The organism is Agrobacterium sp. a22-2, assembly GCF_012276985.1.
In the GTDB taxonomy this organism is placed as follows: Bacteria; Pseudomonadota; Alphaproteobacteria; order Rhizobiales; family Rhizobiaceae; genus Allorhizobium.
Genome location: NZ_JAAXMM010000016.1, coordinates 1 through 56,309 on the forward strand (window position 1 = coordinate 1; position 56,309 = coordinate 56,309).

Here is a 56,309-nt window from a genome sequence, read left to right on the forward strand (position 1 = left end):
ACGAAGCACCCTGGAAGATTATGTGAACGCCATCTGCGACCGCATTGCGGAATTTGTCGGCAGCATCGGGGGCGCCACCGGCATTGTCGTACTCAGTGACCACCACCGGCTCTCCGTTGAAGCCGCCAGCCTCGTTGATACGCTCGACACCGTATTTGACGGCGTTGGCGTAAAGACGACCCGTCGACGTTTGTGCGCCGGACAGGCTTTCGATAATTCCGACTTTCAATGGCTCGGCGTGGAGTGCGGTCGTGTTTAAGGCCGCTGCGGACATGGCCGCAATGATGGCAATACGTCTCATAATCGATTTCCTCCCGCTTATGACTAAGTCTGTGCCGCTGCACCGGTACTTACCTTCGGCGCCCTCCTGGACACGCCAACACTCTAACCACAACATCCTGCGCCTGTAAAGATTTGAGATATGTGATCACACGTGATTTTCTTCGCACGTTACGTTGGTTGCTTGCTCAAAGAATTAGACATAAAAGCCAATTAGAATGGGGCCGCCTCGCACCCGCACTGTATTATCGTTGGGCGGCACGTAAGATATTTTGACCAGCCTGATGAGGCCCCGAGCACGTGAATACCTTTGAAGCAAAGTACAACAACCAGCATACCCTTACGCCGGTAGATGTGACGACTGTTCAGGAGCGTGTCTATCAAAGCCTCAGGCTCGGCCTTCTAAAGGGCGAGTTCTTGCCCGGTGAACAAGTGTCGATTCGTGGTTTGGCAGAGGCGCTCGGCACCAGCGCCATGCCGGTGCGCGATGCGGTGGCGCGTTTGATTGCGGAACGCGCGATCGAGCAATCGGGGCCGCGGATGCTGCGTATTGCACCCTATCTCGCATCGGATCATGAGAACTACATCCGGGTCCGCATGCAGCTCGAGGGTTATGCGGCCGAACGGGCAGCGAGCGCGCCAAAGGATCCCGTTCTGATCGAGGCTCTGAAGCGCCACAACGAAAGCATCAGAGAGGCCTTGGAGTCCAAGGACCTCGATGCAGCGCTCGCCGGCAATCAAGCCTTTCATTTCGAGCTTTACGGCGCAGGCGGCTATCCGCAGCTACTCGACATCATCTCCACGCTCTGGCTTCGCACAGGTCCGATTGTGGCATCCGCCCGCAGGGACAAGGCGCTGTTCGAGCGGATCTTCAACAACGGGGTTCGCATCCACAGCGACGTCATTGACGCTATTGCGCAGCGGAATCGCGTTGGGGCGCGTCGGGCGATCAATCTCGACATCCGCTCTTCCCATCTGTCGATCAGGCGCTTTTACAAACTTGCTTCGGGCGGGGCTGACGGCGCGGGGGGCTGAGCTCACGTCGAGCCGCATTTTTTTCACTGTACGTGTAGTGATCGAAAGTTCGTCTTTTTCCTCATTTAGGCTTCATTGCCTCACAACATTCCTCCCTCGACTCCATGACATTGCCTACTCAACGGGGCTCAATATTCGAAAGACGAGGGACGCGAGCAAGTGCTTATCCGTTCGGCCTTTTCAGAACACTCATGGGCGCACCACGTCGAACAGCCTCTTGATGAAAGCAACTGAATCGAGTTGCTTTGCCAGATTCTTCCCATCTGCTTTCCTGGGAGGGGCAAAAACAGAGGCGTCAAAGTTTATTACCGGGAGCGTCGTCATCCAACGGGTAATTTCAACACCTGCTGTATTGGTGGTGGCGACATCTAGCCCCCCGAAATTAATGGCGTCCTGAAGGTCTTGGTGTGAATGGGCTGTTGTCACGGTCAAGTTTTGGGACGTCAGAGGTTCTGTAAGGCGACAGGCAATTGTTGGATTGTTGTTGTATAACAGGATGTTAACGCGTCTGCTCTTAGATTGAAGGGTCATTATTTGCATTATTCGCTCCTCGGAGTGGTTCTGCTACAATGCACCGCGGCCAGATAACAACCCGCGATGCTGACGATAGGTTTAGAATTGATAGCCGACGCCCAGCATCGCGAATGGTTGGATAGCATTGACTTCGAACGGTCCGGTTTCATAGGTGGACGCGGTCACCGAATTGCGCTGACACGATTGGAAAGGCCTGGATCTCGAATTCATCCGAGCCTTCCTATTCGGGAAGATAAACCGCACCGACACCCACTGTGACCTTCCAGTCATCCAACTTCCGGCGAACGCCGCCGAACCGCCCATTGTCGGACTGTTCCGGCGGCGCGACCGCGGCTTCCTCCATAACGAAATCAGCAGCCCAGGTGGTTGCTGGAAACAGCAGAGAGACCAAAGCAGTCGCCGTGACTAAGGGCCTGACGATTGGATCCACTGTAAAAGGAAACCGCGCCGACGCGGCGCATCGCTCTGGCATGGGAGGAAGACGATTGTCTTTGAACACTTAGGATATCTCCTGTTCTTGGCTTAGCAGAGATCGCCGATGACGACAGCGCCGGACAGTGGGAGAGAAGCATTGCGGCTGCATTGCAGGATTGGCGACCCGGCGCCGCTACATCACGTGAAGCGCTGAGGGCGAGCTACTGAATGAAGCGGCGCGATAGCATTATCAGGAGAATAATCGGGCCCCCGAGCAGCGCACCGAATAGGAACGCGGAAAAGAGCAGGCGGCCAACGACGTGGCTAATCGTTCTGCGGTTTATTGCCATTGCCCTACCTCGCCACTTGGGAATGGTCTTGTGGGGCCTCGAGCAACGGCTGCCCATTTAATTTCCTTGCCAAGCTGGCGATGCAGGAAATGATCACCGGGACGACGATAAGGGTTAGTATCGTGGAACTCAGAAGCCCGCCAATGACCGCATGTGCCATGGGTGCCCTTTGCGCACCGGCCCCGGAAGTGACGAGGGCAAGAGGGATCATCCCGCAGATCATCGCCAGCGTTGTCATGACGATCGGGCGAAAGCGCACAGCGCCAGCATTCGCTAAAGCCTCGGGGACCGAAAGTCCCCGTTGACGCTCCCTGTTGGCGAAGTCGACAAGCAAGATGCCGTTTTTCGTGACGAGCCCCATGAGCATGATAAAGCCGATCATCGAAAACATGTTGATGGTGCTTCCAGCGACCAACAGCCCAAGCAATACGCCCACCAACGACAAAGGAAGCGCCGCCATGATGGCAAGTGGTTGCAAAAAACTTCCGAATTGCGATGCGAGCACGACGTAAATGAAGATCACTGCCATGATCAGAGCCTTGATCAGGCTTGCAGCAGCGGTCCCAATGTCTTCGGCGTCTCCTCCAAACTTGATCCGGTATCCCGCAGGGAGTTTCTGTTCCGTTATGATGGCTTCAAGATCGGCCGTGACGTCACCCATGGCGCGGCCCGATACATCGGCGGAGATCAGAATTTCCCGTGACTGGTTCAGCCGGCGAATTTCTGATGCACTTGGGACCAGTTCTATATCAGCAACCTGGTTGAGCCTCACCATCTGAGCGCTCTCCCCGTTTAAGGCGGCGTTAGGTAGCTTTATCATCAGATCGCGAATGGCAGAGACAGTGTCTCGTTGGTTCTCGGGTAGGCGAACGACCAGGTCGTGAGTTTCACCAAGGCTATCAGACCAGGTTCCGACCTCTTCACCACTGACAAATGGTGCGAGCGCTGCGGAAATGTCGTCGACACCAACATCAAGATCCCCGGCTTGCTCAGGCTTGAGCCGTACCGAAAAAACCAACTTCGTGTCGCTGCTGCTAGAATTGATATCCACCACTCCTGGGATCTGGCGCATATCCGAAATCAGCTCTGCCGCGGCTTTTTCCAACACCGCCCGATCATCGCCCAACAAGCTCAGTTGAATCGGACTTGCCCCACCACCGAGACCTGATTGAATAAAGGCGATTTTGATGCCGGGGATCTGTGAAAGGCGCTGACGAATTGGGTCAGCCAACGCCACAGGAGTCCGTTCACGCTCGTGGTGAGGCACAAGACTGACAAGCAATGCCGCGTTGTGTTTGCCAGGATTGCCGCCCGTATTGATCGTCGAATAGGTAGAGGCTACCTCGGGAAATTCACGCAAAGCGGCTTCAACCTGTCGAAGTTTTGCCGTCGTGTAATCCAGTGAAGAGCCCGCTGGAGCGCTCACGTTGATCTGAAACTGCCCCTCGTCCGAAGTTGCGACAAACTCGACGCCCACGAGGGGGACCATGAAAATGCTTGCAACAAATACCGCTGTTGCGAACATCAATGTCACGAGGCGGTAGCGCAGCATCCAACGGATCATCTTCCGGTAAATCGTGACGAGCAGTTCAAAGCCTCTGTCGAAGCGTGCGATGGTGCGGCCGATCGGCCCGCGAACCGCGTCCGGCTCTGCATCTGGATCATGCCAAATGCTCGAGAGCATGGGATCAAGCGTAAACGCCACGAAAAGCGAAATCACCACGGCTGCGGACACGGTAACGCCGAACTCATAGAAAAAACGCCCGACCATGCCTTCCATGAAAGCAACCGGCAGAAAGACGGCAACGATTGCGGCCGTCGTTGCCATCACGGCGAGCCCGATTTCGGCTGTGCCATCAAGCGCCGCCTGAAAGTGCGACTTACCCATGTGCAGGTGCCGTGTGATATTCTCACGCACCACAATTGCGTCATCCACCAGGATGCCGATCGAGAGCGTGAGAGCAAGCAAGCTGAGCATGTTGAGGGTGAAACCCAAGAAATCGATGATGGCGAGTGTCCCAATCATCGAAATTGGCAGCGTCAGCGCGGTTATGACTGTGCTTCGCCAGGAATTGAGGAAGAGGAAAACAATGGCGACTGCAAGCGCCGCTCCTTCGATCAAGGCGGATTGGACCTCGCTGAGTGACTCGACGATCGGCTTGGAGGCATCTTTGATGATTTCAAGCCGCGCATCCTTTGAAGCCAAAACATTTTCTAGCTGATCGAGCCGCTTGCGAACATCACGCACGACCTGCACCGTGTTCGCATCCTGGATCTTGACGAGGTCAATCGCGAGCGCGGTCTCTCCATTGTATAGGGCTCGACTTTCTGGATCCGCAGGGCCGATTTTAACAGAAGCCACGTTCGACAGGTAAACAGGTGCCCCGCCGCGGCGAGCAACAACTAGGTCAAGCAGTTCCTTGGGCTCCGAGACCCGCCCCTGGATTTGAATGCTGCGTTCGGAAAGGCCGGTGATCACGCTTCCGGCTGGCCGGTTCCTGTTGCTGGTCTTGATTGCTTCGATAACTTCATCGACGCCTACTCCGAAAGCGCTCAACCGAGTTTCGTCTACTCGAATATCGATCTGCTGCTTCTGGCCGCCAACCAAAGTTGCCTGTCCAACGCCGGACACGGTCGCGAGCTCGCGGATTACGCGCTTCTGAACAAGGTTGGTCAATTCGGGCACGCCCAAGGTTGCGGACGTGACGGCGATCGAGATTATCGGCTCGTCGAATGGATTGAAACGCGAGACGACCGGCTTCTCGACCTCGTCAGGAAGTTCTGCGTCCAGGGCAGCGACCTTGTCGCGGACATCTTGCGCCGCGACCGGACTTTTCACCTCCAGTTTGAAACTTGCCACGACGACGGATCGACCGTCGTAGGATGTAGACGTTACCTCGTCGATGCCGCTGATCGTGTTGAGCGCCGCCTCGATCGTTTTCGTTACGTCGACCTCGACAGCTTCGGGCGTGGCACCTGGGTAAGTGGTTGTGACGACGACAACCGGGACATCGACATTGGGGAATTGATCGACCCCAAGACGATCATACGCGAAGGCGCCGAACACCAGCAGAACCACCATCATCATCGTGGCAAAAACCGGGTTACCGATGGACATGCGGGTGAGAAACATGTTTATCCCACCTCCGCGACTGTTACGGCAACACCCGACCGGAGCTCGGCATGCGGCGTCCTTACGATCAAATCGCCCGCTGAAAGACCGGAGACCTCAGCGACCTGACCATCATCCCACCTGGAGATGATGGTCACCGGCTGGCGGAGGAGAACTCCGTCGGTAAGTTTGAGAACGTAAGCGTCTTTTTTGTCGCCCAGAAGCGAGGCAACCGGAACGGTAATGGCCCCCTCAGTCTGGCGAACAAGAATAGATCCTTGGACGAACATGCCTCCCTTGAAGTTGTAGCCTTCATCTGGAAGACGAACATGAACAGCCACACTGCGGCTGCCATCATCTGCCACCGGGCTGATGCGAGCAACCTCTCCCTTGATCGCCTGATTTTGGAGTCCATCGACTTGAAGCTCCACCACCTGTCCAACGGCGACGCGCGAAATCTCTTGTGTGGAAATCAGAACCCTGGCTTCCATATCGCTTACGTCGACCAGGGTGAGAAGTTCCGCGTCTGCCGGGATCTGCGCACCTTGATGGACCAACAGCTTCGAGACGACGCCGTCGAAGGGGGCAAGGATCTCCGCATCTTGCAACGCTGTTCGCCCTATTTCGACTTGGGCGGCCTGGCTATCCAGCCGGACTTTTCTTCCCGCAACCTCGCTTCGTGCTTTGTCGAGTTGCTCTTGGCTTGCGACCCTTTTGCTCGCAAGTTGTTCAATCCGGTTGAGCGACTGCATGGCAAGGACCATTTCGGCCATTGCACCTTCCTGGTCCGCCTCTTTTTGGTTCAGACCGGCCTGAAGGTCATTGGATTCAAACGCGATCAAGACGTCACCCGCCCTCACCCTCTGTCCTTCTCGGATGTTCGAACGGGTAATCCTGCCCCCACGAATGGCGCGAAGTTCTACGAGACGTGAGGGGCGAAGTTCGCCCGTTACCCTGAGCCGCTCAACAAACGCAGCCGGCTGAATTGTAGCGACTTCCATCGGAGACAGTTCGAACGGTGATGTCGCGGCACGGACATGCGCGGCCACCACCACCTTCTGCAGTCGCTCATTCACATCGCTTGTTCCCCGTGCGGGATCAATGAGTTCGACGGATAGATAGAAGGCGCCAAGTAGCGCCGCGGTTATTGTGAATATTCTCTTCCATTGGAATGCCATGAAGTCGACCTCGTTGTGATAGGGCACCGCGCATCAAGCCGTCTGGTGCCGCGTCTGTAGGTGGATGATGAGGTTCGACAATTGCAGCAGCATTACCCGCCATCTTTTAATCCTCGTAATGCTGCTGCAATGTTCTTGGCGACATTGCTGCCAGGACCGGATGCGGAGCTACGATGAGACTTCTATTGATCGAGGACGAAAAAGAGCTGGCGACGGCGTTGTCGGCTGCGCTGTCAAAGCACGGGATCGTTACCGACCACACGATGTATCTCGCCAATGCTCACGAGCTCGTTCTTCAAAATGACTACGACGCCATTCTTCTGGATCGGCGTTTGCCGGACGGAGAGGGATTGACATTCATCCCGGTATTACGGCGTGCAGGCAATGACACGCCAATCATTGTACTTACCGCCCGAAACGAGCCAATGGAACGCGTTGCCGGCCTCGATTTCGGTGCCGACGATTATCTTGGAAAGCCGTTTTTGGTCGAGGAGTTGATGGCGCGTGTCCGCGCGCTCCTGCGACGGCCCTCTGGCGTAGTGGATCAAGATGTCAGGGTTGGGCGATTGTCGATCGACCCGTTGAACCTCACTGTTAGAATTGGAAGCGATACGCTCGATATTCCGCGCCGGGAGCTCTTGGTTCTCCAGGCCCTGGCTAAACGCAAGGGCAAGACCGTTCTCCGGTCCACGCTCGAACAGGCGGTCTATAACTACGAAGAAGAGATCCAATCAAATGCCTTGGATGCCCATATTTCCAGGCTGCGCAAGAGACTGTCGGATGTCGATGCGGGTGCCACAATCCACAACATCCGCGGTGTCGGCTACCTCCTGAAGGAAGAATGATGGGTTCCTCACATTCCACGACTCCGTCGCTCTGGTGGCGCCTAAGCTGGCAACTCAGCCTGGTGATCAGCGCCGTCATCGGCGGTGTGATCGTCGGGTTGTCAGTGTATGGCACGATGGTGATGTCGCCCAATATCGCGATGGAGAGCGAGGTCAAGAACGCAGTTGCTGAGTCAATTAGACGAAATGACCGTGGCCAGCTTGAGTTGGAAGAGACTAAATCACTGACGACGCTGTTGAACGAGAACAGCCGGCTGTGGTTTGTAGCAGCCACCGCCGATGGCGCTTTCGTGTCCCGGGGAGCTATTCCTCCGCCCTATGCTGCAATTGCCCCTATAACCCACCTGATTAGGGCCGCTGATATCCGGGGGGCGGATGGTATCAAAGAGATCGCGTCGATCGACGATGTGACCACATCGCTCGGTGATGTGCGTATCCTTTTTGGAGGCGTCGCTGGAAAAGGTTCACCACTGTTTGCGTTGCTCGGGCGCGCGTATCCGATCTATGGATCGCTGCTTGGTATAGCATTGCCCGCCATATTTATTGCAGTTCCCTGGATTGTGCGGAGCGCACTTGCAAGAATTAGCTATGTTGCCGAAAGGGCCGCACAGATCGACCCGCCTCGTCAGGGCAGCCGTCTTCCTGTCGAAGGAATTCCAAGCGAGGTCGCTCCGCTCGTCGTGGCCTTCAACGGGGCACTTGAGAGGCTTGAGGCGGAATTCAAAAAAAGGCAAAGGTTCTTGATCGACGCTGCTCATGAGCTTAGGACTCCCATTGCCATTATGCAAACGCGCATCGACGGCATGGCGGACGGTCCAGAGCGCACACGGATGCTGCAAGATGTAGCGCGCCTCGCCGACACGGCGGAACAGTTGCTTGACTTCGAACGCAACGATCAAGCGGTAGACCTTGATGAAGAGGTCGATCTCGTTAAGATCGCGCGTGCCGTGGTGGCTGACTTTGCACCTCTCGCAATCGCATCAGGCTATGAAATCTCATTTCAAAATGAGGTGGAAGCGCTCCCTCGCAATGGCAACACCATTGCGTTGACCCGGGCGATCGGCAACTTGGTGCGCAATGCGATTGACCATTGCGATGGAAGAGGAACGATTGAGATCTCGGTCTCTGCGAGTGGTGAGATCACCGTCGGCGATGAGGGACCCGGCATCCCGATTGAACATCAGGAACTGGTATTTCAACCATTCTACCGCGTCACCCCGAGAAGCCAGGGCGCCGGGCTTGGTCTAAGCCTTGTGAAGCAGATCGTCATCAACCACGGCGGACAAGTCGGAATCCATAGCCATTCAGGCGGCACAAGAGTTACCGTCCGCCTATGATATGGCGTGGTTTTTGTCACCTTAACGGCGTCCATTGCGTTTGCTTCGACATTCTCTCTCGATTGCGTAGAGAATTGCAGGACCAGCGGATCTTGTAATGCTGCCGCAACCCTTGGCTCCGACTGTCCCTCCAACATCAATGTTGGAGACCTGAGAACGTGCAAATTTACAATCATCGCTTCAGTCGCTTTTTCGAAGGTCCGCCAAGACGTTTGCTTTTCGTTTTTCTGTTTGTGATCATCGCGAGTGCGATGGCCGGCTGTACATCCATACCCTTGGCAGAAAGCGGAACGCTGACCTCCTACGCGAACCTAAGCCCACAGAAGGGCAAGTTTGGCAAGAAGCGACGATTATACGTAGATGGTCAACAACTGGCCCAGATAAAAACGGTTCGGATCATTCCAACCAGCTTCTCTTTCAACGCTGCATCTCGTATCAAACTGCAGGCCGACCGTGACTTGGTTTCCGATGCACTGGACCGCGCCCTGTGTGTCGCATTGAGCGACAAGTATGAATTAGTGCCGGCCAGTCAACGAGCGGATCTGACCATCCGTTCTGTCGTCACCGATATTGTACCGACCAACAAAGGGGTGGCGGCGGCCGCGACGGTTGCCAGCGTTGGCGGTGGTTTCATGATCCCGAGCGACATCCCTCTTGTCGGCATTCCACGCATACCCATCGGCCTTGGCGGTCTTGCAGTCGAGGCGGAAGCAACCGACAGTTCCAATGTTCAACGTGCAGCGATGATGTGGAGCCGCGGAGCCAACTTCCTTCAGGACAAGCCCCGTTATTCGGAAGTCGGCGATGCCTATGGCCTTGCAACCAAATTTGCCAGCGACTTTTCGCAGACATTGATAACGGGCAAGGAACCAAAGATGCTGGACATCACTATCCCTTCAAGAAACCGGGTCCAGTCCTGGCTCGGCGGCAAACCAAAATATGCGGCATGCGACGCGTTCGGGCGAGCACCAGGCTTGGTTGGCAAGGTCGCGGGCAATTACGGTCTTCCACCACAATGGACCGATAAGAAGCCGAAGACATTGCCAGCACAATGACCATCAGAACACCTAGCATTGTCCAAGACTGCCTGCTGGCGGAATAACTGCTTAGCAGGAACAGACGGGCCTCTTCTGCCGGGTTGGTGAACGGAGCAAGGGCCAGCCTCCAGCCTTGCTCCGCTCACCGCCTCCAAGTTCGAAATTTATTTCTGAACCCGGAGCTGCAGTGTGAAAACTCGATCAAGCCGGTTTGTATGTAATGTCCCTGCAATTCTCTAAGATCATTGTCGACGCGAGACGACCTTCTTAAAGAAAAGGAACAAAGATATGGCTCCCTGCGACAAGATATTTTGGGTCAAGACTATTCAAATTTTATTATCGACTGTTATTATGACGCTTTTTCCATCCGCAAGCGTGTTTCCGGACCTAGATGATCTTAGAGCCGGATTGCGCAGCAAGCGTTTCTCGAGGTCTTGGTTATGACCGAGCAGAGAGCCTCTCGAAAGGAAACCTCTGCACCGGCTCAAAGCATGTTAAACTTGAAGTCTCTGGCAACCATCTCTGCCCCGGGCAAGCGTTTACTTCCGTCGACGATGTTAATCCTCGGCATTACCATGGCATCCCAAACTAGCTCGGCAGCTCCCGTGTCTCCCGCTGTGAAGGAACAATGCGGAGCCGAGATCCGATCGAAGTGCCTTAGGCCATGGCGGCTTACCCCTGATGCTATCTCAACATGCGTTGAAGAGAACAAAGCAAGCCTGTCGCCAACATGCCAGGCGTTCTGGGTCACTGCCCATATGTGTCAGGTGGAGATGAAACAGGTTTGCAACGGATTGAACCCGCTGACCATCAAAAGCTGCTTTAGGAACTCCGGGCAAAAATTTTCACCGACCTGCCGAGAAACGCTGGGCATTCAATAGGAGGTTGCAGACAGCTTGCCTTTGACCGCGGGCTGGCGTGTCCGCCGTGAGTTCAGCGATAGGATTTGAGGACGACCGTCGTCTGCGTCCGGATCGTGGACTTGACGACCGCCAGTCTGGCCGAGGTCATCTCGTCCCACCCGATCAGTTCGGACATCATGTGACGGGTCAGGTGAACCACGAGCAACTGGCCGTTGATCGTGGCGGCCCTCACCTGCAGGTCTTCCGCAGACGGGTCGCCGCGCGAGATGGCAGCGATCAGACCGGTGCAGCATTGCCTGATCCGACGGCCGAGAGGCTTGTCCGCGACGGGTCGCGAGGCCGAGGACGTCGGAGCGTGCTGCTGTGCGACGAAGAGAGCGCGGCTCGCGGAATCAGGGGCGTCGAACATGAAGTCCGCAAGCCTGTCGAGGATGTCGCAGTAGGCTTCGATCAGACTTGTCACGTCTTTGGACTGCGCGGCGATCAGAGCCTCGGCGTGGGCGAGCGCGGGACCGGCGGCTTCGGTGGCTGCAGCCTGAATGTCTTCGAGACATGCCTTGTACAGGCCTTCCTTGTTCTCGAAGTAGTATTGGAGCGAAGGCGCCGGGACATCCGCCGCCGCTGCTATCTCGCGGGTCGAAACCCCTGCAAAGCCCTTTTCTCCGAACAGGGCGATCGCCGTCCGGATGATCCTCGCCCGCGTCTCCTCGCCCCGTGGATATGCGCTCTCGGTCTTGTGCCGTCGCATGCTTTTCATCGTCATCTCCTGTTCGCCGACGATACCACGAAGAAATAAAATGTTCCATTCGGAAAAATTCTTCCGATTGACATATTTCTATCGGATGCCATATTTCTTCCAGATGGAATAAATCAGCGCATCGGCCCAGTCATGGACACCACCCTCTCCGCACGAAACATCGACGTCATCGCAACAGACAAGGCGTCGGCCGAGCCGCCTGCAAAGAAGCCCGCCAAGAAGCGCAAGCTTAGATACGCGCTGCTCGGAGCGGCCTGCCTCGGTGCGATCGCCGGGAGCGTCTACGGCCGTCACTGGTATGTCTCCGGTCGCTTCGTCGAGAGCACCGACAACGCGTACCTGCGCGCCGACCAGGTCTCGATGGCCCCGCAGGTGGCGGGCCAGGTCGCGGAAATCTACGTCAAAGACAACCAGCAAGTGGTCGCGGGCCAACCGCTGGTGAAGATCAATCCCCGGCGATACGAGATGGCGGTTCGCGAGGCCGAGGCGACGGTCGCCGCCCGTCAGGCCGACGTCGCCAAGAGCAAGGCCGACCTGAAGCAGCAGGATCTGGTGATCGCACAAGCTGAGGCCGATCTCGAGAACGCCGAGGCCAATGCCGACCTGGCGCAGAAGGAACTGGACAGGACCTCGCCCCTGGCAGCCCGCGGTATTCAGACACAGCAGCAGGTCGACGAGAAGCGCAGCGCGCTCAACAAGGCCCGGTCGACGACCCGGTTGAAGAAGGCAGTTGTCGACGCGTCCCGCCAGCAGATCTTGTCGCTTCAGGCGGTAATCGAAAAGGCGTATGCGCAACTGGCCGCCGCACAGGAAAGTCTCAGCCAGGCACAGATTGATCTGAGCGAGACGGTGGTGCGCAGCCCGATCAACGGCCGTATCGGTGACAAAACCGTGCAACTCGGCCAGTTCGCGCAGGCGGGAACGCTTCTGCTGACGGTTGTCCCTGTTGACCAGATCTATCTCGTCGCCAACTACAAGGAGACTCAGATCGGCGACATGCGCCCCGGCCAGCCGGCAACCATCACCATCGACGCCTATCCTGATCTGGAGATCACGGGTAAGATCGACAGCTTCTCGCCGGGCACGGGCGCGCGGTTCGCACTGCTGCCTCCGGAGAACGCCACCGGCAACTTCATCAAGATCGTCCAGCGCGTCCCAGTCCGCATTAGGCTCGACGCCGTAGGGAAGAACATCCCGACGCTGGTGCCGGGCATGTCGATCGAGGTCTCCGTCGACACCAAGGCCTCCGTCCCGGGCAAAATGGCGTCCACGCGATGAGCGCGGAAACGTCTTCGAGCAATCCACCGGAGACAGCGGCCCTAACCGACTGGATCGCGGTGGTCGCGGGCGCGCTCGGCGCGCTGATGGCTACGCTCGACATCTCCATCACCAACACGGCGCTTCCGCAGATCCAGGGTGAGATCGGCGCGAGCGGCACCGAGGGAACCTGGATCGGCACGGGATATCTTGTCGCCGAAGTGATCATGATCCCGCTGACGGCCTGGTTCACCAGGCTGCTCGGGCTGCGCACCCTGCTCCTGATCACCACCGTCGCCTTCGTGTTCTTCTCCATCGTCTGCGGCCTGTCCGATAGTCTGTTCATGATGATCCTCGGCCGCATCGGCCAGGGCTTCTTCGGCGGTGCCCTGATCCCGACCGCGCAGGTTATCGTCCGGACGAGGCTGCCTGCCCGGCAGATGCCCGTCGGCATGAGCATATTCGGCGTCATCGTGCTTCTCGGACCCCTGCTCGGTCCCATCATCGGCGGCTATCTCGCCGAAGAGATGAACTGGCGCTGGTGCTTCTTTCTGAACCTTCCGGTCGGTGTCACACTCGTCACATTGCTGCTTGTCGGGCTTCCGCGGCACAGCCCGAACTTTAAGCTGCTGGCGCAGGCCGACTGGCTCGGGATCTTCGGCATGGCCGTGGCCTTCAGTTGCCTCACCGTAGTGCTCGAAGACGGGCAACGCGACCGCTGGTTCGAATCCTCGACCATCGTCTATCTGACCATCGCATCGCTGGTGGGATTTATCGCGCTTGCGGTGGCTCAGAAGACGAGCGCAGATCCGGTCATCAGGCTGCGGCTTCTGCGTAACGGCGCCTTCGCTAGCGCCACGCTCATCGCTCTCGTGGTCGGGGCGGCGACCTATGCCGCGACCTTCCTGGTTCCTCAGTTTCTGAGCGGGATCGCAGGCTATAACCCGCGGCAGGCCGGAGGCGTCATGGCGCTCTCGGCGCTCCCGGTGTTTCTTTTGGTTCCCGTTCTTCCACGCATCATTGGCCGTCTGGATGCGCGCCTGATGGTGGCCCTGGGCCTCGTCTTCTTCGCCGCGAGCTGTTTCGTCGATGTCGGGCTGGGCCCCGACAGCGCGGGGTTGGAGTTCACGGTATCCCAACTGTTGCGCGGGGTCGGCCAGATCCTGGCGGCCATGCCGCTCAACCAGGTGTCGATGGCGGCGCTCGGACGCGAAAACGCGCCCGACGGCGCGGGCATCTACAGCATGGCTCGCAATCTCGGCGGCTCTATCGGGTTGGCCTTGAGCGGCATCCTGATCGACCAGCGGACGGCCGTTCATTCCGATACCATTCGCGAGTCCGTGACGGCAAACTCGCTGCTCGGTCAGGCTCGCCTCGCCGCCGACGGTGTCAGCCAGGGTATCGACGCCGCGACCGCGAAGCTCCGGGCGGCCTCGCAACTGTCGAGCCTGATCGAGAGGCAGGCCTTGGTGATGACCTATGGCGACTGCTTCTGGATCATGGGCGCTGCCATCCTCGGAAGCATCCCGCTCGTCCTGCTACTTCGTAAACCGAAGCCAGGTACGGAGGTCGCTGCGGTGCACTGAATTTTGATCCAATCTTGCAAGGAATTGATAATGGAACGTCGTGCGCTCAACGTAGATCTGGGATTAGCCGGCCTGACTTCTCGGCTAATGACTCCGCGCCGCTGAAACCTTCATCGATATGCTGTCGGAAACAATATGTCTTGATCCACTAGTACGTTGAACTGATAGCCAGGGCGAATTTCCAGTGTTGGCTGAACATCCACGTTCCTTTGTATGGTTCGGTCGGCGACCCGGCCGAACGTCTCGGCGAAATTCCGCCGCGTCGCATCCGAGGCCGTGTCCTGGGTTGCGAGCGTCGAACTTTCCGGAACGGCCATGTCGATCCCTGTTCCGATTAGGGCAATCAGCACCGCCGAGCCGAACGTTTTCAAATAATGGTTGTTCACCTTGTCGCTGAAACCGCCATATCCTTGCGCGTCCGTCCCCGACATGCCGCCGATTTGCAGTGTAGAGCCATTCGGGAAGATGATGTCGGTCCAGACAACGAGAACGCGTTTCTGACCAAAAGACACCTTACTGTCATAGCGACCGAAGAGCTTCGTGCCTTGCGGAATGAGCAGACGATGCCCTGTCGCGCTGTCGTAGACGCTCTGGCTTACCTGGGCGGTGATCCGGCCCGGTAGATCGGAATTGATGCCCGTGATCAGCGTCGCCGGAATAACCGAACCGCGCTTCAGCTCGAAGGGCGATTGTTGAGGCACGACACGGTTCGGCAGGTAGCCAAGCTCTTTCAGGTCGGCGTTGAAGAAGTCTTCCTTGGCGCCTTGTGCATTGGGATCAACGTTTTGACCACCGAGCCCGGCGCGGAGCGCTGCTGCATAGAGATCGGGGGAGCTTCCGGTATTTGTCGGAACTGTCGCGGCTTTTGCTGCCGTGTCTGCGGTCGCATCATGCGTTTCAGCACGCCCATCCAATTTGCCGCGATCGATGGCAAGCGGCGCATCATAGGCAGCGTTGTTCGCCTGCAAGCGGGCCATGCGCTGGCGCTGCTGCTCCCGCAGAAGCTGCTCCTGTTGTTCTCGCTGAAGACGGGCACGCCAGACCCCTTCCGCTTCGAGGTCCTGACCGCGCTGCTGCACCTCGCGTTGCCCCGGCTGCGGCGTGAAGGGATTGCTGGCCTTTTCGTCAACTTGTTTCGTCTCGACCGGTGTCGGCTGGAAGGTGATCTGCTGCTGCGGCTCTCCGATAATTCCATCGGTGACGCCGCGTTTGATCTGGTCGGCAAACGTCGAGGCGGGGTTGCCCGAACTTGGTCCCGGGCCGGTGTCCCTGCCGAAATACAATCCGCGCGAGGCGAGCCCATAAAAGATGACGCCAAGAAACGTGACCGCCAAGACGACAATGACGACTATAGGCAGACGGTTGATCCGCCGGATAGTGGATGGGGCCTGGTTGTTTGGGGCACCGCCGAGATTGAGAGATTGCACCATATGATCCTCCCTTACCCGCGCCGCATGAGCGACAAGGCGCTCGCTGGCGTCGCGCCACTTGCCGTGACGGAATAAGCGCGGCCGAGCTCGACGCTGTTTGTTGATAGACGGGCCAGTACCTGACCATCAACGTCTAAGATCACATAGGCGAGCGGGATGACGGTTGCGCCGCTATCCGTCTTCTGGTCGGTGACGACAGCATAACCCCATCCCTTCAGCGCCGCTTCCATCGCCTGTCCAAAGGGCGAGGTATCAGTCTTCAGAGCTACAGTCGCTTTTCCCGGCCCGATCTGTTCGGCAAGGCGGCTGACCATATCACCGGCGATTGCGCTGGCGGCGGGACCGGAGATTTCCGGTGGCGCGCTGCTGGAAACGAGGCCCTCAGTTCCCATCGACTGACATCCGGAAAGAAGGATGGCGAGGGCACAGGCTGCGGCAAAATTGCGGAGGGGTTGCACGGCGCGCGAATGGGAGAGAGGGATGTTCATTACCGCCCTCCCCGCTTGATGGTGATCTTTTCCTGTTTCCAACCGACCCCCGACACGAGCACCGCGCGATCGACATGGTAGTCAACGACCATCATGTCGCCCTTCATCCGGTAGTTGACGATCCGGTTCAGTCCCCCTGATGTGACAAACAGAACTGGCGCATCCTGACCCGAGATCGAGCGTGGGAACTGGATGTAGGTCTTGAGGCCATCGGAATAGACCCGCGTCGGTCGCCAGCCCGCGCTGCCCGAGACCGAATAGGAAAAGTTCAGCTGCTCGGCCGGAACGCCAGCACCCGGGATGGTGCTTGCCTCGATCCGCGCATTGATGTCAGCGAGCTTTGTCGAAACATCTTCCGGATATTCGAACCCGACACGCGCCATATACTGAGTCGAATGCGATTTGAGCTGGATGTGGTAGGTCCGCCTGGACGTCGTCACCACCATCGAGGTCACAAGACCAGGCTCAGATGGTTTGACGATCAGATGGATGGCCTGACCGCCGGCAGCACCTGAGGTCGCCGGTTCGACCTTCCAGCGCACCGTGTCGCCGACCAGCACGTCTCGGACGACCTCGCCGCCTTGCAGTTCGATATCGCAAACCTGTAGTGGCGAGCAGACGACAGAGGGCTGGACCTCGCCGTAGAGGAAGATCACCTTGCCGTCGGCGCCCTTGGTCACCAACCCGCGGGAGCCGCGCCACTGTGTGGAGATGCCCATGCCTTTTGCTTCGTTGGCGGTGACGCCATCGGCCGCAAAAGCATGCAGAGGAACGACCACTGAAGACGCCAACAGTGCCGAGGCGAGAGCGCCCGTCAGCGTGGCCCGTGTTCTTGTTCGCGGGATGATCATGTTCGGGGCCATGCCTTTCAAAGCTGTGCTGTCCAGTCGAAGTCGCGGAGATAGAGACCGATGGGGTTCAGGCGGATGACGCCCTCGTCCTGTGGTGGGGTGAGTGTCACCGTGGCGATGCCGCGGAAGCGGCGGACGGCGGTTTCCTTGCCGCGCCGGTCGCGCTCGAATTCCGTCCAGTCCATCTGATAGCTCTGGTTCGACAACGCGACGATGTTGTTCACCTCGATCGCGACAGTCGAATTCTTCGCTTTCTCGAACGGCGAGTTCGAGCGAAACCACGCATTGACCTTCTCGGTTGCCGGATCGGATGTCCTCAGCAGCCCATAGGTTCTGTCGATGTATTGCTTCTGCACGACCGCGTCCGGAGTCACGCTTCGAAAGTTCGACACGAAGCTGCCGAGGGTCGCACGCACCACGCGCGGATCGGCATATTCGATCTGCTGCGGGAAGCCGGCATTGACGGCCGTGCCGAGCTTGTCGACCTCGACGATATAGGGAACGAGCTTGACCTGGGTGCTTTGGTAGAGCGCGTAGCCAAAGCCGATCACCGCCATGGTCATGCCGGCGATGCCGACGATGCGCCAGGCGGCGGCGGATCTGACATAGGAGCCATAGCGCTCGTTCCATTCGTTGCGGGCGGCGATATACGGATTGGCAAAATCGGGAATATCGAGCGGATTGTGTCCGGCCATGGCTGATCGGCCTCCAGTTATTTGGTCTCGTTAAGTGGCGGTGGTGGAGGCGGCGATGCGGTCCGTCCCGATTGCTGGTCGAGTTTGGCGTTGGCAAGCCCCAGCAGCGAACCGGCATAGGCACCGGGGGAAGCGATCGCCTTATCCTTGGCCGCCGAGCCAACCGCGCCCGCAGCACCACCGATGCCGGCCTCCATGCCGCGCATGGCAGCACTGCCGAGGGACGATCCCCCTGCCCTTGCCGCACTCGCGGCCTGAAAACCTCTGCTGGCCGCTGCCGTCGCCAAAAAGCCGGCGCCGGCCGCAAAGGATGCGGCCTGTCCACCGTGGCGGATCGATTCCATACCGCCGGAAACGGAGGCACCCTGGACCACGCCTTGAAGGATCGGCGGCACATACATGGCGATGACGAAGACAACGACCGAAATGCCGGCGATCGCCAGTGTGGTGATGAACCGCTCTGATGTGGCTGTCGGGGCCTCGGCGAGGCCGAGAAGAATGTCCGAGCCTATCTTGGCGATCATCACCAGCGCCATCAGCTTCATGCCGACGGAAAAGGTGTAGACCAGATACTTGATGGCAAAATCCTTGGTGTAGGACGTACCACCCAATCCGAGCATGATCATGCCGGCGAGCAGGCCAACATACATCTCGACCATCACGGCGACAAAGATCGCAGCAACCAGCGAGAAGCAGACAACCACCACGACCATGGCAAAGACGGCGGCGATCGCCAGCGCATTGTCTTCCCAAAGCCCGAACTTCGCCTGTTCGGACATCTTGGTCGCAACACGAATGCCGGCGTCAAAAATGTTGGCCGGCGAGGCCGAGCCACCGCCGGCGCCGATCTGGTAGAGGCTATCGACGACCGCCTTTGCGAAGGCGGGCCCTTGATCGAGGATGAAGGCGAATAGCCCGATGAACATGATACGCTTCACGAGCTCGGCAAACCAGCTGTCGAGAGAAGCAGCATTGATCGCCAGCCACACGGCGGCTATACCGACCTCGATGCCCGCCAATATCCAGAACAGCGACCGCGCCGCATTCATTACCGTCGTCTCCCAGCCTTTGGCGGCCGCAACGACGGAATTCTCCAGCGTAGTGAGCACTTGACCCTGCTGCGCCATAGCCGGCGTGCTCGCGACCAGGACGAGGCCGATTGCGACGACGGCGCGCTCGATGCGCCGGGAGGGATGAACGATCACCATCTCGGCTTCATCTCCTGGCCGCCGCGAATGTCGCGCTCGGCGTTGCCGCCAAAGAACTTTTCCCGGTGAGCCCGGCGGTCTGCGTCTGATGCAGCTTGCGGTGATGCTTCGCCCGTTCCGGACAGGGCTGCTGGAGGTGGCTGGACGATCCATCTGGTGACGCCGACACCGGACGCGATGATCACCACGACAGCCATGATGATGACAAGACGCGGGCTCACCAGCGAGGCTCCATCGTCTGCCCGCCACGGATGTCATGCTCGCTTCCGCTGAAAAATTGCTCGCGCCGCGCCTGGGCGAGATCCTTTTGCGCCTGCTCCGACTGGAACCATGTGCCCATCATGGTCATCTGCTGGGAGACGAGACCCCGTAGTTTTTGCATCTGCGCGACCTGCTGGGCGGCGATCTGGTGGCCGACCTGAAGTGCCTTCATCTGCCCGTCGGCCGATTCCGACATGGAGCGCAGCGACGATATCGTGTTTTCCTCGCTCGAAAACTGGTCGGCCGTGAGGTTTGCGGCTTTCAATGTGCCCCCGATCGTATCGCGATTAGTGTCGGACCAGTTCTGATAGGTGGATGAGAAGCGTGCTCCATCAGGAAGGTTGCTCTTCATCTCGGAAAAGCTCTGGAAACGCTGCTTGAGCACGTCGTCGATATTGCCCATCGAGAAGGCGACGCCCTGCCCCTGCGCGACTACGTTTTGCAGGGTCGTAAGGTCGCTTTCGACCTGACCCCAGATGTGGTTTGGCAATTGCGCCGTGTTTTGCAGCATGTTGTTGTAGATGTTGATCTGGTTCTGGATCTGCTCGGCAAGCTGCGAGATCTGGGTGATCTGGTTGTTGACCTGCTCGGCCGACTTGCCGACCAGTGAGATCAGCTCGGTGTTGTTGGCGAGCTGTGTCCATTCGGTTGCTTCGCCCGTCACGCCGCCGGCCGAGGCCGAAGCTGGCAATGCAAACGCAAGGGCGCTCGCAACGACGACGACCATAGGTACGGTTTCAAGATGTCGGGAAAAGTGTCTCGGCATGGGCGATCCCCCTTTGCTGGAGCCAATGGAGAGGCCATGCGGCCCCGTGTTCGGAATGCAGGCTGCGAATGCGCTTGAGGTCTTCCTTGCCAGTTGCCCCGACAAACGAGAGCGCGACCGGACCGAGCGCCATGTTGAAGAGCCTTCGGCCTTCCGAGGAGACGACGTAATATTCGCGCTTGGGAATGGCGGTTGCGACGATCTCGATCTGCCGTTCATTGAAGCCAATGCGCTCATAGAACTCCCGCGTGCCCGGTTCCCGTGCCGCTCCGTTCGGCAGGCAGATCTTGGTTGGGCAGCTCTCTTTCAGGACATCGATAATTCCAGATCGTTCGGCGTCCGAGATCGATTGGGTAGCGAGAACGACCGCGCAGTTGGCCTTTCGCAGGACCTTCAGCCATTCGCGAATCTTGTCGCGAAACACCGGATGGCCAAGCATAAGCCAGGCCTCGTCGAGAATGATCAGGCTGGGTGCGCCGGTCAGGCGTTTCTCGATGCGCCGAAACAGGTAGGTGAGAACGGGGACGAGATTGCGCTCGCCCATATTCATCAGCTCCTCGATCTCGAAGCACTGGAACGCGCCAAGCGCCAGGCCGTCCTGCTCGGCGTCGAGCAACTGGCCCATCGGACCGTCGACGGTATAGTGATGCAGTGCGTCCTTGATCTCGCGCATCTGCACGCCGGAGACGAAGTCCGACAGCGATCGGCCGCGCGACTCCGCCATCAGCGCCAACTGCCTGGAGATGGCGTTGCGATAATCCGGGGTGATGGTCACACCTTGCAGCGCCACCAGCATCTCGATCCACTCTGCCGCCCAGGCGCGGTCTCCATCGGTCGACAGTTCGGCGAGCGGGCAGAAGGCAAGTGCCCTCACCTCGCCACCAGCCGACGGGCCGATATCGCCGCCGATCTGGTAGTGATCGCCGTTGAGACCGAGGGTCAGCGGCAGCATCGAGCCGCCCTTGTCGAAGGCGAATACCTGGGCATCCGCATAACGCCGGAATTGCGCGGCAATCAGCGCCAGCAGTGTCGATTTGCCAGAGCCGGTCGGGCCGAAGATCAGCGTATGGCCGACATCATCGACATGCAGGTTAAGCCGGAACGGCGTCGACCCCGATGCCACCTGCATCAAGGGCGGCGAGGCCGGCGGATAGAACGGGCAAGGCGCGGTCGGACTGCCCGACCAGACGGAGTTCAGCGGAATGAGATCGGCGAGATTGCGGGTGTTGATCAGTGGCTCGCGAATGTTGGCGTAGGAGACGCCGGGCAGGCTACCGAGAAAGGCATCCGTCGCGTTCAATGTCTCGATACGGGCGCCAAAACCTTCGGCCTGGATCAGGCGACGGATGGCCTCGCACTTTTCCTGGAGCCGGAACGCATCTTCTTCAAAGATGACGATGACCGGCGTGTAATAGCCATAGGCGACGAGCTGCGATGACGCTTCGGCGATGGCGTCCTCTGTTTCCGCCACCATTAGCATGGCGTCCTGATCGACCGAGCGTGATTGCGTCTGGAACAGCTGGTCGAAGAACGGCCGCACCTTCTGCTGCCACTTCTTGCGGGTACGTTCGAGCCGCGCCCTTGCTTCCTCGGCATCGAGGAAGACGAAGCGGGACGACCAGCGATAGGTGAGCGGCATCCGGTCGAGCGTATTGAGAATGCCCGGCCAGCTTTCGGCCGGCAGACCGTCGATCGCCACCACGCCGAGAAAGCGGTTCTCGACCATTGGGGTCAGTCCATGCTGCAACTCGGCCGTCACCAGCCAGTCGAGATACACGGGAATATCAGGCAGGCGAACCGGATGGTTCTCGCCGGTCACGCAGAAGCGGATAAACTGGAAGAGCTCGTCGTATCGCGCGACACGGAACCCACCACGCTCCGGCGTTTCCCGTGTCATCATCCGGCGGATCGACACGACGTTAGCGAGATACTGCTCGACCTCCCGGATCGAAGTCAGAAAGCCCTCAAGGGCCTTGTTGGCATAAGTGGCGGAGCGGCTTGCGACATCCGAATAGACATAGCGCGTCAGGCCGGAGCGCCGCGGCTCCGGCGGCCGCCAGGTCAGGACCAGAGCGTGCCGGCTCTCGAAATGCCCCCTCTCCCTCTGAAAGTGCGCTCGACGTTCATCATCGATGGCTCGCGTGACCGGATCGGGAAAGTGGGATTCAGCCTCAGTCGGATAATCGCCAGTTGGCACCCTGATAGCCTCGACCTGGATCATCCATCCCGAGCCCAGCCGCGACAGGATTGCATTGATCTGTCGCGACACCTCGTTGCGCTCGGCGTCGGTCGAGCTCTCGCTATCCGGCCCGGCAAAATACCAGCCGGCCATCAGCGAGCCGTCTTTCAGCAGGATGACCCCATTATCCACGAGGCCGGCATAAGGCACCAGATCGGCAAACGACGGTCCGGAATGGCGGAATGATTTGAGCGCTACCATCTCAATTCCTTTAGAACTTGCGCCACGGCGACGACGTCGCGCGATACGACGTCTTGTAGGAGATGTGCCGGAGATAGACCCGGCGCATCAGCGGATCGGCCTTGGCCATCATGCGCAGTGCCGCGACCGCGACCAGCCAGATCGCGATACCAAACAGCGCCGCATACCAGGTCAACACCACGAAGATCAGGATGATCGCGGCAAGCGCCGTCAGCAGCACCAGCTCACGGTCGGCGCCCATCAACAGGTTCGGACGCGATAGCGCCCGGTGTACCCGCGAGCGTGCCAGAGAAGTGCCGACGTCAGCCATGAGCCCCCTCCTCCACGGTGGCCGGCGTCATCGTCGGTTCGGGAGTGTTTTGCTCGGCCTGTGCGTGGGCCTCGCCGATCGATGCGCCGGTCGCGCCGAACAGGGCAACAATCTGGGTGGCCCCGAGCAGGACGCCCCCAACCAGCGCGACGTAGCAAAGCCGTCTCGCGAAATCATTCAGCTCGCCTCCGAAGATCAGCATGGCGCCGGCAATGGCGACAGCGGCCAGCGCGATAAACCCGGCGACAGGTCCGGTGATCGATTGCTGGATCTGTTGCAGCGGCGATTCCCAAGGAAGACCGCCTCCGCCCGAGGAAGCGAATGCGGAATCGCTAAAGCCGATAGAAATGGCGACAAGCGTCGCGCCGGTGAGAAGAATAGAGATTTTACGCGACATGGCTGTCCTCATCGATCTGGGCATAATGTTCGGTCTGGTAGCCGCCGTTGCGGTATCCTTCGATGTGGACGACCTCGCGGACCCGTCTCCCCTTCCCAGTTCGTTCAATGGAGACGACGAGATCGACGGCTTCGCCGATCACCTCCTGCATCGGCTGCTGACTGACTTCCGCCGTCAGTTGCTCCAGCCGGCGCAAGGCTGACATCGCCGTGTTGGAATGGATCGTGGTGACGCCGCCAGGGTGGCCGGTGTTCCAGGCCTTGAGCAGCGTCAGGGCCGCTCCGTCGCGGACCTCGCCAACGATGATGCGATCGGGACGCAGGCGCATGGTGCTCATCAGCAGGCGGGCCATGTCGATGGTATCGCTGGTGTGCAGCGACACGGCATTCTCGGCCGCGCATTGAATCTCGGCGGTGTCCTCGAGGATCACCATCCGATCGTCGGGAGAAGCAGTCACGATCTCGGCAATGATGGCGTTGGCAAGCGTCGTTTTTCCGGAACCGGTGCCCCCGGAGATGACGATGTTCATCCGAGCGTCGATCGCGCTGCGAATGGCAGATGCCTGGGCCTCGGTCATCACCTTCGACTTCACGTACTCTGTTAGCGGGATGAGACGCGAGGCTCGTCGGCGGATGGTGAATGCCGGACCGGAGACCACCGGCGGCAACAGCCCCTCGAAGCGGTGTCCGCCAATCGGAAGTTCGCCAGAGATGATGGGCCGCTCGTCGTCGGCCTCCGACTGCAGGGCATGCGCAACGCTGCCGATGACAACTTCGGCTGCGGCGTTACTCATTGCGCCGGCCGGGGCCACGCCGTGCCCCAGCCGTTTCGATGAACAGCCGGCCGTCCGGATTGAGCATGATTTCGACCACCGTTGCATCATCGAGCGCGATGCAGAGTTGGTCGCCGAGCGCGTCCTGCAGTTTGCGAACCAGGCGAGGATGGGAACGGAGCTGGGTCACGCAGCGCTCCGGATCTGACGGCTGTGATCTTCGATGGTGATCGAGCGGTAGTCCGGTGGGCAGACCCGGTCGAAGCTTGCTTGATCCGCTGGCAATGTCCCGGCGACGGCCACGGTGTTGCCGATGGCCACAGGATCGCCGAGCCGCTTCATCGGCCATCCGGCCCGGTTCAGGATGCGCTCGAAGCGCAGGTCGGTGGCCGTGACGATCTCGTCGTAGCCGTTTGCTATCGACCACTCGATGATTCCGGCAAACATGGTCAGCGTTGCGAGATGGAGCTGGCCCCCTCCCCTGCCCGCGGGCAAAGATGTGTCGACGCAAAAGCGCGAACTCTCGACCATTCTGGCCGACGCGTTGAGTGAACCGGTTGCCAGTAATTGCGGGAATGTCCGCTCCAGCATAGTTGGCCCCAATGCCGGCAGCAGGCGCGCGCAGCCGACGACCTTTTGGCCGTCTGTGACTGCGAGGATGTAGGTCGGGTCGAGATTATCGTACTCGTCGCTCTCGCCCGCATCGCTGACGTTCACATCCCATTCGAGACGTTCGCGAAAGACCGTCGCGCGCAGGCGGTGCATCTGTTTCAGAAGATTGGAATGCTCATGTCGATCTGGCGAAACGGTCAGAATCTGCATCTTGTTCTCCGCATGAAGTGGTCATGACGGAGAAAGATCATCTGGGAACGCATGTGGCTATCTGCAGATCTGCAGACGCTGATTCTACCGCGCGGTGTATGGCCAATGGGCAATTAGGGTCGTGAACGGTGTGAGAGCCCAGGCCCGCATCTGCAGATCTGCAGTTTCGGACCACTATACGTTTTTAGTAAAAGCTGCCTAACTATCCGAAACATATCGCAGATTCGGCAGAGAGGCCCAAAGCACGCCGCACTCGTTAACCCGTTGTTAACTTTAAATCTCTTGCGGCAGCGTGGGAATCGGGAGATAGTTTCGCAAATGATGGTTTTGTGGCCATTGTTTCGAAAGTGAAGACCTCCGGGAAATAGTTCGCAAAATGAGCACTTCGCAGCCCAACCGATTTGATATTGAGATTGCCCAGCAGGGGGCAAAGATCTCAAGCGCGTTGCATATGCTGCGCAGTCAGCAATATCCACCTGATGCTCGCAAAGGCTTGCGAAAGTTTCAACTGGGGGAAGTCGCGGATTTCATGGGGGTCACACAGACCCACCTGCGACAAATTCATTCTGACGGAAAGGGGCCAGAGATAGAATCCGTCGGCGGACGTCGATACTACACGGCGGACCAGATGTTGGAACTCCGAGACTATCTTGAGGCCAACAAGAAATCCGACAAGAGATACTACGTCCCTAGGCGACGGGAGGGCGAACCGATGCAGGTCGTATCGGTCGTGAACTTCAAAGGCGGAAGCGGTAAAACCACGACCGCCGCCCACCTCGCGCAATATCTTGCTCTAACGGGCCATCGCGTATTGGCGGTCGATCTTGATCCCCAGGCATCCTTGACATCCCTGTTCGGAATTCAGCCTGAACTTGATGATACGGCGTCCCTGTACGAGGCGCTTCGTTTCGATGACGAGCGGAAGTCAATCGCTGATGTCATCCAGCCAACGAACATTCCTGGCCTTGACGTAGTGCCGGCGAGCCTCGTTTTGCAGGAGTACGAGTACGACGTGCCCCTTGCGATTTCCTCCAAGAAGGGAGAGGACGGCCGACTATTCTACATGCGGATTGCCAGTGCGCTGAAGCAGGTAGATGAGAGATATGACGTGGTCGTCATCGATTGCCCCCCACAACTTGGGTACCTGACCATCACCGCTCTGATGGCTTCAACCGGCATTCTCATCACCATCCATCCCCAGATGTTGGACATCATGTCGATGAGCCAATTTCTGATGATGCTGGGCGGCATTATGGGCCCGGTCGCGGAGGCCGGAGCCGAGATGCGGGTCCAGTGGTTCCGCTACCTCATCACTCGCTTCGAGCCGACAGACATTCCACAAGCCCAGATGGTTGGGTTCATGCAATCCATGTTTGCCCAGCAAATGTTGCGAAATCACGTTTTGAAGTCGACGGCTATTTCGGATGCTTCAATCAAGAAGCAGACCTTGTATGAGGTCGAGCGGGGCGGTTTCGTCCGGTCCACCTACGACCGCGCGATGGAAAGCCTGAATGCTGCTAACGGAGAGATCGTGGATCTCATTCACGGTGCTTGGGGGCGGAAATGACGAGCTTGTCAGCCGTTTTTTTGGCCGAGTTTATCATGAATGCCAAGGCCTTATCGAGGTTGAAGACAGATCGGGAGGGCGGTTATGTCGCGTGAAAATCCGTTTGCAAAATTAGACATGGCTTCCATCTCTGCGAACCAGACGCCGACGAAGGCCGGCTACGGTATGACAGGGGCAGCGAAGACGGTGGTCCGGTCCATCGAGGATATGGCGGAGAACACGAAGAAGCTAATGGAAGGTGAGGTCATCGTGGATCTCGATCCGCGGTTGATTGACGCTTCTTTTGTTGCCGACCGTCTTTCAGACGATGACGAAGAGTTTCAAGAACTCCTTCAAGCCATCAAAGTGTCCGGGCAGACAACGCCTATTCTGGTTCGGCCCAGTTCGACGGACGCTAAGCGATACATGGTCGTGTTTGGCCATCGCCGGCTCAAGGTCGCTCGAGAGCTCGCAGTCCCGGTCAAGGCCGTCGTCAAGAAACTTGACGACATCACATCAGCGATTGTCCAAGGGCAGGAGAACGCAGCCCGTTCGAACCTGTCCTTCATAGAGCGCGCGTACTTCGCTCAGAACCTGCTTGCGTCGGGAATGACCAAGGATGTGGTTCGATCGTCGCTCGCGATCGATGAGGCGATGCTCTCCAAAATGCTCGGCGTCGTCGAGGCGGTCCCTGCTCCGATTATCCAGGCACTAGGCGCGTCCAAGAAGATTGGGCGTGACAGGTGGCTGAGCCTTCGGCAATTGGTTCTCGCCCCTGCCCTGTTAAAGGTCGCAGCGGAGTATTCCGGAACCGCTGAGTTCCTAGAACTGGATGAAGACAAGCGGTTCGATGAACTTCATGATTACCTGAAGCGCTACAAGGTCAAATCGGCTGCAAAGAGGCCCAAGGCCAGCGCAACCGGAAAGGACTGGACGTCGAGCGACAGTTCACTGAATTTCGTAATGAATGCCAAATCGAAGAAGGTTGCGATAGAGCTTTCGAATGTCGAAGCGAAGCCCTTCAGTGACTGGCTGTCAGCCCATATGGATCGTCTGTACGATGAGTACAAAGGATCGAAACACGAAAACAACGGAGACTAAACCGCAAAAGAAAAAGGCCCCCAAACGGTAAACCGTGGAAGCCTCTCTCGTCATCTCTAGCAGGATCGAGAATCGCATTTCCCGGAATCACAGTCAAGAGTCTTGGCACCGATTTGGTGAGCGATTTTCTTTTGCCTAGAGAAAGGTAAGAGAAAAATGCAGATGAGACATGTAACGACGCCCTTCGGGCGGCGGCCGATGACGCTTGCTTTGGTCAAAGGCCAGCTGGCGATCGCAGAATCGCATCCAGGCGCGCGCGTTGAAAAGTGGAAAGTCTTTCGTGACGTGTGCGAAGCAAGGGAACGCTTCGGGCTGCAGGACAGAGCCCTTGCCGTTCTTGATGCCCTGTTGACGTTCTATCCTGAGCCACAGCTCGACGCCGAACATGGACTTGTCGTATTCCCATCCAACGCGCAGCTATCCATCCGCGCTCATGGGATCACGGAAAGCACACTCCGCCGGCAGCTCGGGGCCCTTGTCGATGCCGGACTTATCCAGCGTCGCGACAGTCCGAATGGTAAGCGTTACGCGTATCGCAACCGCGATGGTGAAATCGAGCAGGCATACGGATTCGATCTGAGTCCGCTGCTGGCGCGGGCCACAGAGCTTGCCGTCCTGGCGCAGGAAGTCGCCGCAGAACGCATGCGCTTCCGCCGGGTAAAAGAAGCACTCACGATCTGCCGCCGCGATGTTCGCAAGCTGATCACAGCTGCGATTGAGGAGGGTGCGTCAGGCAATTGGGGGAATGTCGAGGCGATGTATGTTGGAATTCTCGGCCGGCTTCCTCGCTATCCTGATAGAACCCAGGTCGAAGCAACACTCGATGAAATGGAGCTTCTGCGCGGTGAGGTTCTCAACCTCCTGGAAATTCAATTAAATACTGAAAATATGCATGGCAATGCCATTCAAAATGATCGCCACATACAGAATTCAAAATCCGAATCTATCTATGAACTTGAACCTAGCTCTGAACAAGAGCGGGGCGAAAGCTTGCCGGAAGAGCAGCAGGCGAAGAGTGTGAAGCATGAAGAGGCAAAGGCAAGGGGCGAGCCGATCAAGTCATTCCCTCTGGGCATGGTTCTTCGAGCCTGCCCGCAGATTGTCGACTATGGACCAGGCGGGTGCATTTCACATTGGCGTGAATTGATGACCGCAGCAGTCGTAGTTCGGTCGATGCTCGGTGTGAGCCCGTCGGCCTATGAGGAAGCCTGCGATGCCATGGGGCCTGAAAATGCCGCGGTGGCAATGGCGTGTATCCTTGAGAGATCGAACTTCATCAACTCCGCCGGGGGATATCTCCGCGATCTGACGAGGCGTTCAGAGCGTGGCGAGTTTTCGCTTGGGCCGATGCTGGTTGCGCTGCTGAAGGCAACCAGCGAGGGAGCGCGTCGCGCGGGCTGAAGGTGGAGCGAATGACAGTGAGCGTTTGTTGACAAACGCACTCCAAGAGCTGCGATTTGAGCCGGAGCAAAACTTGTCAGCCGTTTTCTTTCATGTTTTTGATCGTAACTTCAATAAGTTACACTAGATGAATGTGAATATCGATCTTAAAAGGGACGTCGACCAATAGTGTTGTTTTGTACAGCTTCACCGAGGCCTGTGAAGCAGGGGTCTGCAGGACGCTATGTCACTTGTTGAGCACCTCGACGCTGAGCAGTGAACGTACCAATGCAGCCTGACTACGTACGCCAGTTTTGTCGAAAATACGCTGAAGCTGGGTGCGTAGCGTGTTGACGCTAACCGTCAGGAGTTTTGCGGCACTCGCAAGATCGTGGCCATCGACGATCAGACTGGCAAGCCTGACCTGCGCGGGTGACAAACCATAGATCTCCTTTGCGCCATCGATCCGACGTGCGACGGTCTCCGCATCGTCGAACGACACCAGTGCCTTGCCATCTTCAAGCCGGACCCAGCAGTAGAGAGGCACCCCCGCAGCGTTCTCACCAAGTGCCACCGCCCAAGCCTGCTTCGGCGACAAGCTTATCCGTGTTTGGCCCTCTAGCTCGCGAAAGGCTAGGCGCACGGCGTCACGAAGTCCCGCGTCACGTTCGCGACGACGGGCGCGGAGGCGGCCGCCAGCGGAGGCGAGCCCCGTATGGCCGTATATGCGCTCCTGCGCGAGCCGGTTCATCCAGAGGATGCGGGCATCCGCGTCGACCTCGATCAGCGGGTAGTTCGACTGTTCAATGGTGCTCTCCATCATCACCATGCAGCCGATCTTCCAAACACCGTCGTCCTTATGCAGGACTTTTAGTTCGCGTTTCAGATCGTCGCCGGCATCGATCCCGATCTGGTCGTAGGTCACCCAAGCCATATTCCCGGCGACGACGATGTTTACCTTCTCCCACCGAACGTGCTCCATATCGGCATGTTTCTTCGGGAAGCGGGCAACAATGGTCTTAAGTCGTGCGGCAATCGCGTCCCAGCCTTCGTCGACCCGGGTGCCTAACGAAGCATAGTATTCCATCCGCCGGGTCTGCGAAGAATGCACCCAGTGGCTCGCCAATGACTCGAAGTCCCGCTGCAGCCATGCCTCGGTCTCGCGGCGGATCACGGCCAGGATCGCGGTCTTGTCAGCCTCACTCTCATCCATACTGCGATCTCCATTGACGTCGGGTCGCAGCATAGCATGCGTGATATCACGAGACACGGAACGACCTCAGATCAGCGCTATGCCAAGGATCAGGGTCACGCTGGCCCCGATCACGATCGACCTGAGCAATCCCGGGCTCAAACGCTGCAGGGCGAACTGACTTGAGTAGTAGCATTCCTCGGCCCGGGCACTCATCCGCACCGGTTGGGGCCCGGTGTGAATATGTGTGATGGTGAGACTGTAAATGTCCATGATTTCCTCCGGCCAGGGCGCTTTCGTCCACGCATCCTGGCATGGAGAGGCACCCTGACCTGTCATGCGAGCGGACGACAGCGGGCAGGTCTGCAACAGGCTGGTGCGTTCCCACCTCCACGACCGACAGGTCGAAAGTGTGTCTTCCCCATCGGACCCAGGCGGTGAGTCTAGCCTTGTCCTGTTGCCTCACGGTCTTTCGTCGCCGCTTCGATTTCGCCAGGACATCGAAGACCACAGCAACCATTACCAGTCGTCCGCAAACCCAAGCGACCCAGGCGGGAAGCTCCAAGAAGGCCAGCCACACCCAAAGCGGAGCAAGCGGGTTTTCGATGCTGGCTATCAGGGGCGAGGCGCGCCCGGCTCTGTAGTTCTGCCAATCTGTCTTCGGTGGCGATCTGGCGCCTCTCCCGACATATTTACGGTTTGGTGATCGAGGCCTCCCTATTGAGTTTGACTTTCACTCGGCGATATCGGCCATATCAAAGCTGCCAGCATGGCACTGAAGAGGGAGCTGAATCATGGGTATCGAAAGTCTCGTCATATTTCTGATCATCGGAGCGGTCGCAGGCTGGTTGGCCGGTCTCATCGTCAAAGGCTATGGCTTTGGCCTGCTGGGAAACATCGTTGTGGGCATCGTGGGTGCCTTTATCGCAGGTTTGTTGTTCCCGCGTCTTGGCATAAGCTTGGGGGCCGGCTACGCAGGGGCCATTCTGTCTGCAGCACTCGGTGCCGTCATACTGCTGCTCCTGCTTCGGCTGATCAGACGGGCCTAAGTTCTAAGATCGTTGCAGTCCCGCGATACTTCGGTTTCGCGGGACTGGGCAACCTTGCAGCAGATTTTGAAGAGTTTCGAAGGGTCTCACAGCCTAGCCAGCACTTCCTACGCCAGCGAACGGCAAATTGGTAGCGGCGCCCTATTCGGACGCACGTGCTGCCGTCATCGCCGCCGGTGACGGCAGCAACGCCTTATACCGGTGAACCCTTGCGGCATTAAGGCAAGCGAAACAGCGGCGAATAGGCTGCTCGTCAATTCCGACAACTGGCATCGAACCTATGCCTTCTAAGAAAGTCAACGGTGGCTACGGTAGAAGCCGTGCGGCCCGTCCTGTTCGCCTGGTTGCATTGTTGTAATAACTGGACGCCTGCTGGATCGATCTATGTCGGGACTGCTCCATAGCTTCTGGCAGGGGGACGCCACGATTAGCGGCCTCTGTGAGATACCCCGACCGTCGCCCGTGCGCGGAATATTCCCCCGCCTCCAGGCCAACCAGCGCCGCTCGCTGCTTGACGATGTCGTTGACAGCACTCGGCTCCAGTGCCCGCTCCGAAATGTTGCCCCATCGATCGACTTTCCGAAAGATGCTTCCGCTTTCGATCTGGGCAGCCGCAAGCCAGGCGTTGAGCGCATCCACCGGTCGACCGGTCAGATAGACGACCTCGTCGTGCTCGGAGCCGGACGTTTTGGTGCGACCCAGATGGATGGCGAGAGAGGGGAGGGGAAGGCCGCTCTCGACGGTGATCGGCGGCTCGACTGTGAGCTGCTCCCTGCACAAACCGGCAATCTCGCTGCGACGGCGGCCGCCGGACGCGAACGCCACCATCAAAATTGCACGGTCGCGGATATCCCTCAGGCTGTCTGTGCTGCAGGTCGCGAGGAGCTTGGCAAGGACATCTCCGGTCACGGCCTTCGCGCTTTTGCGTTTCCTTGGCCGCGGCGTCCCCCGCACCGCAAGACGGATCGCGGATTTCAGCGAGGGGGAGGAGAAGACGCCGGTCAGCCCGCGCCATTTCGTCAGCGTCGACCAGCTGGCAATCCGCCGGCGCACCGTGTCGGGCGCATGCGGCCCCGACGATCGAAGGAAACCTTGTTCGCGCAGGGTCACCTCGACGGCGGCCGGCATGCCGTGGAGCGCATCGATGTCGCGTTGTTCGGGTTGCCAGAGATGGTGGGCGACGAATTTCAGCAGCAGTGCTTCGGGCGCCGGCCATGGGAGGGAGGCGCCGGTCGCGGCAAGCGACCAGGCCTGCAGATAGGCAAGGTCAGAGGTGAGTGCCCGCAAGGTGTCTTCGCCCATGCCCTCGTTGACCAGGTGGCGCAGCGTTTCGACATCCTGGTCGGTCAGCAGTTCGGCCAGTTCGTCGCGCCGGTCGATCGGCAGGACGGCGGCGATCGTGTCCAAGGTCTCGGTGCGTTTCTCGATCGAACGTGACAGCGAGCTGCTCATTTCGGCGGCCCGTTCTCATCATAAAATTCATCGTGGTTAGAAGTTTGTCTGTCAGCCGCAGGTCTTCCTTCAGCCATCAGTCCCAAGAGCCTGTCGCTGCTAAGATCGGAATCCTCCCGCACAGCCGTTAACACCGCAATGGGCACGCCTTCTCGGCAAATGATCACCTCGTCGTCGCGCTGGGCGAGAGATATCAGTTCCTCAAGCCGTTCGGCCGCCTCGACAGGTTCCGCGAAGATCTTCATTCGTCCCACCTCCTACCAGACCCGCTCATGCAGTATCGTATCGAACGCCAGGTCAGTCGAGAGGAAGGTGGAATGCTCCAGCCGCGCCTGTGCGGCAAGAATCCTATCCCACGGATCGCGATGTTCCCAGTCAAAAGCCGCTGCGAGTTCGGCATCCAGATCGGTGATGGCCAGGGTCTGCAGGCCGCTTTCTGTGACGGCGGCTCGTAGTTCCTGTTGTGGCTTTTAGCTCCCGATTTCAATTGAAGCGCTAAGCGAGAATTCCGACACCAAAATCTCCTCTTACGATTTCATGCGGAGGAGGGGAGGGGGCCAGCTAAAGCCCTGAAGCCTTGGTCAAATTCACGCGGAAGCGATCACGTCGACGTTGATATCTGCGGGTCATCTCTGCGGACGCGTGCCCCAGTTGCTTCTGGACATATCGCTCATCGACTTCGGCAGAAGAAGCGAGGCCAGCACGAAGGGAATGACCGGAGAACTTAAACGCGCGCTCGATCTCGCTGAGATCACCGCGAACGCCGGCCGCCATCGCGGTCCGCTTCACCAGCCGAGCCACTTCCTTGTCATTCAACCGTTCTGGCCCAACCGCTTTGCCTTGTCCCGTGACCCGACGGAAGAGGGGACCATGAGCCAGCTTGGCGAACTTGATCCAAGTCTCGATCGCGGCGACCGGACACGTCGCGTCAGACGAGCCGCGACCGACCTCGACCTCTCGCCATCCGGTTTTTCCGCGCAGGGTTACGAGCATTCCCTTGTCGAGGATCTCGATCCATCCCTGGCCGTCTTCGGTCTGGTCTGCCTTCAGATCGAGGTCGACGATCTCGGAGCGGCGAAGACCACCGGCAAAACCGATGAGCAACATGGCGCGGTCGCGCAAGCCGCGCAGAGAGCCGCGATCGAGCGTTTCGATCATGGCGATGACATCCTCGGCCATGACCGCCTCCTTCTGAACGGGCGGCCTGGCATGGCTGTTGCGAATCCCGGCCATAACGGTTGCGATATGTCTGTCCTTGCGATCAAGCGTGAGGCCGCGCTGGGTATAATTCCAGGATATCGAGGAGAGGCGCCGTTCGATGGTTGAGACGGAGTTGGCCTTGGCGTTCCTTTCTGCTGTGCCGGAAGCGCAGGCAGTGATGTAGAGCCCGACTGTTGGCGGATGTGGGGGGAGGGGAGCCAGATTGGACCGTCGGCACCAGGCAGAAAAATGCTTCCAGTCCGAGGTGTAGGCTTTGCGCGTATTGGCGGAACTGGCGGCTTCGACATAACCCCGGGCACGATCAGCAAGGCCTGCGAGATGGGACGGCGTCTGATCCTGACCGGCGGGAGAGGGGAGGGGGCTTTCGCCCAACACCTCCGGCGCGGAAACATCATACCCGGGCGCTGTGCTGAGAGACGGCGCTGAGGTCTCCTCGACGTGAATTTCGCTGTTTTGCTCGATGATTTGGCTCATTTCTTTATAATGGACAAAACGTCCGATAATGCAAGATTATCGGACGTTATTTATAGCCGACAGTCTGTGCAGTTGAGACGGGCATTGCCGGCTTAAACCGCGCACATGATTTACACTCTGGCGCATGGATTCGCTCGCGCCCTCCGCTTCAACGGCTCCCGCTTGGTCGCCCCGCCTGCCGGGCTGGGCCCTGCCGCGTGGTCGCGATACTGCGAGATCGACGCCGCCTTCGCTGCCGGTATCGCCCCGAAATCGCTTGACGATCTGCTCTGTGCCGAACCGCCGTGGCTTGGCTGCTGGCGTGATCGTCTGGCCCTCAAAGCGGCCTCCGTCGCCGCCAGAATAGTTGATCGTAGCGAGGAGGAAAACGCCATCCGCGATGCCGTGTCGTTGACCTCTGTCAGTCGGCGCGGGGGACGATCCCGGCCCCGCAGGAAAGCTGTTTTTAGCCACACGATTGCTGACGCGCCGATCTGATACAGTCGGCACGCCGTTCGTCAAGGAGCTTGCCGAGCTTCTGGGGGGCGCTGGGACGACGGCCTTGCCTTGATCCCGGATATGGTCGATTCTGCGATTCAGACCGGGCGAGCAGCGCCCTTCGCCGTGGCGGACCTTGTAACGGCGATCTTTGCCGTTCGTCCGGACGCTGAAGGGCTGGTCTATGGGCTGGCCGAAGTGGTTCTGGCGCACAAGCTCAAATGGCCGAAACCGGTATCGCTGCTGTTGGCCGAACGCTATGGCCCAGCTTTCAGGACGATCGGCGGAAGAGACCGCGTTCGGCCGGGCGAGTCGGCTTATCCAAAGGCAATCTGCACTAGTTTCGCAGTTCCCTTACCCGCACGCCGAACACCTTAAGAAGGCCTTGTTCTCCTGCAGGGGATACATGGAGCGCTCGGGACTGATCAACGCGCTTGATCCATTTAAGATCGAGCATGCGATTGAGGAGGGAGGTGCCGACACGGCCTGCGAAGTGGTGCCGCCGCTCACTCCAATCTAAGCACGTTTTACATAGGGGTTTCGCCGATCTCCCGGTGTGAATATCAACGCCGAAATCCACAAGGAAGTCATGACCAGAGTTCGTAACGAACGCTGATCCCTCTCTTATGATGATTGCCTCACGCTCCTGCAAAGCATCGGCAATCGCCAGCCCAAGCTTTCCGGCAACGTGGTCGTAACACGTGCGCGCAAGACGCAATTCCTCGTCTTTCGGTCCAGGTCTAAAATACCTTGTAGGCTGACTGGCTGCGAGTATCGACAACGCCTCTAGTGCGTCTGCTACATCACTTGAGGCTAGGCGATAATAGTGGAATCGTCCCTGCCTTTCTGCCTCGACCAATCCCGCCTCTAGTAGTTTTGCGAGATGGCCGCTGCTCGTCTGCGGGGTAACTCCTGCTAATCGGGCGAGTTCGCCGGCAGTAAGTGCTTTTCCACTCATCAAGGCCGCTAAAATAGTTGCTCGTGCAACATCGCCCACAAGAGACGCAACGCGAGCGATAGTAGGTCCGTTGGCTGTGGTAATCATGAGGCGCGCTCCTGAAGATCGACGTTTCGGCCGCGACCGAAACGTGGCCTGTTCAATAGATGGTACGTTGTCCGGCCTAAGAGGAGGTAGCAATGGACAATCTTGATTACACTTTATGGGCGTGCGCAGTATTGTTGCTTTGCTCGGTCAGCGCAATGATGGTCATCGTCCGAGATCTGATTTTGATTGATGGTGATGAACCCGAGTCCACCTCAGGTCTTTCAAATACCATGCGGCTCGTTTTCGAAGAATGGCCATCAAAACGCCGACAGCGCATGGCGTTGAAGGAACTCACGGATGAAGCTTTAAACGATATCGGGATAACCCGCGCGCAGGCGCTTTGTGAATCGAACAAGCCATTCTGGTGTTGATGTCACAGAACTTTGTGAGCCAGCTCGACGAAGATTCCCAGAGCCAAGAGAATGAATGAAAGGCCTGCGGCAATTTGAAAATAGACAAAAATCCTTTCGTTACGAAACACTGATGACGCCACTTTTCCTAGCAGCCCGTAGGTCATGTAGACGCCGAATACGGTCCCTATCGTAATCGAGAGGATAACGGCATTATGTGCGGAGCTGAGGTCCGAAAGGTCTAAATAGGATGAAAGAACAGAAGTGTATAGGATGACTGGCTTTGGATTCGTCATCGAAATGAGAAAGCCATCACGAAATGGATAATCGCTTAAACTGTCGCGATTGAATTGGAGGCCGCTCCGGCGCGAATTGACCCTCAAGTCGTAAAGGACTTTAACGCCTAGATACAACAAATATGTGGCGCCGACTGTTTGTATAGTGAGTTGCAAATATGGCCTTTGCGCAACAAAGAGACCCAATCCCATTAGTACTATGGCGCAGAACACCACTGCTGCAAATGTGGTGCCTAACGGAGCAAGAATCCACTTGTTACCGTCCAATGTAGCGCCATAGCGAATACTATTGATTGCATTTGGCCCAAGTGGGATCGAGGCTAAGAACCAAAAGACAAAGAATGCTGAGTAAGTCGACATAAATAGTACCCTTCTGACTCATAATAGCGGCCTTTCAGCAACCTGTCGCAGATGAAAATCCCCGCCGGTGCCATATGAGTGGATCAGCTTGAGGAAGGCCGGCTCGTATGGTTTGTACTTCGATGAAGAACACAGTGTGAGTAGCAACCTCAGACACGCTATGAATGCGCCCTTCGCAGCTAAATATAGCACTGCGAAGAAATGGGCAGCTGAAGCCGTCGCCACGTACCCAGTTGGATGATTTGAGTTCTTCGTTCCCAGACTTGCCCTTCAAATTAGCGCAAGCTTCCGCGACATCAATATGCTCGACGGCTAAAGTGTTAACGCAAGCCAGACCGTTCTCTTTTAACTTCGCATTCATTCTGGATGAGTGCGATACGCAAGCAAGCAGTGTTGGTGGCACTAAACTAACGGAACAGACGGACGAAGCCGTCATAGCACCTTCGCCGGCAGGTCCGCAGGTACTTAGCACATGAACCGCGAGAGCGACCTCCGACATCGCTTGCCGGAATAGATCCGGCAAGTCGACATCGTTGGGCGATACCTTCATTCTTGAAGATATTGGCATCAGTTCAGAGCCTTATCGCGGTAAGCTGAAACATCGATCGTTTTAGTCTCTTCGACAAGCTCGCCGTAAAGCTCCTTGTACCGGGATTCCTCCCAAGGGATGTAACCCCAGAGAAGAACGTCACGATGACCGAGCTTCGCGTTTTCAACAAGCTCGATGTCAGTGACGTTATGGTAGACATCCGTGTCCTTGACGATCAGAGCTGTTCCCGGCTCCAACAGCGTTTCAAACATTGGAGAAGCAGTCTTATCGGCGAGGATCTGCGACGCACCACCCACGATGTTCTGTCTGTCGATCGACACCATCACCGCGAACTCGACACCATCGCGATGCGGTCCTTCTGGGACGCACTTCCCGGAATCATCATTTTTAGCGAGAGTCCGGAACTGGTGGACGCGAAGGAAATAATCGCGGTCCACGTCCAGAGGCACATTTGCGGTGCATTCCGCGATAATGCCAGTTACATCAGCCTCGATCGGTTCGAACTGGCGATCGATGTCGCCCAATGTCTCGTGATACGTCTTGCTCTGGTAATAAGGCTTGTGAGCAAGCCGAGATATACTTACCTGGCTACGGTCAGCGCTGAGGCGAAGTTTGAAATTGGCATAGCGCCGATAACGTTCACGAAATTCGAGGTAGGGATCACGCCGAAGATCGGAGTAACTTGCCCGTACAGCTTCGGGAATCTCTCGGACTTTCAGGGTCACATAGTTTTCCATTTTTCGTTCTCCTTCCTTGGTTGCATGTCAGATTTTGCAAGCCGCGGCGATTTCGGTCGGATAGCTTGCCACTATCTCGGTTATCGCACCGATTTCCGTTTGATCCGCTACCGCATCGGCACACCATTCGATAACTGCTGGAAGGGTCTTGATGGCTTCCATGTAGTCACCGATGATCGGAGTAACTGGAACTTTGTACGTTTCGAAACGCATGACAACGGGCGCATAGAATGCATCCGCAATTGAAAAATCACCGAACAGAAAGCGGCCATTCGAGCTGCTACGGCACTTGGTGATGATGTTTCTTATCCGGTCAACGTCTGTAACCGAAGGGATTGGGAGTGCCGCGAAATCGGTGACATAACTGCCGATAGACATTGGTAGCAAGCGGCGCAGCGCTGTGAAACCTGTCGCCATTTCCAAAGTTACCGCGCGCGCCTTTGCGCGCGATTCTGCTTGCGCAGGCCATCCTTTGCCAGAAAGGAACACTTCGGATAGATATTCACATATCGCCAAAGATTCGTTCAGCCGATCCCCGTTATCAAAGATCAGCACCGGAACGCGGCCATTAGGCGACGCGGCATGCATGAACTCATCGGTTCTAGCTGTATGTCGACGCGTTCCAGGCTCGACTTCAAAACGAATGACTTCCTCTGTGAAGGGGATCCCAAATGTCTTCATGAACACCCAAGGGCGCATCGACCAAGTTGAATACCGCTTCGTGCCTATTATTAGCTTCATAACTGGCACCCCTCAGATATCAGCTAAAACACGAGCAAGCTGAGAACAGGACGCGAAATCGTGACTGTTGAATATCGCGTTCTTTTGCGCAAAGGGCGGCGAGTGGGCGAACATATAAAAGTTCAGCCGGTAATTCGAATACTCCGAATTGAGCAGGTCATTTGTGAGCGATATTAGCTTGTGGCGCCGTTCGTGGTCCCACCCATCGCTGAGGGAGTAATATTTCCTCGAAATATCTCTGACCTCTTCCATGAAAAACGTTTCATGGCCGGCGGTGAGCGGCGGCTGGCCGCCACACAGCTCTCTGGTTATGTGTATTATTTTGTGAAGGTTTTCACATAGAAGGTAGCGCCCGGAGTACATCATCGGCTGATTTGGCATCCAGTACCCGGCTGGGCTCACAGAACCGGTCTCGATCGCGCCGACGATAAACGCGTGCGCCATCTCCTTGTATGAGATGAGCTCAGCCAGCTTTTCGCGAACTTGGGGGATTTTCGTGCCGCTGTTTTGATCACAGTTTAAAAAGGCAACGCCAGCGTAGAGCTTCCCGAGCGCATACAGACGTGTCATGAACATGAACATACTGTACCGGTGGAGGCTTCCCCGCACAAAGTTTGCGAGTTTGGTGTCATTGTAAAAGAAGACGTCTTCCCAAGGCACCAGGGCGTCATCGAAAATGACCATGCTCTCAACTTCGTCGGCACGGGCAGATAAGGGGCGATCAGCAGCGTCATGCCGCGAATAGGCATCACGGCAAACGATTTTCACGTTGGCATCGTTGAACCGATTCCACAGAAAGCCCACCGCATAAGGTGAGAGCTCTTGTCCGCCCCAATTCGCCACGGTTGGCTTCACAAATGCTTGGTTCGCATACGCCGCACCGGTTTCGTATTTTGCTCCCCGAACGATAAGCCCAGCATCTGTCTCCTTGACAACACGCAGTAACAGATCTGCTTCACGGTCTTCTGGATTGCTCGAACGGTTGCCCTTGGGGTCTGCATTCCCAGAAACGTGATAAGGATCGTTCCAGAGAATATTCTGCATATGCCGTTCAATGTTATTGGCGAAAGAAGGGTTCCGATCGCGAATGAACGGCAAGCCGTCCATCATCGACCAGACAGCCGGTATAGTCTCGTCTCCGACCCTCGACGGGAGGTGCCTGACATCCAAAAAAACGTCTTCGAGAATTTCCAGCTTGTCATACCAATCTTCCTTTCGCAGCGGAGGTGTGTGAAGACGCGACACCCATGCCCCGGCCTCGGCGTCGAAAATTGCGCCCTTCTTTACCCGCCCTGGGTCTTTCAACGCATCATATATTTGTGCTCGCAGATTTGCCGTCTTGTTCAGCTCAGGGTTCCTTAAGGCTGAATCGTATTTCTTTCCGTGAATAAAAATATTACGGCCGTCGCAAATGCTGTCGAGATACTGCTCTCCGCTACGCATGCGGGTTTCGTCAGGAACGATGGCCTTTAAGTCTCTTTGAATATTCATCGGCTTTTTCCCTTGCTGGTTCCGAAAATACCTGCCTTACTCGGCCGCGATGTGTGGCTTCATCCGAGAGGAAACTCCGTCAACGAAGAGGTTGATTGGGAGCGGTTTCCTGGAGTTCAGAACCTTGAGAATATTCGTAGCGGCCCGAGGCATGATGGGGTAGGCGGCTTCAGCCCACGACCGTAGGAGTTCACGCGCAGCGCCGTCGGGCTTTGCGAACCCCGATGGCTCAGTAATCTTGGCTTCGATAAACTTGAGGGCCCAGACGATATCGTAGGTGGCCTGTCGCAAATGAAATCGGTCAAGTGAGTAACTTTTGAAAATCCGTTCTCGAACGCGACGGGCGAGGGCTACGGCGTTGTCTGAGACGCCGTCAGAGCTTTTGTGAAGTTGGGAATCATTGAAGGCTTTGGCGGTTCTGGACCAGACATCACTGAGTTTCGTGCTGACAACGTGCACCAGTTCCGCTTCGTTGAAATTGCCCGTCTCAAATCCTGGGCAACTATAAGCGGCATAGAACCGCAACATGTCAGGATCGTATTTGGCAGCCATATCACGTGCCCACAGCACGTGATTTTGACTTGTTGAGAATTTCGACTGATCGAGATGATAAAATTCGTTGATGAGGGTCGCATCTGGCAGCCAGTTTTTACGCCCAAGAGCTATCAAAAGCGCGACATGTACGATCGCGTAGAAATACGAATTGTCGTAGCCAAAAAAATTGACCACCGAGCATTTTGCGCCAGCCTCTGGTCCCCCAAATTTTTTCTCATACCCGTAGACGAAATCGGCCATTATTTCCGGCCAAGCATTGATGACTTGGCTCGGGAAATCCGAATGGTCGACGCTGATCCCCCAATTGCCGGGGACTGATACCGGAAAATCCGGCAGGGGCTCTTTCAACACATCTTCAACAAGCCAGCGGTAGTGAAACCTGAACGGTCGGTCCTCAGTATAGAATTCGGTGATCTCAGCACGGAAACGCTCCGGTTCCAGCACCAAGACCTCAACCTCTCGGAGCTCTATTGGCTCCGAAGGATGGACCGTATCTTTCGGATCAAGCAATGTAGCGGCAGAGTTTGCATGGCCGCAGGCTTCACAGATCCCGCATTTGCAGCTGGCTGAGCAAGTAGGGCAGTAGCCGGACACCCCGGCCTCGTCGAGAAATGCATTTCTGCTCGGTGAAAAGAAGAACGGAAAAGGCTTTTTGACAAGAAGCCCAATGTCGTAGAGGCCAACGAACAGGTCTCTAACAAAGCCATTGCTCTCGGGGTTCGGTTCAAAATACATATCGGTCTCACAACCGAAGGTCGCCAGCGTCTCGATGATGTCCACAGTCCATTGATGTGCCAACTCGCGGGGCTCTTGGCCTTGCTGCTCGGCAGTGACGCGAACGTACGACTGATTTGTATCGCTGTAACAAAGGACGAACGGTTTAACCGAGGCGGCCTTTGCGAACACATCGCCGGCGAGAAACGGGCCCGCTAAATGGCCTAGGTGCAATCCCCCGTTCGGTGTTGGGGGCGGCAGAGTTACGATCAGATTTTCGGCTGCTTCCCTTTGCATAGCGTATCCTCCTACGTTTAGGCATGCCCTGAGGCATGAGGGTTTCCGCTGCCACCCATGTCCCAATAGATGTCGATGAATGTGAAATCCGCAGTGCCGTCGTTGACGAGCTGGTGACGCCAATTGCGAGGGATGTAGACAACATCTCCCTGTGAAAGGACGGTCTGCTGCCCCTCCAGATGCAAGGTTGCAGTTCCCGTGGTCACCAGAAAGGCTTCCTCTTCATCGTGGAAATGCTCGTCCACGGCCGTGCCTGGCTGCACTTTCACCCAAATGACGCCAAACTCGGTGATGGAGCGTTTGGTGTCCACGACACCGCTCCAAGGCAAAAGCCGTCTTAGGTCGCAGTTGTACTCAAAAGTGAACTCTGCGTTTGAACCCTTGCGCAAGACATCGCTCCAGCGAAACTCGTGCGTGACACTTTTCATCACATTATCCATGGCTACTTCCCCGGTCGCTATTCGCCTGCCGCAAGACGAGGCAGGCGGGCTTCTGGCGTAATTGCAAACTGGTTATGGCAAAGATGCTCTCCGATAGAGCTGGCAATCAGCTCGGATCTGGTCGCTAACAAGCTGAACGAGCCGGCGTCGCCAAAGCCGTGGGTTGACTCGCATAATCCATTGACGAAAAGAGGCGGCAGTTCCCCATAACGTTCCTCATTAAGAACACGGAAATCCCGCGAGATCGCCAAACCTCCATCACTTCGATACTGAAATCTCGGGGCGAGCGACCTTAGGAGAGGATGGTAACGCTCCTGATCTGGAGAGCTTCCAAAATTGCGGTAACCGGTAGCGAGAATTATTGTGTCAACCTGAAGAACGCGGGGCTCTTCGCTATGTCGATCATGTAGTTTAAGTTCGAACCCAGATCCTTTCAGTGGTTCGACGGACTCTGTGATCTGGTTGTCAAACAGCAGGACCCGATTTGTCCCCGCGACCTTCTGCTCGTAGAGCAGGAAGTCGAGGCTCGCGATCACGTCATGATCCGCAGCACCATAGTTGCTCCGCCACAGTTCGCGCGTCATCTCCGATTGCGAGTGCTCAGATGCCGAATAAAAATAGTCTATGAATTCCGGGCTATATATCTTCTCAGTAAACGGGCTTACGTCTTTCAGTTTGAACCCGAACCCCCTTGAAACACAGGCAATAGCAACTTCAGGAAGGCGGCTGTGGAGATCTAGGATAATCTCCACGGCGCTTTGCGATGCACCGACGACCGCTATCCGGCCGATTGAACGATCACGAGCCCAGTTCTTAACTGTGCTGAGGTAGTTGTCCGAATGAATCACACGTGCGCTGATGTAGGGCTGGTACTGCACCGGGATATTTTGGGATCTGCCGACCCCAAAGCTGATCGTGTTCGCCATGTAGATTTTCCCGGAGCCGCATCGAATAATGTACACCGGCTTGCGGAGAGGGCCGTCGATCAGATCGATCCCTGTCACGCTCGCATTGTAGTCGACCGCGTGAGAGAACTTGGCCGCAACCCACTTCACGTAGGATGCATACTCGCGCCTCGGGGGGAAAGGGGCCTCTAAACGAAGAAAATCGAGCAATCGGCCTTGGTCATGTAGATAACTCAGAAAGCCGAACGGACTGCGAGGGTTTCTCGGAGTAACGAAATCCCTGAGGGGGTTGTGCTGAATATCTGAACCGGGCAGAAGCATGTCCGGCTGCCAGTCTGTTTCAGAACGTCCTTCCAAAAACCGAACTCTGGCTAGAGAGTTCTGTTCTTGCAAAGCGATCGCCAATGCAATGTTAGATGGCCCGAAGCCGATTCCAATACAATCATAGATTTCTTCAGGCGATATGCTTTTCACTCCGTTGACTCGCATCGGTAAACCCTCAGATTTTTGGTGTTGGGGAGTTAGGCGAACCGCGCGAGCGGAATAGGCTGCTCGCTGAGGACGTCTTCAAGGACATTTACGAGGGTCACCAAACCCTTCTCCAAGGTATCGTCATCGATATTAAGTGGCGGCAACAGCTTAACGATCTCGTCATTTGGCCCGCAGCATTCGATGATCAAATTGCGCTTGAAGGCAATATCTTTCACGTTAGCTGCGACGTCAGTGGAAAGCGTGTCAATGCCAATGAGCAGGCCTTTTCCTTTGATCCTCAGTGCATATTGGTCGGCAATCGGGCCCAAGACCTTTAGCGCACGCTGTCCCTTCGCGAAAACCTCGCGTGACAGTGTTCCGGTCGACCAGTACTTTTCGATAGCAGCGGTCGCAGTAACAAAGGACAGGCTTGTGCCTCGAAATGTCCCGTTGTGCTCGCCGGGTTGCCATACATCAAGGTTCGGGCGGAGAAGAACCAGTGATAAAGGTAGACCAAAGCCAGACAACGACTTCGAAACGGTAACGATATCGGGCACCACGCCCAGGCTTTCAAATGAAAAGAACGTACCCGTCCGACCGCAACCAGCTTGGATATCATCCACAATAAGAAGAATGTCATTGTCCCGGGCTATCTGAGCGATGGATTTAGCCCAGTCGACTGAAGCGACGTTCAGCCCACCCTCTCCCTGCACGGTTTCGAAAATGATAGCTGCCGGCTTCGACAGACCACTGCTTGGATCAGAAAGAAGCCGCCGGAGTTGAGCAGCAGTATCAACCCCTGGACCGTAGTACCCATCAAATGGGTGGCGAAAGACATGGGTTAGCAGAGCTTCGCTCGCGCCCCTGTGGTGATCACTTCCTGTCAAGGCGAGGGAACCGAGAGAGCAGCCATGAAAGGCATTTGTGAAGGCAACGACATTCGTTCGGCCGGTTGCCTTCCGCGCCAGTTTAACAGCAGCCTCGACAGCGTTCGAGCCAGTCGGTCCGGGGAACTGCATTTTGTAATTGAGACCACGTGGACGGAGGATCACCGATTGGAAAACCTCGATGAAAGTCCGACGAGCCACAGATTGAATATCAAGCGTCATCTGGACGCCATCGCTCAGCAGGTAATCCGTCGCCGCCTGCTTTATCGCTGGCTCGTTATGTCCGTAATTCAACGAACCGCATCCAGAAAGAAAATCGATATAGGGCACACCATCTTCGGTGCATACAACCGCGCCTTGTGCCTGCTGAAGCACAAAAGGGTAGCTTCTAGAGTATGACCTGACTTCGGACTCGTAATCTCCAACCTCGTGCATAGAGACTCTCCCACCTAATCCAATGCGTTACATTTCTCGCGTGACGGACAGTTTTTGCATGCTTTATCAGTCGCTTGCATAGGCAAAATGCCTCTTGTCTCTAACCTTACGAGGTCGGAGAGCGATCCTGTTTAAAGACTTTGAAACAGCGATATTCCGCATCCGGCGGAAAACGACTTAGTATCGCTGATGCGAGAAATACTAGGCAGAGTTGAATTCATGTCAACCGGCGCGCGCAGAAAATAGTCGCTGTCCGTGTGCAATTGCTCAAAAAACAGTGTTACGACGATCACGATAACTGCCTAATCCGTCACGCTTTTCTAACGTGACAAGACGTCGGAAAATAATTTTTTATGACTACGGGTAAAATCTTATGTCTGAAAAATTGTCTCAGAACTTTTGGAACAAGACTGAGCAGATGACAGTTTACTCCCGTTTACGCAGGATAAAATCATGGCAAAATCATTCGAGTACGGCGTAATTGGATGTGGTTTGATTGGGTCCGCTGCGGCGAAATATCTTGCCAACGGTGGTGCAAGCGTGGCTGCTGTAGGCCCGCAAATTCAGCCGTCACACAGTTATTCGACACTGTTTAACAGCCATGATGATCAAACGCGCATCTACCGGACGCTTGATGACGATGGTCAGTGGGCAAACTGGGCTAGGGCTTCGGTGGAGAGATATTCCCTCATCGAAGCAGAAAGCGGTATCTCATTCGCCACAAAAGCAGATTGCCTGATCATAAGGGACACTCCACGAAGCTTTGATAGGATGGATACAATCGCCCGAAAAAATCGAACCGAACATCGCGCCTTAGATGAAGGTGAAATACGGCACCTGCTCGACGGCGTGGCCCATGAAACAGTGCATAGTTTGGAAGCACGCATTGAGACAAAATTGGCCGGAATATTGAACCCTCGACGATTGTTGGAAGCTCAACAGCTTCTCGCCAAACGCTATGGCGCTACGTTTATTGACGCTATCGCCACAGAGATCGAGTTTGGCGCTGGTGGCGTCGAGGTCGTCACAAGCGTTGGGAAATTTCGCTTCAGGAAGGTAGTATCTTGCACTGGCCTATACTCAGCATTCTCTCATATCATGCCCCCGGCCAAAACTTTGGGTCGCACCATGACATTTTTTGAGGTCTCACAGTCCTCATTGGATCGTTTCCGGCTCCGCCACCCAGTGATATTTCAAGCTAAGGGGTTTGATGTCTATATCGTGCCCCCCACCTTGCATCCGAATAACAAATATTACCTCAAGATCGGAGGTGACCCCAACGACTACGAACTTCAAAGCTCAAGCGACGTAGCTGATTGGTTCCGCAGTGCAGGCAGACCTGTCGTAAGCGAATTTCATCAGAACGCGCTTAGAATAGTGTTTCCTGCCTTCCAGCTTACACCGGCATGGACGAAACCTTGCGCAGTGTCCCAAACTGTTAGTGGACGCCCTTACCTAGGATCAGGATTAATCAATAATACATGGGGCTTTACGGGTTGTTCCGGGTCGGCAGCCAAAGGCTCAGATGAAATAGGCAGGCATGCCGCATCGATAATTACGCAAGACAACGCGAGGTGATGCGTAAGACCGTCGTCTAATAGCGAGATTTGCAAGCGCCTTTTTAGGTGTGAGAGGCTGTTTGCCGAGAGCATGGTCGTCTACGCGGTCGACATGGGTCGCCGCATTATGGTGCTTCGCGGGACGATCCTTCCAATGTATGTTTCGCCCGCTCCGAGCGAACTCGTGGTGCAACGGTCTTAACGGAATGGACCAGCCTCGGTCCCGGCAGGGACGCCTCTTCACGCCATGGGCGTTACAGAGCTCGCGAGTTAGGTGGTGGCGTAACTATCCGGTGAAGGCCGCTACGGTTTCGCCTGATGGAATGCCCACGTTTAGCGAACGCGCTGTTTAGCCGGATCGGGAGTTTCGGGTTGAAAGCTGCTTGTCCGCCGCCGTGGACAGAAACGGACAAGCCGCCACAGAGGTTCGCTATTTCAGCGGCAGGAAGAGCTCTGCCACCGCCGCATGTTCAGGTGCTTCGGGAAAGAATGTGAGACGCTGGCAATACAGGGGGAAATCCCTCGCTTCCTCGCCACTGGCCGGCAGCCAATCGCGATAGAGGTAAAGCGCGGCAGGCTCCAGATCATCAGTATTGCCGACGACTTTCAGCACGGCGCAACGGCCGCCGGGGATCATGCCCGCCTCGATATGCTCTCCATTCGTCTTGATCGGCTGATCAGTGCTGACACAAAGGTCCAGTCGATACTCGTCCGGAGACGTCACCCGCGGATCGGAATGGAAGATGTTGAAAGTCAAACTGGTCTTCGGATTCAGGCCGGTGGCTTTGCGCCATGCTATGAAACGTTTGATCGTGTCGCCGATCCTTGCCGGATCACCTCGGTGTTTCATGATCGCGACAGGGGTCGGAGACACCTCGCGGATTTCGATGTCATTTGCTGCAAATGTCCTTTGCATAAGCTTACTCCTTGCTTGGTTGAGAGGCCCGAGGGCGGCAAGCCACGGTTCCCAATCGGGAGATTTCCTGAACTGCGAAGGCGACTGGCTGAACCGTTGCCGAAATGCGCGGGCAAAGGCGTCAGGAGCTTCGTAGCCGGCATCCATCGCTATCTCGGTCACGCTGTCTACGTCCCTGTAGGCCAGCCTGTAGGATGCCCGCTTCATGCGGACGAGTTGGATATAGCGATGCACAGACAGCCCAAAGGCCGCCGCGAACTGCCGATGGAAATGAAACTTGGAGAAGGCGGCCACGCAGCTCAACTCGTCCAGGTCCAGATTGCGGTCGAGATGCTGATCAATGTGATCTAGGACCCGTTGCATCCGGGCATGGTAGTTTCGAAGCGTCGTCGTCATTATCCTGTCCTTGCCGTGGCAGGACCAAATAGCCCCGCACAAGTGCTGTGCGCTCGACCGATCTTGCGGATTATCAGGCTTGGCTGCTCAGCAATAGCGTCGGCCTATGAGGTAGCCATCCGGCAGGGGGTGTCGGCATCCACTGTGGAGCGCAGATTATGCCGCCTGAGCGTTCAGCGTCTTCGGTATCCAGTTCCACGGTAGCAATTGCTCCAGCCTGCTGATCGGCGTGTCCGCAATGTTGGCGAGGACGTCGGCGAGCCAGGCCTGCGGGTCGATGTCATTGAGCTTGGCGCTCATGATCAGTGTCGCCATGAACGCCGCACGTTCAGCACCACGATCCGATCCGGCAAACAGCCATGACTTCCTGCCGAGTGCAAAGCCTCTGAGCGCTCGTTCGGCAGCATTGTTCGTCAGGCAAATCCGGCCGTCATCGAGGAATGACGTAAAGCCATCCCATCGCTTGAGCATGTAATCTATCGCCTCGGCGACGGGAGAACTGCGCGACAATTTTGCCCGCTCGGTTTGGAGCCAATCATGCAGCTCTTCGGCGAGTGGCTGGCTGTCTTTGCGGCGGCGCTCCAGACGCTGCTCGGCGGCAAGACCGTTGATCTCCCGTTCGATATCGAACAGGGCATCGATCCGTTTGACGGCCTCCAATGCCATTGGCGAGATCGGCGCAGCTTTGCTGCCACGTTTGGCGTTCGCGGCGATGTCGGCCAGCACGAAGAACTTGCGGCGTGAATGTGCCCAGCAGAGTGCTTGGCGCAGAGGCGCGGGATCGCGATCTACCTTGAACAGCGGATTGTAGCCGCCATAGGCATCCGCCTGCAGAATGCCGGAGAAGGTCTTCAGGTGGCGTTCGGGATGCTCCTGTCGCCGGTCTCGCGATGCGTAGAACAAAGCCGCAGGCGGTGACAGCCCGCCAAACGGCCGGTCATCCCGGACATAGGTCCAGATGCGGCCCGTATCGGTCTTTCCCTTCGCCAGGATCGGCACGGTCGTGTCGTCGCCATGCAGTCGCTCGGCGGCCAGGACATGGGCCTCGATCAACGAATGGATTGGCTTCAGGGCCGCGGCGCACGCGCTGACCTGATCGGCAAGCGTCGACAGGCTGAGGTCGATCCCCTCGCGGGCATAGCGCTCGCTCTGACGGTTCAGCGGCTGATGCTGGGCGAACTTCTCGAACAGGATCATAGCCAGAAGGTTCGGACCGGCAAAGCCGCGCGGCGTCACATGGAAGGGTGCTGGCGGTTGGGTGATCTTCGCGCATTCGCGGCAGGAGAACTTCTCCCGCACAGTCTGGATGACCTTCCACTGACGCGGGATAACCTCCAGGGTGTTGAGTTTCAGCAGAATTTGACCCGCTTTTTCATTTCGCGTTAGTCCACCAGATCCGATGTAGTGTGAATTGTCCGCAAACAACTTTAGTCGGCCGGAGTGGATCATTGCGCGATGGAAAAATGGCTCAAACTGACGCGAAAACTAACAACGGCACTTCTTCCTCGTCGCGCCGATGATCTATGCGGCCATCGGACGATTGGCGGTCCAGAATTTCAAGCCCAAGCAGCTGTCGGAGTTGAGCGACACGCAGGAGAGATTTCGCGCTGCCAGCAATAATGCCGACCCGTTGGAAATGGTTCTGGAGAACAACAGGTTCCATGCCATCATGGGCGACATGTCCGGCAACGTTTACTTACAGCCCAGCTTGAGACGGCTTCTCGTCGACCATGCCCGGATAGGACAGACGTTCTTCCAACCGAGAAATGACGACATGCGACAGCGCCTCCAACTGGCGATCGAGCACCATGACGGCTTCATCTCGTCCATCAAATCTCATGACGAGGACGCTGTGGTTGACCTAGTGTTCAAGCATTGGGAATTGTCGCGTGAGAATATGGAATTGTATGTCGTTCCTGACGACATGAAGGCGGACGTCCCGGTCGAAATTCGCGCTTTGCCGGGAAAGACGGCCATCGAAAAAGTGTGAATTGCCAATATAGGGTTGGACGCTTGGTCGTGCCCACCCAAACAGCACGGATAGACTGGAAGTGTTGACAATGCAGACGCGGCGACGAGAAGACTACGCGCTCCTTCCAGAATGTGTTGTGTCTCCGAAGAGACGAGACGCGCCGTTTGAGCCACCTGCGAATGGACCTCGGCATATCGATGCTGCCGATTGGCAAATTCGCCATAGCCGAGAAGTACCCGAGCTGGCAGAAGCGCGGCGGCAGCAACAGCTAGAAGTCGTCTTCTCATCACGCCCTCCCATGTTGGCGCGCCGGGTCGGACCAAACTGTTCGGTCCTTGATATAGCGTTGATTTTGTCATGCAATTTACTTGCGGAGGATCCAGCGCCCGTGTTCAGACAGATCTTCACTCTGTCTCGCCGGTGAGAAAATGGACGTCAATCTGACGGCCGAGCTAATCATCGATGCGGACATCCTAGCGGTCATCGAGGACAAAAAAGTCGGTTGCCGTATTGAAAATCGAATCAGATCCGGAAAGTCCGGCGGCATCATATTTAAAAGCTAGGATATCCAAGGTTTGCTGGCGAGGCGGGAAAGTCTGTTCGGGCTGAGAATTTCGATCGATCGGTTCGACCGAAGGCGCAAAATTCCCTCCGACTTCAGCCTCGATAAGCTCCTCGAAACTGTTTCGATCGTCATGCCGAGATAGTCACCGATGTCGGTACGAGTCATTGGGATATCGACGCTGTCTAATCCTCCCTGGCGTTCTACAAGATCGACGAGGAATACCGAGAGCTTCTCGATGGCGGATTGCTTGCCAACCACCAGCAGATGCTCCTGAGCGCGAACCATCTCCTTGAGGGCGAGCTCCATAAGGTCGGCAGGAAACCGGCCGTCATCGTCCATGTCGACGGTCGTCAGTCCGGTCGCCACAATGCATTCAGCAAAGAAGCTGCGCACTTGTCCGCACTCAAAACCAAATGTCTCGCCCGCGAAGTGGAAGGCGATCACTTGCCTGCGGCCGTCAGCCATAAGGCGATAGATTTTTACCGCGCCGAATTCGATGCGGTAAAGCACTCCCGACGCTTCCCCCTGAGCATAGATTTCGGTGTCCGGCGTGAGCATCGCCACAGGCCGCGGGCGCGTGAACGTCTTGGCGAGCAGTGCGCGAGGAGCCCGGAAGTTACTGGGAGCAATGGAAGATGAAGCGCGCATGGCGGTGTCCCCGTGTTGTCTATGGGGGTAACATGCACGAATGCCCGCAGAGTCGAAATTAGGTTCTACCACTAAGGGTTCTTACGTAGCGCGGGCCCTCAGCAAAGCGAGCGCAGTCAGGACATCGGGCCCCGCGAGCGGCTTGTTCAAGACGATTACGCCCGGATCACGGCCCACGAGGTCCAGATCGTCTTCGGCCAGAAGGATTGTGCCAACCCCCGGTTCCCTGTCGGCGAGCCATGCGATCTTATCTGAGGCGGGGAGGTTGCTGTCCAGGACGACGCAGAACGCGCCGCCCGTGCTGTCCTTGGCCGACTGCCAGGAGCGGAACGGCTTGACGCGATATCCGTGCGCTTCGAGCGCGAACGCCAGCGAACGGAGTAGGGCCGAATCTTTTGCGATCGCGACGATGGTGGGTATCTGCGGCAATTGGATGACCATTGGCATGGGCTACGCAGGATTGCGTGGAACCATCTAAGCGCACGAACCGGATACGCGGCCTTGTCCAGGATCAAACTCCGCGTGAGTTTTTTTCAGGATTGGCGAAGCCAACGGCGAGCGACATCCGCACCAGTTCGGGAAGACTACGTGCCTTCATCTTGGCCATGACGTTCGCCCTGTGCACTTCCACAGTGCGCGGACTAATGTCTAGACTGAATGCGATCGACTTGTTGGGCTGGCCGATCACGACCTGCTCGAGCACCTGGCGCTCGCGGTCGCTGAGCGTTTCAAGGCGACTCTTGATCTCCTCGGCTTTCTCGCTTCTGGAAGCCGTGCTGCCCAGCCGCTCCGACGCGTTTCGGATCGCATCCACCATTACAGTCTCATCGAACGGCTTCTCTATAAAATCGATCGCTCCGGCTTTCATCGCCTCGACTGCCATCGGAACGTCGCCGTGTCCCGTGATCAAGATGGAGGGAATTGAGATGCCGCCCGCCGCGAGCTTACGGATCAGCTCCACTCCGCTCATGTCGGGCATCCGGAGGTCCGTCACGAGGATAGCCTGGCTCAGGCTACGTGCGATGGCCAGGAAGGCCGCCGCGGATTCATGAATCCGAACCCCGAACCCGTTCATGGTTAACATGAAGGCCAGCGATTTCCGAACCGCATCCTCGTCATCAACAATGTGCACAGTGAAGTCGTTGATCGTCATTCGTCATCCCTGTCGTATGCTGGCAGCGTGAACCCGAAACTGGCTCCTCCCAACGCGCTTTGGGACACTGTCATCTCGCCGCCGTGGGCCTGCACAATGCGTTTCGAAATAGAAAGACCGACGCCCATCCCCCCTGGTTTCGTCGTTATGAACGGCTTAAAGAGCTGGTCGGCGATTTCCTCGGAGATGCCCGTCCCCGAGTCCTCGACCACCACCGTCACCTCGTCCGCGCTGGAGCGCCTGATACTGACCCGCAACTCGCGCACGGGCGAATCCTTCATGGCCTCGATGCCGTTGCGCAGCAGGTTCGTCAGCACCTGCTGTATTTGGATGCGGTCAACCATAACGTGGTCAACGCAGCTGGGGAAGTTGAAGATGGCCCGTACACCTTTTTCCCGTGATCCCACTAAGGCGAGTGCTGCCGCTTCTTCAACGATCTCGCGGATAATCTGCGGAGATTTATCCGTCTCGCCCTTGGTGACAAATTCGCGGAGATGCTTGATGATCTGGCCAGCTCGCAAGCTCTGTTCGCCCGCCTCCTTCAGTGCCCCGCGGAGCCGCTCGGCTTTTTCGCCCTCCCAGTCCTGCAGAAGACGTGCCCCGCCATGAACGTAGTTAGCAATCGCTGAGAGCGGCTGGTTTAGTTCGTGGGCGAGGGTGGACGCCATTTCACCCATCTCGTTCAATCTCGCGAGACGAGCGAGTTCGGTCTGGATTTCCTGGAGCCGCGCCGCGGATTCCTCCCGCTCGGTGAGATCGCGAACGAACCCCGTGAAGAAGCGTCTGCCCGCCGTCAGCATCTCGCCGACTGCCAGTTTCATTGGGAAGGTGGAGCCGTCCTTGCGTTGGCCCACAACGACCCGGTCGACACCGATGATCCGCTTTTCCCCAGTGGTCAGATATCGATGGAGGTAACCATCGTGTTCATGACGATAGGGTTGCGGCATCAGCATCCTCAGATTTTGGCCCACGACCTCGTTTTCGGAATAGCCGAACTGTCTTTCCGCAGCGGCGTTAAAGCTAACGATTGTTCCTTCGTGGTCGCTGACAATGGTGGCGTCAAGAACGGTGTCGAGGATCGATTTGAGATGCGCGTCTCTGGTATCTAGGGCGAGTGCGGCTGCGGCGATCTTCTTGCGGGACTCGCGCAGCAATTCGCCCATTGCGGCGATCGACACTCCCACGAACAGGAAAACGAGCAGTTCCGGAACCTGTACGCCACCCGGCGTAAGCGACCTGAGGTAGATGGCCGAAAAAATCGAAAGGACGACCGCGAGCGAGCCCGGACCAAAGCCCCCAGTAAGCGCGGCGAGCAGGATCGATGGAACGAAAAGTATGTAGATGGCCCGGTCGTCCAGCACACCCATAAGGAAGTAGCGCAGCAGGAAAGCGATCAGGACTGCCGACACGGCGAAAGCGTAGCCGTGTGTCGGCGGCCAGTTCCTTTGCAGGAAATCCGACAAAGTCCGGGCAAAACCGTTCTCATCGTTCGACGTCATCGCGTGTTACCATGCTTCCTCTGTGCCCTGATCGGTTGCCCGATATCCACTATCACGTGTGAAGAGGCCGTGTCACGCAAGGATCAGACGCGTGCGAGGAACAGAGCTGGTTCGATTTGTCTGAACTTTCCGCGGCATTGTCCACTCAGGGTAATGAACTGTCAAAAACGAGTTCCAACCACTTTGTCGAAGCGGCTACCTGCCGTTCAGCGCCTCAGGAGGAGCACTACTCTTCCACCTGCTGAGCAAGCTCTACGAGCGAACCAGCGTCGTGATTACCACCAACCTCAGCTTCAGCGAATGGGCCACCGTCTTCGGCGATGCCAAGATGACCACGGCTCTGCTGGACCGCCTGACCCATCGTTGCCATATCCTGGAAACAGGGAACGACAGCTTCCGCTTCAAGGCTAGCTCAGCTGCCGCAGCACAGAAGAGAGGAGAAAAGGCCAATCCCTTGATCAAACCCTGATCAGAAAACCATACTTAGAGGTGATGGCTCACTTCTCGGTGGAAAAAGCGGGGGTGCGGATAAAAAGTTGGACAGCTTTATATGATCAGGCCGAGGCTTTTACGATATTCGACCGGGCTGAGCGATCCCAGCGATATCTTGATGCGCTTCTCATTGTACCAGCGGATATAGGCATCCACCTCGCCGACGAACTGTTCGATTGTCATGGCCTTCCAGTCCCGGGGATAGAAGAGTTCGGTTTTCAACCGGCCGAAGAAGCCTTCGCACGCGGCGTTGTCTTGCGAGCAACCCTTTCGGGACATCGAGCGAACCAGTTTCGCTTCGCTGATCCGGGTTAGCCAGCCTGGCCAGCGATAATGAGCTCCGCGATCGGAATGGACGATTGGCCGTTCCTCCACTTCGGTCACGGTCACAATGGCTGCATCCAGCATGGTGTTGACCAGCCCCGCATCGGGTTGCGTTCCAATCGACCAACTGATGACCATACCGTCAAAGCGGTGGATGATAGGCGAAAGGTAGACCTTCCCGGCTGGGATCTGGAACTCGGTGATGTCTGTCAGCCACTTCACGTTCGGCGCTTTCGCATGGAAGTCGCGATGTTCTCGGGCGCCGGACTGCTCACGCCAGTCCTCTTAGGGCATAGCCTTACACGCTATTCAAAACATCGAGGCCGAAGCGGAACAAATGCGCCGGTGAGTGTGGTGCATGCGGCGCGTGGCCAAATGCCGGTAAAAATGCGCAGCTTCATGGATTTTTCGATACCACGGTTGAGGCGCGGCCTGTTTGAATTGCTGGATGCGAGTGATGAAAGGTGAACATTGCAGCGAGCATCAATCAGCGCCGCTTGATTGTTATGATGTGGAGAAGCTCCACTTCAGTAGACGGTGCCGCAGCGATGTATTCTTTTTCATATGCGATCTGCGCATCGATACACTGAAGGTGAAGGCTCGGAATTTTCTTTGATATTTTTTTAGAAACGGGGGGGCCGCGGTTCGAATCCGCTCAAGGCGCTTATTCGTATAGCTCCGAAGCCCGTTAGCGGGGAGGATGGGTTGTCCATCGGGCGAGTTAAGAGCATGCTGATTTGGTGTTTCACAACAGGGATTTTTGGGGCGATGGGACGTCCTCGATTACTTCCGGATAGATCATTCCCCCGCTACGCCTACTTGCCGGGCAAGGGTCCACATCCGGTCCGTGATCCTGGAGGACACAGCTACCGTGTTCAGCCGGTTTTGGTTATCGCGTCTCTCGACTCTGAGGAGTTCGAGTGGGGCCAGGATCTCTTTAATCACGGGTACTATTGGGAAGCCCACGAGGCGTGGGAAGGAATTTGGCAGATTGCAAACAGAGGAAGCCCGCTGCGCGCCTTTCTAAAGGGATTGATCTTGCTATGCGCAACCGGGGTGAAGATCCGGGAAGGTAAACGGACTCCAGCGATGCGTCACGCTAGACGCGCCGGCGCGCTGTTGCGAGATTTGATAACGGCGCCGCATGACCATTTCTCAAGCGCCCTAGGCATATCCCCTGGATTACTTGCTGATCTCGCCGAAGCGACAGCTGAGGCCATGCCGGCATCGCCCATGACGACTCAGGGACAGCCTGAACCGGTCTTCGACTTCGTTCTGGGAGACGCGTAGATTTTGCGGATGGCTCATCGAGAATTTCGGCGCTAAACGGCAGCCACTTTGTCGCTGCGGTCGTGATCGTGGCACGGCCAAAGGCCATAAGATCATCCAGCTTTGCGGGATTTCAGCTCCTTCACAACCGACTTCTTCAATGCGTCCATGATGTTTACGACGTTGCTCTTTTCCTCGTCATCATCCTTCGTGAATTTCGAAGTCTTGGCCTTCGACGGCTTCTTGGCTTTCTTCTTATCGGCAATGAGCTTCAGCAAGCTCTCCTGTATCGGATCGGACACCATCTCCGGAGACCAGTCCTTCAG

At 57.0% G+C, this 56,309-nt stretch carries 52 protein-coding genes and 7 pseudogenes (1 of these 59 running past the window's edge); 17 read left to right on the forward strand and 42 right to left on the reverse strand.

The features are described from left to right. The coding region (locus HFC70_RS21680) for an ABC transporter substrate-binding protein (protein WP_168475389.1) at window positions 1-301 on the reverse strand (301 nt) is incomplete at its 3' end. Window positions 302-579: 278 nt separating this feature from the next. On the opposite strand from HFC70_RS21680, the gene HFC70_RS27305 reads away from it, so the two are divergent. After that, window positions 580-1,314 (forward strand): GntR family transcriptional regulator, encoded by a 735-nt coding sequence (locus HFC70_RS27305; protein WP_168475390.1) that lies wholly within the window; start codon window positions 580-582, stop codon window positions 1,312-1,314. A 189-nt stretch (window positions 1,315-1,503) separates the two neighbouring features. Here the strand turns inward: HFC70_RS27305 and HFC70_RS21690 are convergent, their stop codons facing one another. The 4 genes from HFC70_RS21690 to HFC70_RS21705 all read right to left on the reverse strand — a co-directional run bounded on the left by HFC70_RS21690 (window position 1,504) and on the right by HFC70_RS21705 (window position 6,902). Continuing rightward, window positions 1,504-1,854, reverse strand: a complete 351-nt coding sequence (locus tag HFC70_RS21690; protein WP_168475391.1) for a hypothetical protein — start codon at window positions 1,852-1,854, stop codon at window positions 1,504-1,506. A 214-nt stretch (window positions 1,855-2,068) separates the two neighbouring features. Continuing rightward, the gene (locus HFC70_RS27060; RefSeq protein ID WP_246735905.1) at window positions 2,069-2,347 is read right to left on the reverse strand and encodes a hypothetical protein; all 279 of its coding nucleotides are present in this window, start codon (window positions 2,345-2,347) and stop codon (window positions 2,069-2,071) included. Between the two features lie 269 nt (window positions 2,348-2,616). Further along, on the reverse strand, window positions 2,617-5,745 hold the full coding sequence (locus tag HFC70_RS21700) for an efflux RND transporter permease subunit (RefSeq protein ID WP_168475392.1): 3,129 nt from the start codon (window positions 5,743-5,745) through the stop codon (window positions 2,617-2,619). Between the two features lie 2 nt (window positions 5,746-5,747). After that, the gene (locus tag HFC70_RS21705; protein ID WP_168475393.1) at window positions 5,748-6,902 is read right to left on the reverse strand and encodes an efflux RND transporter periplasmic adaptor subunit; all 1,155 of its coding nucleotides are present in this window, start codon (window positions 6,900-6,902) and stop codon (window positions 5,748-5,750) included. 173 nt (window positions 6,903-7,075) lie between these two features. On the opposite strand from HFC70_RS21705, the gene HFC70_RS21710 reads away from it, so the two are divergent. The 3 genes from HFC70_RS21710 to HFC70_RS21720 all read left to right on the forward strand — a co-directional run bounded on the left by HFC70_RS21710 (window position 7,076) and on the right by HFC70_RS21720 (window position 10,139). After that, window positions 7,076-7,747: a response regulator transcription factor gene (locus HFC70_RS21710; protein ID WP_168475394.1), complete on the forward strand. Its 672-nt coding sequence runs from the start codon at window positions 7,076-7,078 to the stop codon at window positions 7,745-7,747. Beyond that, window positions 7,744-9,084, forward strand: a complete 1,341-nt coding sequence (locus HFC70_RS21715; RefSeq protein WP_168475395.1) for a HAMP domain-containing sensor histidine kinase — start codon at window positions 7,744-7,746, stop codon at window positions 9,082-9,084. The genes HFC70_RS21710 and HFC70_RS21715 overlap by 4 nt, the downstream gene beginning before the upstream one ends. A gap of 251 nt (window positions 9,085-9,335) precedes the next feature. Then, window positions 9,336-10,139, forward strand: coding sequence for a DUF3313 domain-containing protein (locus HFC70_RS21720; protein ID WP_168475498.1), 804 nt, complete (start codon window positions 9,336-9,338; stop codon window positions 10,137-10,139). Window positions 10,140-11,054: 915 nt separating this feature from the next. On the opposite strand, the gene HFC70_RS21725 is transcribed toward HFC70_RS21720, so the two are convergent. After that, window positions 11,055-11,741 (reverse strand): TetR/AcrR family transcriptional regulator, encoded by a 687-nt coding sequence (locus tag HFC70_RS21725; RefSeq protein WP_168475396.1) that lies wholly within the window; start codon window positions 11,739-11,741, stop codon window positions 11,055-11,057. A 132-nt stretch (window positions 11,742-11,873) separates the two neighbouring features. On the opposite strand from HFC70_RS21725, the gene HFC70_RS21730 reads away from it, so the two are divergent. Further along, complete coding sequence (locus tag HFC70_RS21730; protein ID WP_210259379.1) at window positions 11,874-13,019, forward strand: HlyD family secretion protein; 1,146 nt, start codon at window positions 11,874-11,876, stop codon at window positions 13,017-13,019. Continuing rightward, window positions 13,016-14,584 carry a DHA2 family efflux MFS transporter permease subunit gene (locus HFC70_RS21735; protein ID WP_168475397.1) on the forward strand — a complete coding sequence of 523 codons (1,569 nt, stop codon included), beginning with the start codon at window positions 13,016-13,018 and terminating at the stop codon, window positions 14,582-14,584. The genes HFC70_RS21730 and HFC70_RS21735 overlap by 4 nt, the downstream gene beginning before the upstream one ends. A gap of 110 nt (window positions 14,585-14,694) precedes the next feature. Here the strand turns inward: HFC70_RS21735 and trbI are convergent, their stop codons facing one another. The 12 genes and pseudogenes from trbI to HFC70_RS21795 all read right to left on the reverse strand — a co-directional run bounded on the left by trbI (window position 14,695) and on the right by HFC70_RS21795 (window position 25,024). Then, window positions 14,695-16,014, reverse strand: coding sequence for an IncP-type conjugal transfer protein TrbI (gene trbI, locus HFC70_RS21740; protein WP_168475398.1), 1,320 nt, complete (start codon window positions 16,012-16,014; stop codon window positions 14,695-14,697). Between the two features lie 11 nt (window positions 16,015-16,025). Beyond that, window positions 16,026-16,502: a conjugal transfer protein TrbH gene (gene trbH / locus HFC70_RS21745; RefSeq protein ID WP_168475399.1), complete on the reverse strand. Its 477-nt coding sequence runs from the start codon at window positions 16,500-16,502 to the stop codon at window positions 16,026-16,028. Beyond that, window positions 16,502-17,353: a P-type conjugative transfer protein TrbG gene (gene trbG / locus HFC70_RS21750; protein WP_168475400.1), complete on the reverse strand. Its 852-nt coding sequence runs from the start codon at window positions 17,351-17,353 to the stop codon at window positions 16,502-16,504. The genes trbH and trbG overlap by 1 nt, the downstream gene beginning before the upstream one ends. A gap of 17 nt (window positions 17,354-17,370) precedes the next feature. Next, a complete protein-coding gene (locus HFC70_RS21755; protein ID WP_168475401.1) occupies window positions 17,371-18,048 on the reverse strand; it encodes a conjugal transfer protein TrbF in 678 nt (225 codons plus the stop codon). 17 nt (window positions 18,049-18,065) lie between these two features. After that, window positions 18,066-19,256: a P-type conjugative transfer protein TrbL gene (gene trbL, locus HFC70_RS21760; RefSeq protein ID WP_168475402.1), complete on the reverse strand. Its 1,191-nt coding sequence runs from the start codon at window positions 19,254-19,256 to the stop codon at window positions 18,066-18,068. Next, window positions 19,250-19,477 (reverse strand): entry exclusion protein TrbK, encoded by a 228-nt coding sequence (gene trbK / locus HFC70_RS21765; protein WP_168475403.1) that lies wholly within the window; start codon window positions 19,475-19,477, stop codon window positions 19,250-19,252. The genes trbL and trbK overlap by 7 nt, the downstream gene beginning before the upstream one ends. After that, entirely contained in the window at window positions 19,474-20,244 is a 771-nt protein-coding gene (trbJ, locus tag HFC70_RS21770; protein ID WP_246735912.1) for a P-type conjugative transfer protein TrbJ, read from the reverse strand. Before trbJ ends, trbK begins: the two co-directional genes overlap by 4 nt. Window positions 20,245-20,254: 10 nt before the next feature. Continuing rightward, a complete protein-coding gene (locus HFC70_RS21775) occupies window positions 20,255-22,723 on the reverse strand; it encodes a conjugal transfer protein TrbE (RefSeq protein ID WP_168475405.1) in 2,469 nt (822 codons plus the stop codon). A 10-nt stretch (window positions 22,724-22,733) separates the two neighbouring features. Continuing rightward, complete coding sequence (locus HFC70_RS21780; RefSeq protein ID WP_168475406.1) at window positions 22,734-23,033, reverse strand: conjugal transfer protein TrbD; 300 nt, start codon at window positions 23,031-23,033, stop codon at window positions 22,734-22,736. Then, entirely contained in the window at window positions 23,026-23,430 is a 405-nt protein-coding gene (trbC, locus tag HFC70_RS21785) for a conjugal transfer pilin TrbC (protein ID WP_168475407.1), read from the reverse strand. Before trbC ends, HFC70_RS21780 begins: the two co-directional genes overlap by 8 nt. Next, window positions 23,420-24,392: pseudogene (gene trbB, locus HFC70_RS21790) on the reverse strand (P-type conjugative transfer ATPase TrbB). Before trbB ends, trbC begins: the two are co-directional and overlap by 11 nt. Further along, window positions 24,389-25,024: an acyl-homoserine-lactone synthase gene (locus tag HFC70_RS21795; protein ID WP_168475408.1), complete on the reverse strand. Its 636-nt coding sequence runs from the start codon at window positions 25,022-25,024 to the stop codon at window positions 24,389-24,391. Before HFC70_RS21795 ends, trbB begins: the two are co-directional and overlap by 4 nt. 376 nt (window positions 25,025-25,400) lie before the next feature. On the opposite strand from HFC70_RS21795, the gene repA reads away from it, so the two are divergent. From repA to repC, 3 genes are all read left to right on the forward strand, one after another. Continuing rightward, the gene (gene repA / locus HFC70_RS21800) at window positions 25,401-26,591 is read left to right on the forward strand and encodes a plasmid partitioning protein RepA (protein WP_168475409.1); all 1,191 of its coding nucleotides are present in this window, start codon (window positions 25,401-25,403) and stop codon (window positions 26,589-26,591) included. Window positions 26,592-26,675: 84 nt separating this feature from the next. Next, window positions 26,676-27,671 (forward strand): plasmid partitioning protein RepB, encoded by a 996-nt coding sequence (gene repB / locus HFC70_RS21805; RefSeq protein WP_168475410.1) that lies wholly within the window; start codon window positions 26,676-26,678, stop codon window positions 27,669-27,671. A gap of 156 nt (window positions 27,672-27,827) precedes the next feature. Continuing rightward, entirely contained in the window at window positions 27,828-29,072 is a 1,245-nt protein-coding gene (gene repC / locus HFC70_RS21810) for a plasmid replication protein RepC (protein WP_168475411.1), read from the forward strand. A gap of 226 nt (window positions 29,073-29,298) precedes the next feature. Here repC and HFC70_RS21815 read toward each other — a convergent pair whose 3' ends face one another. Beyond that, entirely contained in the window at window positions 29,299-30,264 is a 966-nt protein-coding gene (locus HFC70_RS21815) for a LuxR family transcriptional regulator (RefSeq protein ID WP_246735906.1), read from the reverse strand. A gap of 66 nt (window positions 30,265-30,330) precedes the next feature. Beyond that, entirely contained in the window at window positions 30,331-30,516 is a 186-nt protein-coding gene (locus tag HFC70_RS21820) for a hypothetical protein (protein ID WP_168475413.1), read from the reverse strand. A 521-nt stretch (window positions 30,517-31,037) separates the two neighbouring features. Here HFC70_RS21820 and HFC70_RS21825 point away from each other — a divergent pair. After that, a complete protein-coding gene (locus tag HFC70_RS21825; protein ID WP_168475414.1) occupies window positions 31,038-31,292 on the forward strand; it encodes a GlsB/YeaQ/YmgE family stress response membrane protein in 255 nt (84 codons plus the stop codon). Between the two features lie 306 nt (window positions 31,293-31,598). Here HFC70_RS21825 and HFC70_RS21830 read toward each other — a convergent pair whose 3' ends face one another. The 4 genes and pseudogenes from HFC70_RS21830 to HFC70_RS21845 form a co-directional block, all read right to left on the reverse strand. Next, the gene (locus HFC70_RS21830) at window positions 31,599-32,744 is read right to left on the reverse strand and encodes a site-specific integrase (protein ID WP_168475415.1); all 1,146 of its coding nucleotides are present in this window, start codon (window positions 32,742-32,744) and stop codon (window positions 31,599-31,601) included. Continuing rightward, on the reverse strand, window positions 32,741-32,989 hold the full coding sequence (locus HFC70_RS21835; RefSeq protein WP_168475416.1) for a type II toxin-antitoxin system Phd/YefM family antitoxin: 249 nt from the start codon (window positions 32,987-32,989) through the stop codon (window positions 32,741-32,743). Before HFC70_RS21835 ends, HFC70_RS21830 begins: the two co-directional genes overlap by 4 nt. A gap of 12 nt (window positions 32,990-33,001) precedes the next feature. Continuing rightward, a pseudogene (locus HFC70_RS21840) lies at window positions 33,002-33,214 on the reverse strand (type II toxin-antitoxin system VapC family toxin); the annotation flags it as partial. A 91-nt stretch (window positions 33,215-33,305) separates the two neighbouring features. Then, entirely contained in the window at window positions 33,306-34,439 is a 1,134-nt protein-coding gene (locus HFC70_RS21845; protein WP_168475417.1) for a site-specific integrase, read from the reverse strand. A 105-nt stretch (window positions 34,440-34,544) separates the two neighbouring features. Here HFC70_RS21845 and HFC70_RS27310 point away from each other — a divergent pair, with 105 nt between their 5' ends. Together HFC70_RS27310 and HFC70_RS27315 are read left to right on the forward strand one after the other, a co-directional pair. Then, entirely contained in the window at window positions 34,545-34,916 is a 372-nt protein-coding gene (locus tag HFC70_RS27310) for a DUF1403 family protein (protein ID WP_368669776.1), read from the forward strand. Continuing rightward, window positions 34,897-35,294, forward strand: a pseudogene (locus HFC70_RS27315) (DUF1403 family protein). Before HFC70_RS27310 ends, HFC70_RS27315 begins: the two are co-directional and overlap by 20 nt. On the opposite strand, the gene HFC70_RS21860 reads toward HFC70_RS27315, so the two are convergent. Continuing rightward, window positions 35,254-35,961: a helix-turn-helix transcriptional regulator gene (locus HFC70_RS21860; protein ID WP_168475419.1), complete on the reverse strand. Its 708-nt coding sequence runs from the start codon at window positions 35,959-35,961 to the stop codon at window positions 35,254-35,256. The pseudogene HFC70_RS27315 and the gene HFC70_RS21860 sit on opposite strands and share 41 nt — an antisense overlap. A 92-nt stretch (window positions 35,962-36,053) precedes the next feature. Here HFC70_RS21860 and HFC70_RS27065 point away from each other — a divergent pair, with 92 nt between their 5' ends. Further along, entirely contained in the window at window positions 36,054-36,332 is a 279-nt protein-coding gene (locus HFC70_RS27065) for a DUF1127 domain-containing protein (protein ID WP_246735907.1), read from the forward strand. Between the two features lie 2 nt (window positions 36,333-36,334). On the opposite strand, the gene HFC70_RS21870 is transcribed toward HFC70_RS27065, so the two are convergent. The 9 genes from HFC70_RS21870 to ectB are packed head-to-tail and all read right to left on the reverse strand — an operon-like array spanning window position 36,335 to window position 45,190. Then, on the reverse strand, window positions 36,335-36,967 hold the full coding sequence (locus tag HFC70_RS21870) for a LysE family translocator (protein ID WP_168475420.1): 633 nt from the start codon (window positions 36,965-36,967) through the stop codon (window positions 36,335-36,337). Between the two features lie 34 nt (window positions 36,968-37,001). Continuing rightward, window positions 37,002-37,535 carry a flavin reductase gene (locus tag HFC70_RS27320; protein ID WP_368669777.1) on the reverse strand — a complete coding sequence of 178 codons (534 nt, stop codon included), beginning with the start codon at window positions 37,533-37,535 and terminating at the stop codon, window positions 37,002-37,004. Then, complete coding sequence (locus HFC70_RS21880; protein WP_168475422.1) at window positions 37,535-38,254, reverse strand: 2OG-Fe dioxygenase family protein; 720 nt, start codon at window positions 38,252-38,254, stop codon at window positions 37,535-37,537. The genes HFC70_RS27320 and HFC70_RS21880 overlap by 1 nt, the downstream gene beginning before the upstream one ends. 27 nt (window positions 38,255-38,281) lie before the next feature. After that, the gene (locus HFC70_RS21885; protein WP_256368940.1) at window positions 38,282-38,995 is read right to left on the reverse strand and encodes a glutathione S-transferase; all 714 of its coding nucleotides are present in this window, start codon (window positions 38,993-38,995) and stop codon (window positions 38,282-38,284) included. Window positions 38,996-39,007: 12 nt separating this feature from the next. Then, window positions 39,008-40,486, reverse strand: coding sequence for a 4-hydroxyphenylacetate 3-hydroxylase N-terminal domain-containing protein (locus HFC70_RS21890; protein ID WP_168475424.1), 1,479 nt, complete (start codon window positions 40,484-40,486; stop codon window positions 39,008-39,010). Window positions 40,487-40,522: 36 nt separating this feature from the next. After that, on the reverse strand, window positions 40,523-42,052 hold the full coding sequence (locus tag HFC70_RS21895) for a class I tRNA ligase family protein (RefSeq protein ID WP_168475425.1): 1,530 nt from the start codon (window positions 42,050-42,052) through the stop codon (window positions 40,523-40,525). 17 nt (window positions 42,053-42,069) lie between these two features. Then, entirely contained in the window at window positions 42,070-42,492 is a 423-nt protein-coding gene (locus HFC70_RS21900) for a cupin domain-containing protein (protein ID WP_168475426.1), read from the reverse strand. A gap of 17 nt (window positions 42,493-42,509) precedes the next feature. Beyond that, entirely contained in the window at window positions 42,510-43,886 is a 1,377-nt protein-coding gene (locus tag HFC70_RS21905) for a SidA/IucD/PvdA family monooxygenase (protein ID WP_168475427.1), read from the reverse strand. A gap of 32 nt (window positions 43,887-43,918) precedes the next feature. Beyond that, window positions 43,919-45,190 (reverse strand): diaminobutyrate--2-oxoglutarate transaminase, encoded by a 1,272-nt coding sequence (gene ectB / locus HFC70_RS21910; RefSeq protein ID WP_168475428.1) that lies wholly within the window; start codon window positions 45,188-45,190, stop codon window positions 43,919-43,921. 453 nt (window positions 45,191-45,643) lie between these two features. Between ectB and HFC70_RS21915 the strand changes: the two genes are divergently transcribed. Next, window positions 45,644-46,768: an FAD-binding oxidoreductase gene (locus HFC70_RS21915; protein WP_168475429.1), complete on the forward strand. Its 1,125-nt coding sequence runs from the start codon at window positions 45,644-45,646 to the stop codon at window positions 46,766-46,768. A gap of 411 nt (window positions 46,769-47,179) precedes the next feature. On the opposite strand, the gene HFC70_RS21920 is transcribed toward HFC70_RS21915, so the two are convergent. Both HFC70_RS21920 and HFC70_RS21925 read right to left on the reverse strand, forming a co-directional pair. Beyond that, window positions 47,180-48,061: a GyrI-like domain-containing protein gene (locus HFC70_RS21920; RefSeq protein ID WP_168475430.1), complete on the reverse strand. Its 882-nt coding sequence runs from the start codon at window positions 48,059-48,061 to the stop codon at window positions 47,180-47,182. 156 nt (window positions 48,062-48,217) lie between these two features. Continuing rightward, window positions 48,218-49,432: pseudogene (locus tag HFC70_RS21925) on the reverse strand (IS66 family transposase); the annotation flags it as partial. A 121-nt stretch (window positions 49,433-49,553) separates the two neighbouring features. Between HFC70_RS21925 and HFC70_RS21930 the strand changes: the two are divergent. Beyond that, a pseudogene (locus HFC70_RS21930) lies at window positions 49,554-50,051 on the forward strand (FCD domain-containing protein); the annotation flags it as partial. A 541-nt stretch (window positions 50,052-50,592) separates the two neighbouring features. On the opposite strand, the gene HFC70_RS21935 reads toward HFC70_RS21930, so the two are convergent. The 4 genes from HFC70_RS21935 to HFC70_RS21950 form a co-directional block, all read right to left on the reverse strand. After that, window positions 50,593-51,246, reverse strand: a complete 654-nt coding sequence (locus HFC70_RS21935) for a helix-turn-helix domain-containing protein (protein WP_168475431.1) — start codon at window positions 51,244-51,246, stop codon at window positions 50,593-50,595. An 81-nt stretch (window positions 51,247-51,327) separates the two neighbouring features. After that, on the reverse strand, window positions 51,328-51,693 hold the full coding sequence (locus tag HFC70_RS21940; protein ID WP_168475432.1) for a hypothetical protein: 366 nt from the start codon (window positions 51,691-51,693) through the stop codon (window positions 51,328-51,330). 64 nt (window positions 51,694-51,757) lie between these two features. Continuing rightward, a complete protein-coding gene (fixJ, locus tag HFC70_RS21945; RefSeq protein WP_168475501.1) occupies window positions 51,758-52,393 on the reverse strand; it encodes a response regulator FixJ in 636 nt (211 codons plus the stop codon). A 2-nt stretch (window positions 52,394-52,395) separates the two neighbouring features. Continuing rightward, window positions 52,396-53,898 (reverse strand): PAS domain-containing sensor histidine kinase, encoded by a 1,503-nt coding sequence (locus tag HFC70_RS21950; protein ID WP_168475433.1) that lies wholly within the window; start codon window positions 53,896-53,898, stop codon window positions 52,396-52,398. Window positions 53,899-54,091: 193 nt separating this feature from the next. Between HFC70_RS21950 and HFC70_RS21955 the strand changes: the two are divergent. Next, a pseudogene (locus HFC70_RS21955) lies at window positions 54,092-54,367 on the forward strand (ATP-binding protein); the annotation flags it as partial. A gap of 77 nt (window positions 54,368-54,444) precedes the next feature. Here HFC70_RS21955 and HFC70_RS21960 read toward each other — a convergent pair. After that, window positions 54,445-54,983: pseudogene (locus HFC70_RS21960) on the reverse strand (IS3 family transposase); the annotation flags it as partial. A 499-nt stretch (window positions 54,984-55,482) separates the two neighbouring features. Here HFC70_RS21960 and HFC70_RS21965 point away from each other — a divergent pair. Then, complete coding sequence (locus tag HFC70_RS21965) at window positions 55,483-56,004, forward strand: DUF309 domain-containing protein (RefSeq protein WP_168475502.1); 522 nt, start codon at window positions 55,483-55,485, stop codon at window positions 56,002-56,004. A 92-nt stretch (window positions 56,005-56,096) separates the two neighbouring features. On the opposite strand, the gene HFC70_RS21970 is transcribed toward HFC70_RS21965, so the two are convergent. Then, on the reverse strand, window positions 56,097-56,309 hold the final stretch of the coding sequence (locus tag HFC70_RS21970) for a Ku protein (protein ID WP_168475434.1). The gene runs 609 nt beyond the window's last position; 213 of the gene's 822 nt are visible here — the last part of the coding sequence; its start codon lies beyond the right edge, outside the window; it ends in the stop codon at window positions 56,097-56,099.

What these genes read in the sequence shown, in the direction of transcription:
- HFC70_RS21690 (WP_168475391.1), bottom strand. Translation starts at nt 1,854, where the DNA reads ATGCAAATAATGACCCTTCAATCTAAGAGCAGACGCGTTAACATCCTG.
- HFC70_RS21700 (WP_168475392.1), bottom strand. Translation starts at nt 5,745, where the DNA reads ATGTTTCTCACCCGCATGTCCATCGGTAACCCGGTTTTTGCCACGATG.
- HFC70_RS21705 (WP_168475393.1), bottom strand. Translation starts at nt 6,902, where the DNA reads ATGGCATTCCAATGGAAGAGAATATTCACAATAACCGCGGCGCTACTT.
- HFC70_RS21710 (WP_168475394.1), top strand. Translation starts at nt 7,076, where the DNA reads ATGAGACTTCTATTGATCGAGGACGAAAAAGAGCTGGCGACGGCGTTG.
- HFC70_RS21715 (WP_168475395.1), top strand. Translation starts at nt 7,744, where the DNA reads ATGATGGGTTCCTCACATTCCACGACTCCGTCGCTCTGGTGGCGCCTA.
- HFC70_RS21720 (WP_168475498.1), top strand. Translation starts at nt 9,336, where the DNA reads ATGGCCGGCTGTACATCCATACCCTTGGCAGAAAGCGGAACGCTGACC.
- HFC70_RS21725 (WP_168475396.1), bottom strand. Translation starts at nt 11,741, where the DNA reads ATGAAAAGCATGCGACGGCACAAGACCGAGAGCGCATATCCACGGGGC.
- HFC70_RS21730 (WP_210259379.1), top strand. Translation starts at nt 11,874, where the DNA reads ATGGACACCACCCTCTCCGCACGAAACATCGACGTCATCGCAACAGAC.
- HFC70_RS21735 (WP_168475397.1), top strand. Translation starts at nt 13,016, where the DNA reads ATGAGCGCGGAAACGTCTTCGAGCAATCCACCGGAGACAGCGGCCCTA.
- trbI (WP_168475398.1), bottom strand. Translation starts at nt 16,014, where the DNA reads ATGGTGCAATCTCTCAATCTCGGCGGTGCCCCAAACAACCAGGCCCCA.
- trbH (WP_168475399.1), bottom strand. Translation starts at nt 16,502, where the DNA reads ATGAACATCCCTCTCTCCCATTCGCGCGCCGTGCAACCCCTCCGCAAT.
- trbG (WP_168475400.1), bottom strand. Translation starts at nt 17,353, where the DNA reads ATGATCATCCCGCGAACAAGAACACGGGCCACGCTGACGGGCGCTCTC.
- HFC70_RS21755 (WP_168475401.1), bottom strand. Translation starts at nt 18,048, where the DNA reads ATGGCCGGACACAATCCGCTCGATATTCCCGATTTTGCCAATCCGTAT.
- trbL (WP_168475402.1), bottom strand. Translation starts at nt 19,256, where the DNA reads ATGGTGATCGTTCATCCCTCCCGGCGCATCGAGCGCGCCGTCGTCGCA.
- trbJ (WP_246735912.1), bottom strand. Translation starts at nt 20,244, where the DNA reads ATGGTCGTCGTCGTTGCGAGCGCCCTTGCGTTTGCATTGCCAGCTTCG.
- HFC70_RS21775 (WP_168475405.1), bottom strand. Translation starts at nt 22,723, where the DNA reads ATGGTAGCGCTCAAATCATTCCGCCATTCCGGACCGTCGTTTGCCGAT.
- HFC70_RS21780 (WP_168475406.1), bottom strand. Translation starts at nt 23,033, where the DNA reads ATGGCTGACGTCGGCACTTCTCTGGCACGCTCGCGGGTACACCGGGCG.
- trbC (WP_168475407.1), bottom strand. Translation starts at nt 23,430, where the DNA reads ATGTCGCGTAAAATCTCTATTCTTCTCACCGGCGCGACGCTTGTCGCC.
- HFC70_RS21795 (WP_168475408.1), bottom strand. Translation starts at nt 25,024, where the DNA reads ATGCAGATTCTGACCGTTTCGCCAGATCGACATGAGCATTCCAATCTT.
- repA (WP_168475409.1), top strand. Translation starts at nt 25,401, where the DNA reads ATGAGCACTTCGCAGCCCAACCGATTTGATATTGAGATTGCCCAGCAG.
- repB (WP_168475410.1), top strand. Translation starts at nt 26,676, where the DNA reads ATGTCGCGTGAAAATCCGTTTGCAAAATTAGACATGGCTTCCATCTCT.
- repC (WP_168475411.1), top strand. Translation starts at nt 27,828, where the DNA reads ATGCAGATGAGACATGTAACGACGCCCTTCGGGCGGCGGCCGATGACG.
- HFC70_RS21815 (WP_246735906.1), bottom strand. Translation starts at nt 30,264, where the DNA reads ATGGATGAGAGTGAGGCTGACAAGACCGCGATCCTGGCCGTGATCCGC.
- HFC70_RS21820 (WP_168475413.1), bottom strand. Translation starts at nt 30,516, where the DNA reads ATGGACATTTACAGTCTCACCATCACACATATTCACACCGGGCCCCAA.
- HFC70_RS21825 (WP_168475414.1), top strand. Translation starts at nt 31,038, where the DNA reads ATGGGTATCGAAAGTCTCGTCATATTTCTGATCATCGGAGCGGTCGCA.
- HFC70_RS21830 (WP_168475415.1), bottom strand. Translation starts at nt 32,744, where the DNA reads ATGAGCAGCTCGCTGTCACGTTCGATCGAGAAACGCACCGAGACCTTG.
- HFC70_RS21835 (WP_168475416.1), bottom strand. Translation starts at nt 32,989, where the DNA reads ATGAAGATCTTCGCGGAACCTGTCGAGGCGGCCGAACGGCTTGAGGAA.
- HFC70_RS21845 (WP_168475417.1), bottom strand. Translation starts at nt 34,439, where the DNA reads ATGAGCCAAATCATCGAGCAAAACAGCGAAATTCACGTCGAGGAGACC.
- HFC70_RS27310 (WP_368669776.1), top strand. Translation starts at nt 34,545, where the DNA reads ATGATTTACACTCTGGCGCATGGATTCGCTCGCGCCCTCCGCTTCAAC.
- HFC70_RS21860 (WP_168475419.1), bottom strand. Translation starts at nt 35,961, where the DNA reads ATGATTACCACAGCCAACGGACCTACTATCGCTCGCGTTGCGTCTCTT.
- HFC70_RS27065 (WP_246735907.1), top strand. Translation starts at nt 36,054, where the DNA reads ATGGACAATCTTGATTACACTTTATGGGCGTGCGCAGTATTGTTGCTT.
- HFC70_RS21870 (WP_168475420.1), bottom strand. Translation starts at nt 36,967, where the DNA reads ATGTCGACTTACTCAGCATTCTTTGTCTTTTGGTTCTTAGCCTCGATC.
- HFC70_RS27320 (WP_368669777.1), bottom strand. Translation starts at nt 37,535, where the DNA reads ATGCCAATATCTTCAAGAATGAAGGTATCGCCCAACGATGTCGACTTG.
- HFC70_RS21880 (WP_168475422.1), bottom strand. Translation starts at nt 38,254, where the DNA reads ATGGAAAACTATGTGACCCTGAAAGTCCGAGAGATTCCCGAAGCTGTA.
- HFC70_RS21885 (WP_256368940.1), bottom strand. Translation starts at nt 38,995, where the DNA reads ATGAAGCTAATAATAGGCACGAAGCGGTATTCAACTTGGTCGATGCGC.
- HFC70_RS21890 (WP_168475424.1), bottom strand. Translation starts at nt 40,486, where the DNA reads ATGAATATTCAAAGAGACTTAAAGGCCATCGTTCCTGACGAAACCCGC.
- HFC70_RS21895 (WP_168475425.1), bottom strand. Translation starts at nt 42,052, where the DNA reads ATGCAAAGGGAAGCAGCCGAAAATCTGATCGTAACTCTGCCGCCCCCA.
- HFC70_RS21900 (WP_168475426.1), bottom strand. Translation starts at nt 42,492, where the DNA reads ATGGATAATGTGATGAAAAGTGTCACGCACGAGTTTCGCTGGAGCGAT.
- HFC70_RS21905 (WP_168475427.1), bottom strand. Translation starts at nt 43,886, where the DNA reads ATGCGAGTCAACGGAGTGAAAAGCATATCGCCTGAAGAAATCTATGAT.
- ectB (WP_168475428.1), bottom strand. Translation starts at nt 45,190, where the DNA reads ATGCACGAGGTTGGAGATTACGAGTCCGAAGTCAGGTCATACTCTAGA.
- HFC70_RS21915 (WP_168475429.1), top strand. Translation starts at nt 45,644, where the DNA reads ATGGCAAAATCATTCGAGTACGGCGTAATTGGATGTGGTTTGATTGGG.
- HFC70_RS21920 (WP_168475430.1), bottom strand. Translation starts at nt 48,061, where the DNA reads ATGACGACGACGCTTCGAAACTACCATGCCCGGATGCAACGGGTCCTA.
- HFC70_RS21935 (WP_168475431.1), bottom strand. Translation starts at nt 51,246, where the DNA reads ATGCGCGCTTCATCTTCCATTGCTCCCAGTAACTTCCGGGCTCCTCGC.
- HFC70_RS21940 (WP_168475432.1), bottom strand. Translation starts at nt 51,693, where the DNA reads ATGCCAATGGTCATCCAATTGCCGCAGATACCCACCATCGTCGCGATC.
- HFC70_RS21950 (WP_168475433.1), bottom strand. Translation starts at nt 53,898, where the DNA reads ATGACGTCGAACGATGAGAACGGTTTTGCCCGGACTTTGTCGGATTTC.
- HFC70_RS21965 (WP_168475502.1), top strand. Translation starts at nt 55,483, where the DNA reads ATGGGACGTCCTCGATTACTTCCGGATAGATCATTCCCCCGCTACGCC.